This window comes from Phyllobacterium sp. T2-21 (assembly GCF_055378485.1).
This window is the reverse complement of sequence record NZ_AP027912.1, coordinates 502,408-558,828: the sequence shown is the minus strand read 5'-3', so window position 1 is coordinate 558,828 and position 56,421 is coordinate 502,408. Positions and strand designations below refer to the sequence as shown.

The window sequence follows — 56,421 nt, the reverse complement described above, 5'->3', positions numbered from 1 at the left end:
ACTGTCCGATCATATCAACACAACGGCGATCTCACAAACATGATCATCAAAGATGAAAATGTTCTTGATGGGAGAATGACCCTAGCCGGTTTGATCGATATTGCAATGCAACAAACGGATTAGTGAAAAGAAAGATGTTCACAATTTCCTGTGCAGGCGCAACATGAATTGCGCACTGCACAGGTAAAGATCAGGCGCCTTCGACAATGACCATTTCGCCATCGGCATATTGCTGCCGGATGAGCTTGGCCGCCTGGTATTCCGCAGAGTTGTAGCAATCGAGGGCATGCTGCACCGATGGAAACTCGATCACCACATTGCGGCCGCGCGCCGTGCCTTCCAGTTCATGAAACGTGCCGCCACGCGCCAAGAAATGTGCGCCGAACCGTTCGAAGGCCGGCTTTGCCGTCGTTATGTAACCCTTGTAGCCCTCCGCATCGCGAACATCGATGCGCGCTATCCAATATCCCTTGGCCATACATCCTCCACATCATGCATTGTCCGGTATTGCATCCGGACCGCGGCGGATTTGATCAGACGCCCGCCATTTCGGCAAGGATCGCTTCTGCCGCAGCCCTGGGATCGCCGGCGGCAACGATGGGCCGGGCAACCACGAGATGGCTCGCGCCGGCGCGCAGCGCATCGGCAGGCGTCATCACCCGCTTCTGGTCACCCACCTCGGCCCCCTTCGGCCGGATACCCGGCGTGACGACGGCAAGGTCCGGCCCGACAATCTTGCGCACGGCGGAGGCTTCGGCCGCCGAACAGACGATGCCGCCCATTCCCGCATGCAGGGCCTGTTCGGCACGGATCAGCACCAGCGTGTGCGGATCGTGCTCGTAACCGGCATCAATCATGTCCTGCTGGTCCATGGAGGTGAGGACCGTGACGCCGAGCAGGCACAGGTCCGAACCGCGCGCAGCTTCCACGGCCGCCTGCATGGCCTTGGGGTAGGCATGCAGCGTCAGCATGGAAACGCCCATCTTGACGATATTCTCGACGCCCTTGGCGACGGTATTGTCGATATCGAGGAGCTTCATGTCCAGGAAGACTTTTTTGCCGGACTGGACGAGTTCCGAGGCAAATCCAAGGCCACCGGCAAACGCCAGCTGATAGCCGATTTTGTAGAAGGATACCGTATCCCCGAGCGTACCGACGATATCGCCCGCCGCCTTCAGGTCAGGCACATCAAGGCCTACGATGAGGCGATCGCGCAAAGCCGCTTCCATCATGACAAACCACCTTTTCCGTTGATCGCCATCCCATGGCACACCAGCGCCCGATAGGAAAGATCACAACGGCAAAAGGACGGGTAAAAACCGCCTGTCAGCGCGATTTTGCCAGCCGTGCATGGTCGATCAGCGATTGGCAGACCCGTTCCATGGACCGTGCGGTCCGTTCATCGTGAAACGAGCCATCGCTGGCGAAGGCCTCATGGGCATGGGCCACGGAACATTGTTCGCTGATGATCAGCGTTCCGACATTCATCAGCACGGAGCGCAGGTGGTAGAGCCCGCGGACACCGGCAAAATTGCCGTCGGAGGATGAACAAAGCGCGACGATCTTGCCGGCATAGGGCCGCAAAGGCTTTTCGCCATCGCGCGAAATCCGGCTGACCCAGTCGATGGTGTTCTTCAAGAGCGGCGGGATCGACGAATTGTATTCGGGCGATGCGATGAGAATGCCGTCATGGGCGGCAAACAGCCGCCCGAGCTTCATGGCATTCTCCGGTATGCCTTTTTCCTTCTCTAGATCCTGATCCATGATCGGCAGCGGGTAGTCGATGAGGGCTATGCGTGTCACCTCGGCGCCCAGTGCTGCCAATGTCCGGGTGGCGACATCGGCGACCTGGCCGCTGAAAGCACCGGTACGGTTCGAACCTGCGAAAACGAGGATCTTCGGCAGCATGGGGTTCCCTCTGTGGGTCAGACAATGAAAGGCAAATCAGGCGCGGCGGTAAATCCACAGGCGGGCGGGCGGGACATTGCGGATGATGAAATCGAGGTGTTCGATCTTGTAATTGCCGCGGCCGGCGGGAACCGGCGACATCGGACCGTAGGTGATCTGGACGATCGGGCGGCCATGCGGCACGCGGCGCAGCAGGTCCTCGATGATCTTCACCCGGTCGCCGACCGGAAAATTCAGCAGCGGCACCGCCGAAACGACCGAATCAAACATCCGGTCCTTGTGACCGCCGAGCGTCTTGTCGAGGTTGAACGCGTCGCCCTCGATAATGTTTACGCCGGGGAAATCCGCGCGCAGATGCGCGGCGAAATCCGAGGAATATTCGACGCAGAACAGATTGTCAGGCGTAACGCCGCGATTGAGAATCGCCCGCGTGATCACGCCGGTGCCGGGTCCAAGTTCGAGTACCGGCAATCCGGAATGCGGATTGACGACGCTGGCCATCCGGCGCGCGGTGATGGAACTGGTCGGCAGAATCGAGCCCACGGCCTTCGGTCCATGCATCCAGCCTTTGAAAAACCGGATCTCCTCGCCGAATTTTTCAGCGAGTTTTTTTCCCAGTGGTCGTGTCATTCCCATCCTCCCGTCGCAGGTAGACAAATTTATGACGCAACTCGTGGCGGAAGCAAGGCCAGTTGTCTTAAATCCGTAACAAATTTACTCGCTGAGTCCCTCGAAGAATTCCTTCATGCGGGCAAAAAAGCCTGACGATTGCGGGCTGTTGTCCTGGGACGACACGCGCTCGAACTCTTCCAGCAACTCGCGCTGGCGCTTGTTGAGATTCTGCGGCGTCTCGATGGCAATCTGGATATAGAGATCGCCCATGGCGGGCTGGCGCAAAACCGGCATGCCCTTGCCCTTGAGGCGGAATTGCTTGGCGTTCTGCGTGCCTTCGGGGATCTTGACCCGTGTCTGCGTACCGTCAAGCGTGGCCACCTCGAACTGGCCGCCCAGCGCCGCTGTGGTCATGGAAATCGGTACCTTGCAGTAAAGGTCCGATCCGTCGCGCTGGAAGAATTCATGCGGTTTCAGCGACAGGAAAATATAGAGATCGCCGGATGGCCCGCCGCGCACGCCTGCTTCGCCTTCCCCGGTCAGCCGGATGCGGGTGCCGTCTTCGATACCAGCGGGAATGTTGACCGAGAGCGAACGCTCCTCGGTGATTCGGCCCTGGCCGGAGCACTTCGTGCAGGGATCCTTGATGGTCTGGCCGCGGCCATGACACGTCGGGCAGGTCCGCTCGATGGAAAAGAACCCTTGCGCCGCCCGGACACGGCCGGAACCGCCGCAGGTGTTGCAGGTGACGGGGGATGTGCCCGGCTTGGCGCCGCTGCCGGAACATTCATCGCAGGTGATGGATGTCGGCACGCGAATCTGCGCCGTCTTGCCCGCATAGGCCTCTTCCAGCGTGATTTCCATGTTGTAGCGAAGATCGGCACCGCGCTCGCGTCCGCCGGAGCGGCGCTGGCGCCCGCCACCCATCATCTCGCCAAAAATATCCTCGAAAATATCGGCAAAGCCACCGGCGCCGCCAAAACCTCCGCCGCCTCCGCCCATGCCGCCATTTTCAAACGCCGCGTGACCGAACCGGTCATAGGCCGCGCGCTTGTTGGGGTCTTTCAAGGTTTCATAGGCTTCGCCGATTTCCTTGAATTTGTGCTCGGCGTTCTCATCGCCCGGATTCTTGTCGGGGTGATATTGCATCGCCAGTTTACGGAAAGCGCTTTTCAGCTCTTTCTCATCAGCGCCTCTCGCTACGCCGAGGGTTTCGTAATAGTCAGCCTTCATCCAAACACTCGTTCCATGAAATCAGAGAGCCTCACGCAGAGGCTCGTTTTAGACCGGTATTTAGGTGTTCAGCGCCCCGAATGCCATAGTCTACTTGGATTGATTCGTTCCACTTGGCGCATATTTGCGCATTATTGCGTTTGTGTGGCAATCCTTCCACGGTTTTATACACCTGTGAAAACCAAAATGCTTTAATCCGCCGCCTGCTGAAGGGCTGGCGCACCGCGATTATCCGCCTGTGTTGATCTGTGGCATTGCTCATAACCGGCCTTTCCCGTTGCCACGCCCGCAATTGCGTCTGGCTGTTGAAAGAGGGAAAGACGGGCGGTCCCTGGAACGCGGGTCTTGGGGTATGCGGTATGCTATGCTTGCGATCCAAGGACCACCCGCTCCGGCGATTTTTGAGGATTTTGCCTTGTTCTGCCCGTTCCCTCGCGAGGAATGGAGGCAGAGAGGCGAAACCTCCCCGGCCGCACAGGTTTTCCTCCCCGCGAGGCCGAAGCGCCGATCCTTTCCCGACTTTCGAAAGTTTCCGGAAGCATTCCCGCCGGAAAGGACACATTGAGAATAACTTGGGTTGGGATCTGTTGGATAAGTCGGCATGATTTTTCTGATGACGCGTTGCAGAGTTGTGGTGCGTGGTTCGACAGGCTCACCATGAGGGAGGTTGAGGAATTGCAGCGAGTCAAGTTCTGCACCTATCAGATTAACTTTGCAGCCCACCCAGTCCTCTCATGGTGAGCCTGTCGAACCACGCACAACATGCAACTTTGCCTTGCAGGCAAGACATTGCGCGCTAGCACAAACAAAAAGCCCGGCATTTCTGCCGGGCTTTTCATCATAGTGTGTGCTGCAGATTATGCAGACTTCTTCTTGCCGTTTTCGTCGATTTCTTCGAAATCGGCGTCAACCACATCCTCGTGGCCCTTGGCCGCGGCTTCGGTCTTTTCACCTTCGCCTTCGGCAGCCTGGGCTGCTTCATACATGGCCTGACCGAGCTTCATCGAGACTTCGGCGAGGGTCTGCGTCTTGGCCTTGATGGCTTCGGCGTCATCGCCTTCGGCCGCAGTCTTCAATTCGGCCAGAGCCGTTTCGATTGCCTGCTTGTCCTCGGCCGAAACCTTGTCGCCGTAATCCTTCAGCGACTTTTCCGTCGAATGGATCAGGGCTTCCGCCTGGTTCTTCGACTCGACCGCCTCGCGGCGCTTCTTGTCGGCCTCGGCATTGGCTTCGGCGTCCTTGACCATCTTTTCGATATCGGCATCGGAAAGACCACCGGATGCCTGGATGCGGATCTGGTGTTCCTTGCCCGTGCCCTTGTCCTTGGCCGACACGTTGACGATACCGTTGGCATCGATGTCGAAACCGACTTCGATCTGCGGAACGCCGCGCGGTGCCGGCGGAATGCCCACGAGGTCGAACTGGCCAAGCGCCTTGTTGTCGGCAGCCATTTCACGCTCGCCCTGGAAGACGCGGATCGTCACGGCGGACTGGTTGTCCTCGGCCGTGGAGAAGGTCTGCGACTTCTTCGTCGGGATCGTCGTGTTGCGGTCGATCAGACGGGTGAACACGCCGCCGAGCGTTTCGATGCCGAGAGACAACGGCGTCACGTCGAGCAGCAGGACGTCCTTGACGTCGCCCTGCAGAACGCCAGCCTGAATGGCTGCGCCCATGGCGACAACTTCATCAGGGTTCACGCCCTTGTGGGGTTCCTTGCCGAAGAAGGCCTTTACCACTTCCTGGATCTTCGGCATGCGTGTCATGCCGCCGACCAGAACCACTTCGTCGATTTCACCGGCCTTGAGGCCTGCATCCTTGAGCGCTGCCTTGCAGGGCTCGACGGTGCGCTGGACCAGATCGTCAACCAGGCTCTCGAACTTGGCGCGCGACAGCTTCATGGTCAGGTGCTTCGGGCCGGAGGCATCGGCCGTGATGAACGGCAGGTTGATTTCGGTCTGCTGAGCCGACGACAGTTCGATCTTGGCCTTTTCCGCAGCTTCCTTGAGGCGCTGCAGGGCAAGCTTGTCGTTCTTCAGGTCGATGCCCTGTTCCTTCTTGAACTCGGCCGCAAAATATTCGACCAGGCGCATGTCAAAGTCTTCACCACCAAGGAACGTATCGCCATTGGTCGACTTCACTTCGAAAACGCCGTCGCCGATTTCCAGAACGGAAACGTCGAACGTGCCGCCGCCCAGATCGTAGACGGCAATGGTCTTGCCTTCCTTCTTGTCGAGGCCATAGGCCAGGGCAGCTGCGGTCGGCTCGTTGATGATGCGCAGGACTTCCAGACCGGCGATCTTGCCGGCATCCTTGGTGGCCTGACGCTGGGCATCGTTGAAGTAGGCAGGAACGGTAATGACGGCCTTCTCGACCTTTTCACCGAGATAGGCTTCCGCCGTTTCCTTCATCTTCTGCAGAATCATCGCGGAAATCTGCGAGGGCGAATATTTCTGGTTGTGAACTTCCACCCATGCGTCGCCATTGTCGCCTTTGACAATGTGGTAGGGCACAAGCTTCTTGTCCTTTTCAACGGTCGGATCGTCAAAACGGCGTCCGATCAGACGCTTGACCGCAAAGACAGTTCCTTCAGGATTGGTGACAGCCTGGCGCTTGGCCGGCTGGCCGGCAAGGCGCTCATCGCTATCCGTGAAAGCGATGATCGATGGCGTCGTGCGCGCACCTTCCGCATTTTCAATGACCTTCGCGTTCTTTCCGTCCATGACGGAGACGCAGGAATTGGTCGTACCCAAATCGATACCGATAACTTTAGCCATTATACTTCTCTCCATTCAGCAGGCTGCCGGGACCTCTGCCGAGCATTCCATTCAGCAGCCCCTAGGGGGGTTAAACAATACAAGACGACCACAGCGAGCCGAACTTGCGTGTTGTGGGCTATATAAGAAGGCTGAAATTACCATGCAAGTCAGAAGCTGCGGCATTTACACGCCTAATTGCCTTAAAAGACTCGGCAAACCGGCTTTTTAGCGCCATATATCGCCTATGACCGATGATGCACTCCACTTCAACCTTCCCGAACACCGGCGCAGCCAGCTGATCAATACGCTGCATACATGGCTGCTTCTTGCCGGAAGCCTGGCATTGCTCATTGTCTGCGCTTTTACGCTGGCGGGGCCCGTCGGCATTATCTACGCCTTTGTTTTCGGCGCAATAAGCCTTGTCGCCATACGGCGCATCAGTCCTCAGATGGTACTCAAAATGTATAAAGCAAGGGCTGTAACACGCGCAGAGTTCCCACAAGGGCTTGCCATCGTCGAGGAATTATCCCGCAGGGCCGGCCTGCCGCGCCCGCCCGAACTCCACGTCATCCCCTCCCGCATGATGAATGCCTTTGCGGTCGGCCGGAAAGACAATTCCGTGGTCGCGGTGACGGACCAGCTGATTCGGGTGCTGACGGCGCGCGAACTCACCGGCGTGCTGGCGCATGAAATCAGCCATATCCGCAATGAGGACCTGAAGGTCATGGCACTGGCCGACACGGTGTCGCGCTTCACCTCGCTGATGTCGACCATCGGCATGGTATCGCTGCTCTTCAACATCACATTCCTGGCCAGCGGCGCGCATGCGCAGGTGCCGTGGCTGGGTGTCCTCGTGCTTTTGGTTGCACCGACCATCGGCGGCCTGCTGCAGATGGCGTTGTCGCGCACCCGGGAGTTCGATGCCGATCTCGGTGCATCCCTGCTGACGGGCGACCCGGACGGGTTGGCCCAGGCCCTGACGAAACTGGAAAAGGCCCAGGGCAGGCTGTGGGAAAATCTCATTCTGCCGGGCGGTCGCATTCCCGATCCGTCGATCCTGCGCACGCATCCGTTGACGGAGACCCGCGTGGCGCGACTGAAGGCGCTGAAGGATGCATCGGGTGTGGTTGCCCGCGGCGAAGCACTGCCGGATGACATCCTCGCGACGCTCATGGTCAAGCCGCAGGACCGGATCCGCACCCGTCCTTCACCGGTTCCGCAGATCGGCCGCCAGCACGGGCGCTGGAATTCCAGCAATCTGGAAATCCTGTCACTGCTCAACACCCAGTCCGGCAGGCCGGTGGTATCCGGCCCGGAAGCCGAGTGCGAAGCATGCCCGAGAAGCCTCAACACCCCGGATGGCGACCCGCACGTGCATGTGGCACGCGGCGGCGTGTATTGGTGAACTAGGAAACTGCTTCCCAATTACCGGTTTCCCCGGCGCGATAGATCGCATCGATGAGCTTCTGGTTGAGCACCGAGCTTTCCAACGAAAACACGGCCGCGTCTTCACCCTTCGCCGCCCGGGCAAAGGCCTCGATCTGCAGGCGATAATGGTTCACGTCACCGAAACTCCATTCGGTGGCACCCGTGTGGGTCTTGTCATGCAGCGTGACCCGGGCATGGTCATACTTGCCGGTGTTGAACGGCCCGTGCACCTCGATAAACCCTTCATCGCCATGGAAGGCCATGGACTGGCGCGCGGCCAGCTGGGTGGCAACGTAGAAGGACAGCTCGAAGCCATCGAAATCGGCGCGCACGCTGGCATAGCAGTCCGTGCCGAAATCCGCATCGCGCTCGACATTGGCCGAAACCCTGACCGGCTCCTTGCCGGTGACGAAACGGGTGACCACCGTTGGATAGACACCGATATCCGGCAGCGCGCCACCGCCGAGCGACAGCTGGTTGCGCATGTTGCCCGCATCCCTGTTGAAATAGCTGAAAGCCCCCTGCACGTGACGTAGGCGTCCAATGGCGCCTTCAGCGATCAGTTCACGCACTTTCAGCCATTGCGGATGATAGGTCACCATGAACGCCTCGGCGATGAGAACGCCATGGGTGTCGCGGGCACGCTGTAAGGCTGCGATTTCGCTGGCATGCAGCGAAATCGGCTTTTCGCACAGCACGTGCTTGCCCGCTTCGGCGGCTTTCAACGACCACTCCACATGCTGCGAGGTGGGAAGCGGTATGTAGACGCCGTCAATATCGGCTGATGCCAGCATGGCCTCATAGGAGCCGAAAGCATGCGGCGCGCCGAATCGCCCGGCGACGGCCCGCGCTTTCAAGAGGTCGCGGCTGGCGATACCCGACAGGACGGAGTTCTCCGCGTCGCATATGGCGGGGATGACCGCCGTGACCCCGATTTTCGCTGTCGACAGAACACCCCAACGGAACATGATGACTTCTCCTTTTTGTCGGCGGCAACCTAGACAAGACGGCGCTGAATGGAAAGCAGCGCCAGGCTCAGACTTTGAAAAAATCGATGAAGGCACGCAGGGCCGGGCGCATCTGGCGGCGGCTGGGATAATAAAGATAGACCCCGGGGAACGGGGCACACCAGTCATCGAGCACACGGAGCAAACGCCCATCGGCAATGGCTTCCGGCGCCATGTGTTCCAGCAGGAAGGCCACGCCGGCGCCGTCCAGCGCGGCCTGGATGACCAACCGGTCGTCGCCGAGAATCAGCGGGCCGTTCACGTCGATGACGATTTCCTCGCCGTCCTTCTCGAACTCCCAGCGATAGACCTGCCCGCTGGCAAAACGGCGGCGGATACAGAGATGACCGGCAAGATCATGCGGGTGCAGCGGTATCGGGTGCCTGTCAAAATAGCCCGGCGCCGCAACGATGTTCGCCCTAATCGGATCGCTCATGCGCACTGCAATCATGTCCGGTTCCAGACTCTCACCCAGCCGCATGCCCGCATCAACGCCAGCCGCAACAATGTCATTGAACGGCTCTTCGACGCGCAGCTCCAGCGTGACGCCGGGATAGGCCGCGGCGAATGCAGCAATGCGCGGGGCCAGCAGCCTGTGGGCGGCAAAGGGCGGAACACTCAGCCGCAGGGTTCCCGCGATGCGGTTGTTGGCTTCCTTGGCCGCATCGAGCGCCAGGTCGATTTCCGCCAGGGCCGGACGCAGCCGCTTGAGCAGCAGCGCACCTTCTTCCGTCACCGCGACGCTGCGCGTGGTGCGGGCGAGAAGGCGGACGCCAAGGTTCTGTTCCAGGGCTGAAATGGCGTGGCTGACAGCCGACGGCGCAATGCCCAGTTCCCTGGCGGCATCCCGGAAGCCGCCACAGGCTGCAACAGTGGCAAATACGGACAGTTGAGGCAGGTATGATCGATCCATTGATCTATTATATAGAACAACCTGTGAAAAAATATGAGAATTATCGAACACTGATCGGCACTCTACTTTTCCGCCATCACAGCAAAAGGAGATCGGTGATGGAAAAGCGCAAACTCGGTGAACTCGATGTATCGGCCGTGGGTCTCGGCTGCATGGGCATGACCTTTGCCTATGGCGGACAGGACGAGGCCGACGCGATCCGCACGCTGCATCGCGCGGTGGATATCGGCGTGACCTTTTTCGACACGGCAGAAATCTATGGCCCGTTCGACAATGAAATTCTTGTCGGCAAGGCCCTGAAGGACCGCCGCGACAAGGTGGTGATCGCCACGAAGTTCGGCTTCAAGATTTCCGACGAGGGCGTAGGCCCCTCGCGCATGGTCGGCGTCAACAGCCACCCGGAACATGTGAAAGCCGTTGCGGAAGCGTCTCTCGGGCGGCTCGGCATCGAGCAGATCGACCTGTTCTACCAGCACCGGGTTGACCCGACTGTTCCCATCGAGGACACGGTTGGCGCCATGGCGGAGCTGGTCCAGCAGGGCAAGGTAAAGGCGCTCGGCCTGTCCGAGGCCAGTGCCGCCACGATCCGCCGCGCCCACAAGGTGCATCCGATTGCCGCCGTGCAGAGCGAATATTCGCTGTGGAGCCGCGAGCCGGAAGACGAGGTCTTTGCCGTCTGCCGCGAGCTTGGCATCGGCTTTGTCCCCTACAGCCCGCTTGGCCGCGGTCTCCTGACCGGCACGATCAGCAAGCCGGATGAATTGGGTGCCGATGACTGGCGCAAGACCCTGCCACGGTTCCAGGCTGACAATATGGACGCCAATGCAGCCCTGATCGCCACCTTGAAGGGCCTGGCTGCGGACAAAGGCATCACGCCGGCACAGCTGGCGCTCGCCTGGGTGCTGCACCAGGGTGATTTCATCGTGCCGATTCCCGGTGCCCGCAAGATCAGGCATCTGGAGGAAAATGCGGCGGCGGCCGACGTCTCTCTCTCGCCGGCGGACCTGAAAAAGATCGGCGATGCGCTCTCACCCACGCGGGTCGCGGGCAACCGCTATTCGGATGCAGCGCTGGCTCTCGTCAACGGCTGATACCGGCTACGGGGCGCTGCGCAATCAGCGCCCCGCACTTTCCGCAATGGCCCGCGTTGCGTCATCCGCCGGAAAATACTGCTCGATGAATATGCCCTCGGTCAGCACCTCCTGCGCCGAGCCGAATGCCGTCAGCGTGGTGATCCAGCTGGTAACGGCATCGCCAAGTTGCAGCTGCACGGTTATAACCGGCGGCGGGTTGCGTTCGCTCTGATCATTGCGTAACAGCGCTGATATTTCCGGATCGGTTTCATATTGTGCGATGCGCCGCGCCAGCGCGCTGCGTGGACCGTAAAGCCTGGCTTCGTTGCGGGCACGCTTCAGGAACAGCAGGGCGACATCCGGCCAGTTGGCGATGGACCGGCGCACGGGGCCCGGCTCAAGCACCAGCGCCAGAATATTGACACCCGGCGCAATCGGAATGCCCAGCGCTTCGGCCAAGCCCATGAAGCCAACATTGGCAACGAGAATGTCGTGATCCGCATTGAAGGCCACCGCCGGCCACGGCGCATGCCGCTCGAGGATCATGTGGAGCGTGTCGCGGATCAGTGGCGGCAGGCCGGCCATGCCTTCGCGTTCCGCCGAGAGGTAGCGCGGCGCAAAACCGGCCGCACCGAACAGCTCATTCTGAATCTTGAACGGCAGCTCCAGCGCTTCGCAGATGCGGATGATCATGCCCTCCGACGGCCTTGCCCGTCCGGTTTCGAGAAACGACAGATGTCGCGACGAGATACCGGCTTCCAGCGCCAGATCCATCTGGCTCATGTGCCGGTGCGAACGCCATTGTTTCAGATGATCGCCGAATTCCATCACCGCTCCTGATTCCCGCCAGACTGGCGCGAATGCTTCGCAATATCCATTACTCCAGAGGTAATTGTTTCGATTACCTTATGCCGACACTCTCCGGTCATCAACACAACGAAGGAGAATGACATGACCAAAATCACCTTGAAAGACGGATTGACGATCAACGCAGTCCTCACCGGCATCACCGGGCTCGGCCTTGCACTGTTTGCCGAACTGGCGGCAGAATATCTCATCCCCGGCGCGCCGGTCTGGCTGATCGCGGCACTGGGTATCGCGCTCGTGCTGTTTGCTGCCGATGTCGCCCTGATCGCCCGATGGAAAGCCCAATCGAAACCATTGGTCGGTTTCGTTTTCATCGCCGACCTCGCATGGGTCATCGGCGTTCCGGCGATTCTTGTGGGGATGCCGTCCGCCTTTACCGCCCTCGGCATCGCCGCCAGTCTGGCCGTCACGGCCGTGGTTGCCTGCTTTGCCCTGATCGAATGGCGGGGGCTCAAAACGATGGGAGCGGCAAAAGCGATCTAGCGCCCGGCTTTTGTTGACACCAGAATTCAGATTATAGAGCCTCGCGCTTGACAGACGGTACGGTGTGAGGCCTATTTCACGCCGTTGCCGGGGCCGAACACCGCCGGGGCAACGCTGCAATGTGCAGGCAATTTATTTGTTCTAACACGCCAAACCACCCCTGTTCGCTCATCGATGGTCAGGCCTTCTGAAGCTGGAATACAATGGAAAAAGCAACAAAAAAGTCGATCAGACGCTGGGCTGTCGGTTTGGTTCTCCTGGCAATTCTTGCCTATTTCGTTCCCTATCTCGTGATCTTCTACCTGATCTGCGGCATCTATGACCTGTCGCGCAACAAGAATATCGACCTGCAGATGGTCGAACAGTATTTCTGGGGCAACGGCCTGTTCACCTGGATCCTGTCACCATTGAACATCGTTCTCGACATCCTGTCGCTGCCCTATATCAACAAGGGCGTCTACAAGCTGGAAGACCTGCCATCCGACTATCAGGCGGAGGTCAGGCGCCTGATCACCGCGACGCAGAAGGAAGACCTGGTCGGCAAATTGCAGTCCCGCGCGGAACAGCAGGCCCGCAGCATGTTCTTCTTCAAATGGTATGGCAAAGACCAGCCCAGCTTCGTCAACGTGCCGTCCTTCTACGAGAAATATAATTTCGTGAAGACCATCGGCGTGTCGGTGTTCAACAAGAAGAACTCGACGTCAAAACATTTTGGCCCGATCCGCGCCACCATCCGCGTCCTCTACAACATCAACGACATGAATGACCGCACGGCCTATATCTGGTGCGGCGACACGACGAGCTACTGGAAGGACGACAAGCTGTTCATTTTCGACGACACGCTGATGCACCAGTCCGTCAACCAGACCGACCAGACGCGTTATTGCCTGTTCGTCGACATTCTCCGCCCGTCCCATCTTCCCGGCCTCTATGCCGCCATCGTCTCGTTCATGGGCCTGATCCTCAAGGGCAGCAATTCGATCTTCTACAAGAACTGGAAAGTCATCCAGAAATAGGTTCCGGTTTCAGACCGAATGAAAAGGGGCGCCGTGCGCCCCTTTTTTGTATCCGGATTTTTGCCGGCAAAGCCATGCCGCTTGGTTCGGTCTTTACCCCCGCAGCACGGCGCCCGTCTGTTTGCCCACGCTTTCAACAATCCGTCTGGTCAGCGCATCGAGATCCTCGTCATTGAGCGTGCGCTCCTGCGGCTGAATCGCAACTTCGATGGCAACGGATTTCTTGTCGGCGCCCAGCGAAGGGCCTTCGAACAGATCGAACACCTGAACGCCCGTGATCAGCTTCTTGTCGCCGGCCAGCGCCGCACGAACGATCGAAGCCGCATCCACCGCCTTGTCGACGACGAATGCAAAATCACGCCGTACGGTCTGGAAATCCGACAGTGTCAGCGGCGGCTTGGTGCGTGTCGCCTTCTGCTTCGGCTCGGGGATCGCATCGATGTAGATTTCGAACCCGCACAGCGCCCCCGATACATCGAGCGTTTCCAGCGTCTTCGGGTGGAACTCGCCGAATGTGCCCAGAATGACCTTCGGGCCGAGCTTGATCGTGCCGGAACGGCCGGGATGATACCAGGCCGGACCGCCGGTCTCGATCTGCAGCTTGTCGACGGGCGCACCGCAGGCTTCAAGCGCGGCAAGGGCATCAGCCTTGGCATCGAACACGCCGACCGGCGCGGCATTTCCGGCCCAGTGGCGGCCGGAACCGTCCAGCTTGGCCGTACCGCGGCGCACGCCCGCAGCAACGCGGCGCTGGGTTTCCGGCGTATTGCCTTCATAGGTGCCCGACACCTCGAACAGGGCAAGATCATTGAAGCCACGATCCGCATTGCGCTGCGCCGCAGCCAGCAGGCTTGGCAACAGCGAAGGGCGCATATCCGACATATCGGCGGCAATCGGATTGGCGAGCTTCAGCGACGGCTGGCCGCCGCCGAACAGTTTTGCCTGTTCTTCCGAAATGAACGACCAGGTGACGGCTTCCATCATCCCGCGCGAGGCCAGCGCCCGCTTGGCGTTGCGGGTGCGGATCTGCAGGGTGGTCAGAATCTTGCCGTTGACCGCCGCATGGCTTTGCAGCGGCTGCGGGTCGATACGGTTGACGCCGTGGATACGCATGACTTCTTCCACCAGATCGGCCTTGCCGTCGACATCCGGGCGCCAGGACGGAACCAGCACATCCACCACCTCGCCCGTGCCTTGCGGCTGGAAGCCGAGACGGCTGAGAATGTCGAGGCTTGTCTCGACCGGCACATCGATACCGGTGAGGCGCCTGACCTCCGCTGCCGGGAATGTCACCGACTTCGGCGTGTGGCCCTTATAGCCGACAACTTGGGTTTCGGAAGGCGTGCCGCCGCACAGATCGAGGATCATATGGGTGGCAAGCTCGAGGCCCGGCACCATGAATTCCGGATCGACACCGCGCTCGAACCGGTAGCGCGCATCGGTGATGATACCAAGATTGCGGCCGGTGCGCGCAATGGTCATGGCATCCCAGAGGGCGGACTCAACCACGACATTCGTCGTGTTCTCATCGCAGCCGGAATGTTCACCACCAAGGACACCGGCAAGCGACTCGACGCCTTCCGCATCGGCAATCACACCGATTTCCGGGTTCAGCGTGTATTCCTTGCCATTGAGACCAAGGATCGTCTCGCCTTCCCGTGCCCAGCGCACGGTGAGGTTGCCCTTGACCTTGTCGGCGTCGAACACATGCAGCGGACGGCCGCGATCAAACGTCATGTAGTTAGTGATATCGACCAGCGCATTGATCGGACGCAGGCCGATGGCCATCAGGCGCTGCTGCAGCCATTTCGGGCTCGGTCCGTTCTTCACGCCCTTGACCGTGCGCAGGGCGAAACCTTCACACATCGGCGCGCGGTCGCCGAAATCCAGCGACACGCTGACGGACGGGCTGCCCGTGCCTTTCACCGGCTCGACGGCATTGCTTTTCAACGTGCCGAGCCCGGCAGCGGCCAGATCCCGGGCAACGCCGTAAATGCTGGTGCAGTCGGGACGGTTCGGTGTCAGGTTGATCTCGATGACCGGGTCATCCAGCCCGGCATAGGCCGCAAAACTGGTACCGACAGGGGCGTCAGCCGGCAGATCGATAATGCCGTTGTGCTCGTCCGACATCTGCAGCTCGCGCTCCGAGCACATCATGCCGTGGCTTTCGACGCCGCGAATCTTGCCGACCGAAAGGGTAACATCAATACCGGGGACGTAGGCACCCGGCGCTGCAAACGCGCCGATCAGACCGGCACGGGCATTGGGGGCGCCGCAGACGACCTGCAACGGCTTGCCGTCGCCAGTATCGACGGTGAGCACCTGCAGCTTGTCCGCATCCGGATGGCGTGATGCGGTGAGCACCCTGGCGATGACAAAGGGCTTCAGTGCCGCCTTGTCATCCAGCGATTCCACTTCAAGACCGATCATGGTCAAGGCATCGACGATCTCGCCGAGCGAAGCCTCGGTCTCGAGATGATCTTTGAGCCAGGAGAGGGTGAATTTCATGATTTCACTCGTTTCTCGATTTCAGCGTTTGAGGGTTTCGACAAGGCGAAACCGCTCGCATAAAAGTTCCATGTCAGGCGAAAAGCCGTACCCGATCACGCGCTCAGGCCGCCGAACAGGGTCGGCATGTCGAGCGGGCGGAAGCCGTAATGCTGCAACCAGCGCACATCGGCATCGAAGAAGTCGCGCAGGTCCGGCATGCCGTATTTGAGCATGGCGATGCGATCGATGCCCATGCCCCAGGCAAAGCCCTGATACTCGTCCGGATCAAGCCCGCCATGGCGCAGGACATTCGGATGAACCATGCCGCAACCGAGGATTTCCATCCAGTCCGTGCCCTGGCCGAATTTGACCTCATTGCCCGACCGGTCGCACTGGATATCGACTTCCAGCGACGGCTCGGTGAACGGGAAGAAGGACGGACGGAAGCGCATCTGCAGGGATGGTACCTCGAAGAAAGCCTTGCAGAATTCTTCCAGCACCCACTTCATGTTGGCGACATTCGCCGTCTTGTCGATGACCAGCCCCTCGACCTGATGGAACATCGGCGAGTGGGTGGCATCGGAATCCATGCGGTAGGTCTTGCCGGGAATGACGATGCGGATCGGCGGCTTCTGCTTTTCCATCGTGCGGATCTGCACCGGGCTCGTATGGGTGCGCAGGAGCTTGCGCTCGCCATTCTCATCCGGGTTGAAGAAAAACGTGTCGTGCATCTCCCGCGCGGGATGGCCTTCGGGAAAATTCAGCGCCGTGAAATTGTAATAGTCGGTCTCGACATCCGGGCCTTCGGCAATTGAAAAACCCATATCGGCAAAAATCGCCGTGATTTCATCTACTACCTGGCTGATCGGATGGATGCGCCCGCGCTCGGCCGGTGCGGTGCGCACGGGCAAAGTGACATCCAGCTTTTCCTTTTCGAGGCGCTCGGCAATCGCCGCATCCTTGAGCGTGCTCTTGCGGCTGGCCAGCGCATCGGTGACGCGGTTCTTCAAACCGTTGATGGCCGGTCCCTGCATCTGGCGCTCTTCCGGCGACATCGAGCCCAGCGATTTCAGCTTTTCCGAAATCGAGCCCTTTTTGCCAAGCGCAGCAACACGGACAGCCTCGATGGCCGCTTCGTCATTCGCTGCCTCAATCTGCGCGACCAGCGCGCTTTCCAGTTGTACCAGATCGTCCATGCTTCTCACCTGTTTCGCGTCTTGAGCGATTATGCGATCAATTCAATGCAGAAAATTGAAAAACCCGCGCCAGCCGAGCCAGCGCGGGTTTCCCAAGTCTATAATTCCGAATGTGCTTTGGGAGCGGCGGCTGGCTTAGTGGACAGCGCCTTCAAAAGCATTCGGTGTGGTGTTCTTCAGGTATTCCAGTGCCTTCTTGGCGGAAGCCACGAGTGCACCGAATGCTGCTGGCTCGTGGATCGCGAGATCCGACAGAACCTTGCGGTCAACCTCGATACCGGACTTGCTCAGACCGTCGATGAAACGGCTGTATGTCAGGCCATGCTCACGCACGGCAGCATTGATACGCTGGGTCCAGAGCGCGCGGAACGTGCGCTTCTTGTTCTTGCGATCGCGGTAGGCGTACTGCTTCGAACGATCGACGGCAGCCTTTGCAGTCTTGATGGTATTCTTGCGGCGGCCGCGGAAACCCTCAGCCTGCTTCAGAACTTTTTTATGCTTGGCGTGGGACGTAACGCCCCGTTTGACACGTGCCATGATATGATCTCCTTAAAACGTCGCTGTCGGCTTAAAGGCCGTTGGGCAAGAACTTCTTCACGATTTTCGCATCGGCATCGGCGAGAACCATTGTGCCACGTGCGTCACGAATGAATTTGTTCGAACGTTTGATCATGCCATGGCGTTTGCCAGCGGCGGCGGCTTTAATCTTGCCAGTCCCAGTGATTTTGAACCGTTTCTTGGCGGCCGATTTGGTCTTCATTTTGGGCATTTTGCTACTCCTATTTCTAGGGTTCCCGTCACTCCGATGGAGCCTGAACCCTTCTGATTTCACTTCAGACCGACCAAAGTCTGAAAGCATGCAAAACCGCCACGGCATGCCCTGCCGGGCGGTTTGAACGCGGCCTTATACCCAGAAGCCGGAAAAAGCGCAACTGCTGAATCGTCTTCGATTCCGCAAAAAATCAGTAAAACCGAAAGAAGACGGGCAGAATATTGACCGATTGCAGATATTCGGCGAACTCAAGTAGGGGGTAGGAAATGAAAAAGACCAGTCCGTCTGCCAGCGTCTTGTACAGCATCGAAGACTTGACGCTCAGAACATCCGATTCCCGGTACAGCCTGAGATTGGGGAAGAACCGCGGTACTTCGCGTTTATAGGCAAGGTATGTCTCGCCGAAAACGGTCTCCAGATAACCTTCCTCGGCGATGATGACAAAATGGAAGGCGATATAGCACAGCACCGCCAGGATCAGGGCGACGGTCAGGCTGCCTGTCATCATGCCAATGCCGAAAGCCCCCACGGTACTGAACACGTAAAGCGGGTTGCGGCTCATCGAATAAGGCCCCAGGCGGACGATTTCGGAACTCTTGCGCCCGCCGATGTAGAGCGTGCACCACATGCGGCCAAGGATTGCCAGAACAATCACACCGATGCCGAAATCCTCGATATATTCGTGGGTCCAGTTATCGGCCCAGGCGGATCGAACAGTCAACAAAGCGCCGAGAATCAGAAAAATGACGACTGCCAGCACAATTCGGCGGCGCCGCTGAAACCGGGCCATGTCCTTTGGAGATGTGAGCGCCATGTCAGCCCTTAAATCCGGATCGTTCAAGACAAAAGCCGCCCGAAGGCGGCCTTGGTCTCAAACTGTCGTTCAGCTTCAGCGTGGCGCCAGCACCATCATCATCTGGCGGCCTTCCAATCTTGGCTCGGCCTCAACTTTGGAAATATCGACCGTATCTTCCTTGACCCGGTCGAGCAGCCGCATTCCGAGTTCCTGGTGCGCCATTTCGCGACCACGGAAACGCAATGTCACCTTGACCTTGTCACCTTCGTCGAAGAATCGCTTGATAGCCTTCATCTTCACATCATAATCATGCGTGTCAATGTTCGGTCGCATCTTGATTTCTTTGATTTCGACTGTTTTCTGCTTCTTGCGCGCCTCGGCAGCCTTCTTCTGTCCCTGGTACTTCAGTTTCCCGAGGTCAACAATCTTGCACACCGGCGGCTCGGCATTCGGCACGATCTCGACGAGATCGAGTCCGGCCTCATCGGCCATGGCCAGCGCGGCCTGAATCGTGACGATACCGTGGTTTTCACCTTCGGCATCGATAAGCTGTACCTGGGGTACCCGGATATCGCGGTTGGAACGCGGTCCATCTTTCTGGACCACCTGTGCTCTAAAGGGTCGGCGAATGGCAGTAGTCTCCTTGAATTATTTCGGTCCCGCAAATAGCACCGTCGGGGCCAGCCTGCAATGCTTTGTCTGCAGCGGTTAGCTCAATAACATCTTTTCACGGATAAATCATCTGGTTCAGATATAGGAATATTCGCATTCTATACAATGTGGTTTTCAGTTGAATGGGTTTCATCATCAAATTTTGCATGGCAAAAGCAAGCGGCACATCCTGGAGACTGACACATGACGGCCCACCCGCCGGTATTCCTCACCCTCAACGACATCGAGATCGCCGTGCGCCACCGCGAGGGCGCTGAGCCCGGCATCGTCTGGCTCGGCGGTTACCGTTCGGACATGCTCGGCAGCAAGGCCGAGTGGCTGGATCAATGGGCTGAAGCCAACGGCCACGCATTCCTGCGTCACGATTACTCCGCCCATGGCGAGTCGGGTGGTGCGTTTCGCGACGGCACGATATCCCTCTGGCTCGAACAGAGCCTTGCGGTCTTCAAAAAGTTTTCGTCGGGGCCGCAAATCCTCGTCGGTTCATCCATGGGCGGCTGGATCGCCCTGCGCATGATCGAAGAACTGCAAAAGGCCGGTGAACACAGTCGCGTTGCCGGGCTGGTCCTGATTGCGCCCGCACCCGACTTCACGTCCGAGCTGGTCGAACCCGAATTGACGCCGGACCAGCACCGCCAGCTTGCCGAACGGGGTTATATGGAAGAACCATCCGAATATGCCCCCGAGCCCTATATCTACACCAAGGCGCTCCTGGACGATGGCAGAGCCAATCAGGTGCTCAAGGGTGTGATCCGGACCGGCTGCCCCGTGCACATCCTGCAGGGGATGGAGGACAGGGATGTTCCCTACACCCATGCCCTGCGGCTGGTTGATCACTTGCCGGTTGACGACGTGACGATTACGCTGGTGCGCGATGGCGATCATCGTCTGTCACGCCCGCAGGATCTGGAGCTTCTCACCCGCACCGTGGCTTCGATGGTTGACCGCTCGAAAACCCGCCTGCCCATTCTGTAAATCCTCCCAACAGGTTTCATCCCATGCGCTCCTCCGTGATTGCTTCTGCCGTCGTCGCCGCCATTGTCGGGTTTGGCGGCACGCTCGCACTGATCATCGCGGCGGCACAGGCGCTTGGCGCGACACAGGCGCAGACGGCAAGCTGGGTGACGGCGCTTTGCCTTGCCATGTTTATCTCCACGGGTTTTCTCAGCTGGCGTTACAAGATGCCGATCATCACGGCATGGTCGACGCCGGGACTGGCCCTGATCGGGGCCAGCACGGGCTTTACCATGCAGCAGGGTGTCGGCGCCTTCATCGTCACAGCCATCGCCATCATCATCACGGGACTGGTCAAGCCGGTTTCCGGCCTTGTTTCCAAAATTCCGGCATCAATTGCCTCCGGCATGCTGGCTGGCGTCCTGTTCGCCTTCCTCATCGGCGCTGCGCGAACAATCCCCGTCGATCCGATCTTCGTCCTGCCTTTGGTGCTTCTTTTCTTCGTTATCCGCCTGTTCAATCCGGCCATGGCAGTCCTCGCCGTGCTGTTCGGCGGCATTCTCTTCGCCTTCCTCAGCGGCCGTGTTGCCAGTGTACCGGATATCAGCCTCTCGACACTCACCCTCATCATGCCGGTCTTCGACACACGGGCGATCATCGGCATTGCCCTGCCGCTTTACCTCGTCACCATGGCGTCGCAGAATCTGCCCGGTTTTGCCGTGCTTCGTGCCGCCGGTTACGAGCCGCCGACGGCGGCGGCATTGCAGGTAACAGGGCTCCTTTCATTGCTGACGGCCCCCTTCGGCGCACATACGAGCAACATGGCCGCCATCTCGGCGGCGATCTGCACCGGGCCGGATGCCCATCCGGATCCGGCGCAGCGCTGGCTGACCGGCCCGTTCTACGCGCTGTCCTATCTGATACTGGCCATCTTCGGGGCTTCGCTGGTGGCGCTGTTTGCCGTCCTGCCGGCACCCCTGATCGCTCTGGTCGCCGGTCTCGCCCTGATCGGCGCCTTTGCCAATGCGCTGACGATCGCACTGAAAAACGAGACCGAGCGGCTCGCCGCCGTCGTCACCTTTGCCGTGACCGCATCGGGCATTTCCATTGCCGGAATCGGCGCTGCCTTCTGGGCGCTGGTGGCGGGCCTGCTTGTGGTTGCCTTCGATCACGCAAAGAAACATATCTGATTCCAAGCCCTTACGGCATTCGAGCCCGGCATTTCTTGAAAAGCCGCAATCCGTCTCCCATGTCGTAAACAATCGACCAATTGGGGTCGGGCTTTCGTGAGAAGGAAGGGCTTTTATGAACAATGCTGCTTTGATCCGGCCGGGCTGGACCCCAGCAACCATCGCCCTGATGGTTATTGGTTTCATGCTGTTCTGGCCGCTTGGTTTCGCCATGCTCGCTTACATCCTTTGGGGTAACCGGCTGGATGGTTTTAAGCGCGACGTCAGCCGCGCTACCGATGGCTTCTGCGGCGCATTCCGTCGCGGCAAGGGTCCGTCCTTTGGACGCGGTTCGTTCGGCACAGGCAATGTCGCCTTCGACGAATGGCGCGAAAAGGAACTGGAGCGCCTGGCCGAGGAACGCCGCAAGCTCGAAGAGATGCGCGCCGCGTTCGAGGACTACGCGCATGAACTGCGCCGTGCCAAGGACCGGGAAGAGTTTGACCGCTTCATGGCTGAACGCAATGCCGCGGCAAAGAAGCCGTCTTCGGGCGCCAACGACGCCGAAGAGGAATAACACCATCCTGCGGACGGTTCCCTCCAGTCCTGTCCGCATTTCCCCAGCGAAGCGGCGCCGGAGCGATCCGGCGCCGCCTCTGTTTTGTCTCACGGCTTTCACCCGAATCAATTAAAGTCCCGCCCATGATCCTTTCGCTGTTCCGAAGCCCGCCGAAAAAATCCGCGACGCTGAAAGCCGAGCGGAGCTACGAGGTTGCGGGCCGTGTCCTGCCGTTGCGCGTGATGGAAAACCCGCGCGCGACGCGTCTCACCCTGCGCATCGATGCGGGCGGCAAGGGCTTGCGGATCACCGTGCCGCCGGGGATGCCGGCGCGCGAAGTCGACAAATTCCTGGCGCGTCACGAGGGCTGGATCGAGACCCGCATTGCCAAGATGCCGGACCAGCCCAAAGTGCGGCCGGGGGTCAAGATTCCGATCCGCGGCGTCCCGCATCTCATCGTGCATGAACCGGACAAGCGCGGAACTGTAAGACAGAAGAACGGCGCGGAGGGCCCGCGATTGATCGTCCATGGCGACCGGCCGCATCTGGCGCGCCGGGTCGGTGACTTCCTCAAACGGGAAGCACGGCACGATCTGGACATGCTGGTGGCGCGGCATACCGCAACGGTCGGACGACGGGCCAAGATTATCCGCCTCAAGGATACCAAAAGCCGCTGGGGCTCCTGCACCTCGGACGGCACCCTCTCCTTTTCCTGGCGCATCATGATGGCGCCGCCGCCGATCATCGACTATCTCGTGGCGCATGAAGTTGCCCATCTGAAAGAGATGAACCACGGACCAAAATTCTGGAAGCTTTGCGGCGAGCTCTGCCCGGATACGGAACGCTGCAAGGCCTGGTTGAAACGCAACGGCAGCGCCCTTCAGGCGATTGATTTCAGCTGATGCCGGAACCAGTCACGCCTGCCATAGAAGCGGCCGCCCGAGTCCTCTGGAATTTCCATCTCGTCTATGACCCGCTGGGCCCGGCCGACCTGATCATCGGCCTCGGCAGCTACGACCTGCGCGTGGCCGACCGCTGTGCCGATCTGTGGCATCAGGGGCTGGCCGCCAAAATCCTGTTTACCGGCAAGGCCGGCAACTGGACCAACCATCTCTACACAACGAGCGAGGCGGAAGCATTTGCCGCGCGCGCCATTGGCGCTGGCGTCCCGGCCGACGCGATTCTGATTGAACCGAACGCGACCAATATCGGCGAGAATATCCGGTTTGCGCGGGAAATGGCTGGTGATACGGTCAAGCGCGTGATCATCGTCACCAAACCGCAGACGCAGCGCCGGGCCTTCGCGACGGTGCGTGCGCAATGGCCGGAGATAAACGCCGCGGTGACGGCACCGTTGCACGGCTTTCAGGATCAACCGCTCACGACCTATCCGCTCGACCGGCTGATCCATGAGATGGTTGGCGACGTCAAGCGCATCGTCGACTATCCGGTCAAAGGCTTTCAGATTGCGCAATCGGTCCCTCCGGCTGTCGCAGATGCGTTCGATTTCCTTGTCAAAGCGGGCTATGACCACCACCTTTAGTATCGAAGGATAAACCGCGCAAAATCCTCGACTCTTGCGCGTTTTCGTGGCACTGGCACCGGTTATGAGCCTTGATATCAAAATATGCGGATTAAAGACCGACGAAGCCGTTGCGGCAGCGCTGGATGAAGGCGCGTCGCATATCGGTTTTATCTTTTTCCCCAAAAGCCCGCGCAATGTCGATGCGCAGACCGCCGGCCGCCTGCGCCGCGCCGCAGTCGGTCGGGCGAAGGCCGTTGCCGTCACCGTAAATGCAGACGACGCAACGCTTGATGCGATTGTTGCCGAGATGCAGCCCGACATGCTGCAGTTGCATGGCGACGAAAGTCCGGCCCGTGTCAGCGCCGTGAAGCAGCGCTACGGATTGCCTGTCATCAAGGCTCTGGCGCTGCGCGAACGCCGCGATCTTGACGCGATTAGCCCCTATATCGGTATTGCCGATGGCTTTCTCTTCGATGCCAAACCACCCAAGGGATCGGACCTTCCGGGAGGAAATGGCGTGTCTTTCGACTGGCAAATCCTCGGCGGCCTTGACGCCCCGGTCAATTACATGCTTTCCGGGGGCCTCAACGCCGGTAATATTGCCGGGGCGCTGGAAGCGACGAATGCGCGCGGTATCGATATTTCGTCCGGCGTCGAGTCCGCGCCGGGTGTAAAAGATGTTAGCCTGATCAGAGAATTTTTCCGGGTTGCGCGCGCCGCCAAAAGCGCCGATGTGGCCTGAACAAACGGAGCGGAACGGTGGACAAGGCGGTTGAACCCAATTCATTCAAGACAGGTCCTGACGAAGAGGGCATGTTCGGTATTTTCGGCGGGCGTTTCGTTGCTGAAACGCTGATGCCGCTGATCCTTGAATTGCAGCAGGCCTATGACGACGCCAAGAATGATCCGGCCTTCAAGGCCGAGCTGCGTGAATTGTCCACCAACTACGCCGGGCGCCCGTCAAAACTCTATTATGCCGAAGGTTTGACCAGGCATGTCCGCCAGCTGGCCAAGGACAAGGGTCTTGATGGCGGCGCGAAAATCTACTTCAAGCGCGAAGACCTCAACCATACCGGCAGCCACAAGATCAACAATTGCCTTGGCCAGATCCTGCTGGCCAAGCGCATGGGCAAGACCCGCATCATCGCGGAAACCGGTGCCGGCCAGCACGGCGTTGCCTCAGCGACGGTTTCGGCACGGTTCGGCCTCCCCTGCGTCGTCTATATGGGCGCAACCGACGTCGAACGGCAGGCACCCAATGTTTTCCGCATGAAGCTGCTGGGCGCTGAAGTGAAGCCCGTCGCCTCCGGCCACGGCACGTTGAAGGATGCGATGAACGAGGCTGCGCGACTGGGTCTCGAATGTCGATGACACCTACTACCTCATCGGCACCGCTGCAGGCCCGCATCCCTATCCGGAACTGGTGCGCGATTTCCAGTCGGTGATCGGCGAGGAAGCACGCGCGCAGATTCTCGAGCGTGAAGGCCGCCTGCCCGATACGATCATTGCGGCCGTCGGCGGCGGTTCCAACGCCATCGGCCTGTTCCATCCCTTCCTTGACGACAAGAGTGTCGAAATCATCGGCGTTGAAGCCGGCGGCCGCGGCCTCGACGGCGAAGAGCATTGCGCCTCCATGAGTGCCGGCAGCCCGGGCGTGCTGCACGGCAACCGCACTTATCTCTTGCAGAACAAGGACGGCCAGATTCTCGATGGCCATTCGGTTTCCGCCGGCCTCGATTATCCGGGCGTCGGACCGGAGCATTCCTGGCTGCGCGATACCGGCCGGGTTTCCTATGTACCGATCCTCGATGACGAGGCTCTCGATGCGTTCCAGCTGACGACACGCGTCGAAGGCATCATTCCCGCGCTTGAATCGGCCCACGCCATTGCCCAGGCGGTGAAAATCGCGCCTGAAATGGCGCAGGACAAGATCATGATCGTCAACCTGTCGGGCCGCGGCGACAAGGATGTGCATACGGTCGGCAAACTCATGGGTATGGAGATTTAAGCATGGCGACCCGTATCGACAGAAAATTTGCCGCGTTGAAGGCGGAGGGGCGTCCGGCACTCGTAACCTATTTCATGGGCGGCGATCCGGATTATGAGACCTCGCTGAAGATCATGAAGGCACTGCCCGGTTCCGGTTCGGATATCATCGAGCTCGGCGTTCCCTTTTCCGACCCGATGGCCGACGGCCCGGCAATTCAGGCAGCTGGCCTGCGTGCCCTGAAAAAGGGCATGTCGCTGACAAAGACGCTCGCACTTGCCGCGAGCTTCCGCGAGAGCGACAACACCACACCGATCGTTCTGATGGGGTATTACAATCCGATTTATATCTATGGTGTCGACCGCTTCCTCAGGGATGCGGTGGCCTCCGGTATCGACGGCTTGATCATCGTCGACCTGCCGCCGGAAATGGATGCGGAACTGTGCATTCCCGCCATCAAGGCCGGCATCAACTTCATCCGGCTGGCCACACCGACGACGGATGAGAAGCGTCTTCCCAAGGTGCTGCAGAACACATCCGGCTTTGTGTACTACGTCTCGATGAACGGCATCACCGGTTCTGCCCTGCCCGATACGAGCAGGGTGGCGGATGCGGTCAAGCGCATCAAGCAGCATACGGACCTGCCGGTTGTGGTCGGGTTCGGCGTCAAGACCGCCGAGCAGGCCAAGGTGATCGGCACCGCAGCGGATGGCGTTGTCGTCGGCACCGCAATCGTCAATGCCGTTGCCAATACAATCCGTCCGGATGGCTCGCTTGTGGCCGATCCGGCCGAAGCCGTCGCCACGATGGTGCAGGGACTTTCCAGCGGCGTGCGCGCCGTGCGCCTTGCAGCGGCGGAATAGAAGCCCTAAATCAAAATACCGACGAGAGAACAGGACCGATCATGAACTGGATCACAAATTACGTCCGGCCGAAGATCAATTCGATGCTTGGTCGCCGCGAAATGCCCGAAAACCTCTGGATCAAGGATCCGGTTTCGGGCGAGATGGTCTTCCATACGGATCTGGAAAAGAACCAGTGGGTCGTGCCGTCGTCCGGCCACCACATGCGCATTCGTGCCAAGGACCGCCTGCGCTACTTTTTCGATGATGGCGCCTACGAATTGCTGGAACAGCCGAAAGTGGTCACCGATCCGCTGAAGTTCCGTGACGAAAAGCGCTATATCGACCGCCTGAAGGAACATCGCGCCAAGTCCGGCGTCGAAGATACGATCATCAACGCGCTGGGTACCATCGAAGGCCTGCCAATTGTGGCAACGGTTCAGGATTTCAGCTTCATCGGCGGATCGCTGGGCATGGCGGCAGGCGAAGCCATCATCAAGGCGTTTGAAACGGCAATCGCCCAGAAGCGGCCGCTCGTTCTTTTCGCTGCCTCCGGCGGCGCCCGCATGCAGGAAGGCATTCTTTCGCTGATGCAGCTGCCGCGCACCACCGTTGCGGTGGAAATGCTGAAGGAAGCGGGCCTGCCCTATATCGTGGTCCTCACCAACCCGACCACGGGCGGCGTCACCGCCTCCTACGCCATGCTGGGCGACATCCATATTGCCGAGCCGGGCGCGCTGATCGGCTTTGCCGGACAACGCGTCATCGAGCAGACCATTCGGGAAAAGCTGCCGGAAGGCTTCCAGACCGCCGAATACCTGAAAGCCCATGGCATGGTCGACATGGTCGTGCCGCGCACCGAACTCAAAGCCACCATTGCGCGTCTGTTGAAGATGCTCATGGGCGAAAAGGCCACCGAGGTTCCCGTTGCCAAACCGAATGGCGCGGCGCTGCCGGCAACGATTGAAGCCGAAGCTTGATTCAATTGATGGTTCTGGAGGCCTTTGCCGTTGGCTTTGTCTGTGTCGTCGAAGGCTGAGGCGATTATCGAGCGTTTGCTCGGGCTTCACCCGAAGGGTTTTGACCTGTCGCTGGGGCGCGTCACGCGTCTTCTCCATGCCTTGGGCAATCCGCACCTGAAAATGCCTCCCGTCATCCACGTGGCGGGCACCAACGGCAAGGGGTCATGCGTTGCTTTCTCCAGGGCGCTTTTGGAAGCTGCCGGTTATACGGTGCACGTGCACACCTCGCCGCATCTCGTTCACTGGTATGAACGCTACAGACTGGGTGCACCGGGCGGCGGCAAGCTGGTCGACGATGAAACCTTTGCCGACGCCCTCACCCGGGTTGAGGAAGCCAATGCCGGTCAGGCCATCACCGTTTTCGAGATACTGACCGCCGTCACCTTCGTCCTGTTTTCCGAACATCCGGCCGATGCCGTGATCCTCGAGGTCGGGCTTGGCGGCCGTTTCGACGCCACGAACGTCATTCCGGAGCCTGCGGTCAGCGTCATCATGCCGATCTCGCTCGATCACCAGCCCTATCTCGGCGACAGGGTGGAGCTGATCGCAGCGGAGAAAGCCGGTATCATCAAGCCGGGCTGCCCGGTTGTCATCGGTGCGCAGGAAGAAGAAGCGGCACGCATGGTGCTGATCGAAACGGCCGAGCGGCGGGATTGCCCCTTTGCCGTCTACGGCCAGGATTTTCTTGCCTTCGAAGAACGCGGCCGGATGATCTATCAGGACAATACGGGCCTCCTCGACCTGCCCTTGCCGGCCTTGCTCGGGCGGCATCAGTTGTCCAATGCCGCAGCCGCCATCCAGGCGGTGAAGACGGCGGGTTTCACGCTGCCGGATTATGCCATCGAAACGGCCATGACAACCGTCGAATGGCCCGCCCGCATGCAGCGCCTGATCAAGGGCAAGCTGGTCGAGCTGGCAGTACCCGGTTCGGAAATATGGCTCGATGGCGGCCACAACCCCGGTGCAGGCCTGGTGGTTGCCGAGGCGATCGCCTCGCTGGAAGACCGCAGCCCGCGGCCGCTTTTCCTGATCACCGGAATGATCAACACGAAAGACCCCATCGGCTATTTCGAAGCCTTCACCGGCATGGCGCGGCATGTCTATACGGTGCCGATCCGCTCCAGCGATTCCGGTATTCCGCATGAACAGCTGGCGATTGCCGCCGGCGATGCCGGCCTTTCCGCCGAGCCGGTGCATTCCGTCGAGAATGCGCTGAAAATATTGCGGGACAGCTGGGACAAGTCCGAGCCCGCACCCCGCATTCTCATCGGCGGCTCGCTGTATCTCGCCGGCGACGTTCTGGCCGAAAACGGCACCCCGCCGCAATAAAAAACCCGGCACGAATACCGGGTTTGATGAATGTCTATGACTTCGGCTTATGCGGCTGAATTACGGATCCAGTCGCTGAGCTTGCTCTTGGGAGCAGCGCCAACCAGATTGGCAGCCAGTTCGCCATCCTTGAACATCAGCAATGTCGGAATGGAACGCACGCCGAACTGGGCTGCAAGTTCCGGATTCTCGTCGATGTTGACTTTGGCAATCGTGACCTTGCCAGCCATTTCCGAAGCGATTTCTTCAAGGGCAGGGGCGATCATCTTGCAGGGGCCGCACCACTCGGCCCAGAAATCAACAACAACAGGCTGACCTGCCTGAAGTACATCGGACTGGAAATTGCTGGTGTCGATCTTGACGGTAGCCATCGGCTTTTCCTTATCGGTTATTGAATGTTGCCCATCATGTGGTGAGTCTACCCACCCGCGTCAAGCTCGGTCATCTCACGATGCGGTGAGACGGGCAAGGGCGGCCTGCATCTCATTCACCGGAATATCGATGAGATGGGGGCCTTCGGTGAACAGCAGAGCAGCCTCCACGCTCTTTCCAGGATAAAGCGGCTCCAGCAATTGCCGGTAGAGTGCCAGCTGCGCCACATAGGCGTCGGGCACCTCTTTCAGGCTGCGCGGCGCCGGGCGGTTGGTCTTGTAATCGACGATCAGCACGCGGCTTTCGCTCACTGCAAGCCGGTCAATGACGCCGGATACGGCATGATCCTTGCCGCGCAGATGCAACGTGCCCATGACTGCGATTTCGGCGAGGGAACCGGGCGCGAAGACCGGCGCGAAACGCTGATCGTCCATGACGGCGAATGCCGATTGCAGGGCGCTTTCGATTTCTTCAGGCTTCCAGTCAAAGGCAGCGCGGGAGAGATACCGCTCGGCGGCAGCGCGGCGCTGGGCGGCAGGCAGATTGGGCAATGTCTGTAGTAGCGCATGGATGACCGTACCGCGCCGGATCGCAAAAGCGGGATCGGTGCCCTCCGCGCCGAGAACCGGCGAGCCGGTGACCAGCGGCTCTTCCTTTTCGGGCTCGATCAGAAGAGACACGCCGGACGGCGCCAGCGGGCGCGGCAGCCCGGCCTCCCTTGCCATCGGCGCACGATACCGGGACGGGAAAGGCATAACCGATGCCGCCGGCACCAATTCCGGCTCCTGCACCGGACCACCGGTCCGCGGAGTCTCGCGGTAACGTTTCGCTACGATGCCCTCAAACGGATGATCGAACGGTTCGCTCACATCCGTCAGCGCCGCATCGACAAGACCGTGCCATGTATCCGGAGACTGGCGGGCACCACGATAGCCGCAAACGATCAGACGATCTTCGGCGCGGGTCATTCCGACATAAAGAAGACGGCGATATTCCTCTTCTGACCGTACTTTCAGGTTTTCGACAATCGACCCCGTAAAGGCCGTCGCATAGGATTTCGACGGCACGAAAAGGAAGCCCTTGCCCTGCCATCCCTCTTCTTCCCTCATTGGAAACGACAGAAGATTGGGCGTGCGCCCGCCCGATGAAGCGGAACTGCCGGAATCAACCAGGAATACCACCGCAGCTTCCAGTCCCTTGGCTGCATGGACTGTCATGATGCGCACTTCATCCCGGCTCTGGTCGAGTTCGCGCTTGATCTCGGGCGTGGCGGCCTCGAGCGTTTCCAGAAAGGCCTGCAGCCCGGGAAGACCGGTCTTCTCCGTGGCGATGGCATAGTTCTGGAATTCGTCGATCACGTCGCCAGCCTCGTGCCCAAGCCGCGCCAGAAGCTCGCGCCGCGCACCGCCGCTGCCAAGAATATCCGCGTAGAATTCGAACACCGGCACCGTATCGGCACGGTTGCGCCACTCCTGCAGGCGCTTGGCGACGGCCGCCAGCGCAGGATCGCTCTTGGCCCGGATCGTCAGGCGCTGATGCAGGGTTTCGTTTTCCGCCCGCCCATGCGCCAGATGGAAAAGCTGGTCATCGTCCCATTTGAAGATCGGGCTCTTGAGCAGTGCCGCCAGCGACAGATCATCGGAGGACAAGAGCATGAAACGGCCAAGCGCCATCAAATCCTTGACGGCGATATGGTCCGTCAGTTTGAGCCGGTCGGCACCTGCCACTGGTACATGACGCTTCTTCAACTCGCGCGACAGGGCAGGCATGAACTGATCGCGCTTGCGCACCAGAACCATGATATCGCGCGCCTGCAGACGCCGGTTCTTGCCTTCGATGACCTCGCCGTTTTTCAACCAGAGATCGATGGTCCGGGCGATCTGTTCGGCAAGGCGAACCGGCGGCGCGGGAAGGCTGTCGACCGGTGTGCGCCAATCCTCCTCCTGTTCCGTGGTTTCGGGCGTGAGCATATCCCAGATCTGCACTTCACCTGGATCGCCGGACCGGATCGCCGTGTGGACAGTCGCCCCGTGATCGGCACCAAAGCCGCGATTGGCTTCAGGCCGCTTGAACACGGCATCCACTGCGGACAGCACGTCGGGCACGGAGCGGAAGGAGAAGTTCAGATTGACCCTGGAGAAACTCAGTTCGGCATTTTCGGCGTTCTTCTCGGTTGCCTTGCCATGGCGAGCGAAATCTTCCGGGATGGCGCCCTGAAACGAATAGATGGACTGCTTTTCGTCACCCACGGCGAACAGGGTACGCCGGACGGTGCGTGCGGTACTGCCGGAAAAAAACTCCTCGCTGAGCAGGCGGATGACCCGCCACTGGTTGGGGCTGGTATCCTGCGCCTCATCGACCAGAATGTGATCAATGCCCTTGTCGAGTTTGTACTGCACCCACGGCCCGGCATCCTGCCGCGCCAGCAGCGCCACCGTGCGCACGATCAGATCATCGAAGTCGAGAAGGCCGCGCGCCCTTTTCATCTGCTGGTAACGGCCGATCAGATCGTCGATCAGCACCAGTGCCGACAGGGTCAGCCGGATCTGCCGCAGCTGCTTCAGGCGATCCAGGCCGCTGAAAACCCTGTCCGCTGCCTGGTCATAGCGTTCGATGAAATCGGGAATGCGGTCGGTCACGCCCTTCGACGCGACATAGCTGCCGGTCTTGGGATCACCTGTTGCTTTCAGAAAGGCGGCGCGCAGCACCTCTTCACGCTGATCGATTTGATCATTCACCTTGGCAAACCGCAGCAAGAGCGCAAACTCCTGGGCCCGCGAAGCGCCCTTCGGCACCGCCATGATATCGTCCAGCACGCCCTGCGGGAATTCCGGAACCGGCCAGAGGGTGGACAGGATATCGTCTTCCGTCTCCGCGCCGGTGAAACCAAACTGGGCAAAGAAGAGGGGACGCCGCAGCGCATCATGACCCACGTCGCGAATGAACTGCGTCAGGTCATGGCGCTTGTTGACGGCTTCATCGAGTAGTTCCTGCAACCCGAATTCGCCGGCCGCGTCCAGGACATCGTTGAAGGCGGCCGCAAGCTCGACATTGCCGTCAAGCCGCGCCGTCTGCAGCAGTTGGCGGCGTGCTTCCCCCACCAGAGCCACCTGCATCATGTCATCCATCAGCTCGAAATGACCGGCGATGTTCGCTTCCAATGGAAACTGATGCAGAATGGCCTCGCAGAAGGCGTGGATCGTCTGGATCTTCAGCCCCCCAGGCGTTTCCAATGCCCGGGCAAACAGGCGGCGCGCCTGCGCCAGCCGCGCGGGTCCGGGACGCTTGCCATCGATTTTCTCGATCGTTTGCGCCAGTGCCTCCTCATCCATGGTTGCCCAATCGGAAAGCCGGGCAAAGACACGGTTCTGCATGACGGCTGCTGCGGCCTTGGTATAGGTCAGACATAGTATTTTCGACGGATCGGTGCCGTCGAGCAGAAGGCGGATGACGCGCTCAGTCAGAACGTGTGTCTTGCCTGACCCGGCATTGGCGGACACCCAGACGGAATCCACCGGATTGGCGGCACTGTTCTGGTCGGCAATGGTTTCCCTGGGGATGTTGAGCGGCTTTTTCACTCCCCGCCCTCCCCGCCATCGTCAGCGCCGCCCGCCGACCATTCCAGCACCCGCGCGAGGTGATCGTAGTCCCCCGTCAGATCGCTTTCCTTGAACGGCAGGGCGCGCGACAGATAACCCTTTTGCGGGTCATGATAGGCAACAAGCAGTTCATTCAAGCGGAGCCACGCAAGCACACCGAGCTCAGGCGCAGTCTTTTCGCTCTTGCTGGCCGCTGTTCCCACCTTGAGAATCGATTCCGGATCAACCCTGCCGTTTGGCCGCAAGCGCACATAGAGCAGATCCGAGGCCTGACGTGCACCAACTTCGTGAAAGGCCCCGCGGGCGAGAAGCGCCGCTTCCAGTGCCAGCTGCGGCGAGAGCAGCACATGGGCCTGCTTGCGCGAGGGGGTGGAGCCGGTCTTGTAATCGATGATTTCAACCGTGCCGTCCCGCATCAGATCGACACGGTCGGCACGGCCGGAAAGCGTGACACCTGACGCTTCGACCGGGATTTTCTTCGAGGCGATTTCCGGATGGCGCTCGGCCAGCAGCGGCGCCCGTTCGCGCTCCCATTGCAGGAACTCGGGCACAAGGTTCAGGAAACGCGGCCACCACACCGCATCGATTTCCTCCGGCAAGGCGATGTCATCGAAATAGCGCCGGCCAATCTCCGAAAGCCGGGCAGCCGCATCGGCACGAACCGGATCGATACCCTGTTCGGTGAAATGCGCCAGAATGTTGTGAAACAGCGAGCCGCGCTCCGCCGCATCGGGATCGCGGATCAGCGGCTCGATGGGACGCAGGCGCAGGATGCGACGGGCGAAGATCGCGTAGGGATCGCGCCGCAGGGTTTCGATTTCCGTGACGGAAAAATGCTTTGGCCGCGCCTCGAGCGGCGGCTTTGGCTCCGGCCGTTTGACAAAATCCTCATCCGGCGCATCGTCGATATCCCGGGCCCAATGCAGATATTGCGCACCGCGTGCGCGCAATTCATCACCGGCCTTCTTGCCAAGCACCGTTTCCAGCCGCTGCAACCAGCGCGATGCAACGGTTGGCGCATTGGCCGAGCGCTGCGCCCGGCTGAGAATGACCCGCTCCATGCCGAGCGCCATCTGGAAATCATGCGCCGCAAGGCCGGTGCGCCGTTCCGGCGGTTCCAGGTTGATGACAGCTTTCATCGGCCGGGACATGAAGGGGTCGTTGCGGGTCTTGCCCGGCCAGGACCCCTCATTCAGCCCGCCGATGATGACGGTATCGACGGTCTGCAGGCGCGCTTCCAGCGCACCCCAGATGAACAGGCGCGGATGGGCACCGGCCTTGGGTTTCACCACCTCACCCGCCATCAGGGCTTCGATCATTGCCGGCCATTCAACCGGCATGAAATCGAGACCGGAATCAGCGGAGACGAGATTGCGCAGAAAGGCGGCGAACTGTTCTCCGGCAGCGCCGGTATAAAGCCCCGATATATCACCCCTGTCATCGCGGACCAGATTTTCGAGGCTGGCAATTGTCGCCCGGACGATATCCGATATTTCCACGGATTCGCCGACCTGCGTGAAGGCACTGAGCTCAAGCATGCATTGCCCGAGCGCCGCGCAGACGATCCGTGCGGCCTCAATGCGCTGCGCGGAGATCTGGCGCAGCCAGGCAGGCTCGAAGGGTGACGCACTGCCTTCGGCAAGACGCCGCTCGAAGAATTCAGCCAGTCCTGCCAGGGTCGCGCGTCCGGTGCCGCCGCGCAGGGCAATGAGTTCAATGGTTTCCGCCGCCTGCCGGACGGCGTTGCGGTCCATGCCGAGCCGCGTCAGCGGATGCTTGAGCAGAGCCAGCAGCACGACAGGGTCACCCGGATTGAACACCGTTTCCAGGGTGAGGCGCAAGAGCGTTGCCGGCTGGGTTTCGCGCAGGGCATGACCGCCGGAATCATCGGCGGCAATGTTGAAACGCGCGAGTTCACTGGCCACACGCCGGGCGAGATCCCGATCCGCCGTAATGAGCGCCGCCGTCTTATCGGGTGTCTCAATGGCATCGCGCAGGGCGATCGCCACTGCCAGTGCTTCCTCGCGTTCGTTGGCCGCCTCGATCAGGGCGACGGGCGCGACCGCCGCGGAAAACGCGTTGCTTTCCCGGTTGATAGCACTCCACGCCTCGCTTGTTTCGGCAGGGCGCATGGCTTCCGCCAGCAAGTGCTCGCGTGCCCGCTTCTGCGGGCTGACCGTGCCGAGACGGACAACGTCCTGGCGCAGGACGCCAAGCTCGGCCAGAAGCTTCCTCAGGCCGAATTGCGGATGACCAAAGATGGACGGATTGTCCTGCGTGTTGGCCAGCACCTGCCAGCTGGTCTCATCCATATCGCGATCAAGCCCCGGCAGGACCACCGCACCTTGCGGCAGGGCGGCGATTGCGCTGAGAAGATGTGCCGTGGCTGGGATCGAGCCGGTGGAACCCGCAGCGATGACCGGGCCATCGGGCGGGCTGCGCAGAAGCCGTTCCGCTTCCAGTTCAATCAGCTGATTGCGGTGGGCGGCGGGATTGGAGCGGTGCCGCTCATTGAGAATATCCGGCCAGAGACTGGTGACGATGTTGAGGAAATCCAATGTTACCTGCCACCACTCCGGCAGTTCCTCCGAAACGATGTTCGACAGCGTGCTCCAGCCGCTTGCCTCTGTCTCCACCTGATCCATGAGCCCGGCCAGATCACGCGCCAGCCAGATGGCATCCGCCGTGGTCGCCGGAATGGCAATGTCCTCATTGCCGAACAGGGCACGGACATGCTGCGGCAGGCGCTCCCGCCACGGCCGCACCAGCCGTGCAAGCAGAAGCAGCCGCTCCGTCGAACTGACCGGCGGCAGCAGATCAAAAAACGCGTCCGACCCCATATCGAACATCGCCGCATCCTCGTCTACGTCACCGAGCGGCCGGATGACGGGAAGGATCGCGGATTTCACCGGACTCTTTTCAACAAGCAGCGAGCGCAGGGTCCGCGCCGCGCGGCGGGTCGGCACATAAATCGTCGCCCCGGCAAGCGCCAGCGGATCGGCGGGATTGGCCGGAAAACCGGGAATGAGATTGCCGGACAGAATCGCGTCGACCAGAGCGGGAAGAAAGGGGTCGCCGGGCGCTATCGAGAAAATGCGTGGACTGTGGCGCTCAACCATGGGTCTCCTGCCCGAGGCCTGCAATCACGGCTTCCGCCTCTCCGATCGCCTCGGGCGTGCCGACGGTTAGCCAATGGCCCTGCATCGGCATCCCGAAGAGACGCCCGGCACTGATGGCTTCATCGAAATAGCGATTGAGCGACGCGCGCTCCACCGGCTTTCCTTCAAAGAGACGCGGATGCGTGATCGCAGCCCCGGCATAAATATAGGGCGATACGTCACCTTCGCGGAAGCGCTGCAGCCTTCCCTCGGCATCCACGGTAAAGTCGCCGCGGCCTTCATACCCGGTCGCCTGATCCATGCGCGCCACCATCACAAGAATGTCCATTTTCGAAGCATCCCATGCTTCGGCGAGACGGACAAGATTGGGACGGGGCCCGTCGATCCAGAATGTATCGGCGTTGAGAATGTAAAAGGCGCCCTGACCGATCAGGGGCAGGGCTTTGACGATGCCGCCAGCCGAATCGAGCAGTTCAGCCCGCTCGTCCGATATGGCGATTGCCGGCGAGCGCCGCGATCCGAGATGCTGTTCCATCTGGTCGGCGAGATAGTGAACATTGACCACCGCGCGCGCAACACCTGCCGCGTTGAGAGCATCAAGCCCCCAATCGATCAATGATTTGCCGGCTACCTTTACCAATGGTTTTGGCATCGTATCGGTAATCGGACGCAAGCGTTTTCCGAGGCCCGCAGCCAGAAGCATCGCCGTATCGGGTATCGTCATTCACTGCAACTCCAGGGAAAGAAGGTCCATCTTTTCGCACCATTCACGGACAGGTGCCAATGATGGATGGTCGAGAGCGCCGGCCAGATAAGCCTGGATGCGCGGAAGATGCTTGAGATAATAGGGTTTGCCGTCCCGTTCATCGAGCCGCACAAAAATTCCCAGAATCTTGGCATTGCGCTGCGCCGCCATGATGGAAAAGGCCTCCAGGAAGGCACTGTCATTGAAAGAGCTGTCGCGGGACTGCCGTTCCTCGATATAAGCGGCCAGCAGGTGTTGCTGAAGTTCAGGCTCGACCGTTACGCGCGCATCGAGCACCAGAGACGCCACGTCATAGGCGGATGGACCAATCATCGCATCCTGAAAATCGAGAAGTCCGACGCGGTCGATGCCGCTGGCCTCGCTGCGCCAGAGGATGTTGGGGGAATGGAAATCCCGCTGAACGAGACTTTTCTCCGAAGAACGAAGCCGACTAAATACAGCATCCCAAGCGGCAACGTAGGCCGCCTTCTGTTCCGGCGCCAGCCGGAAGCCCGCCATCCGCGGAACATACCAATCCGACAGAAGCTCCACTTCGATCATCATGGCGTCGCGGTCGAAATCATGGATATGATGGGTATAGCCTTTGGCAATCTCGATGTCGCGCGCCCAGGAGCGCTCATGCATGCGCGCCAGCAACCGCACAGACGCCTCATACCGTTCGACGATGGGGGCGCCATCCGCATCGAGTATGCCTTCATTTCCAAGATTCTCGAGCAACAGGAAGCCGTTGTCGAGATCGTCGGACATGATCTGCGGAACATAGAAGCCATTGGACCGCAGGAGATGGTTGACCGCAACGAACGCCGTCACCGACTGGGAAAGATGGGCGATCTGCATATAGGTCTTGCCGTCGCGCAGGATCGGTCCGCCGGGATTATAGGGCGAGTTCATGAGGATCAGCGGACGTTCACAGCCTGTATCGATCGTCTCGTAGCCGCGTGCGGAGGCATCGCCAAGCAGATAGCGGCGGTTTGCGTCGGCATATCCCGCGCGGCCAAGGAATGTGCGTATGGCGAGCGAGCGCTGCAGCCTTGCAAGGGCGGCGTCTTCCCCCTCAATCTCGACCGTGCGGCCATTGCCATCATGGAGCAGATTGATGTGGATCGCCGGCTTGGCCAGCACCTCATCGGCCCGCTCCGGCCATTCCACCAGAACTGCGCCGTCCTCCAGTGCTTCGTCCAGCCCAAGCTCGTCGATTTCTTCGCTGGAAGACAGCCGGTACAAATCCACGTGACTGATCGGCAAACGCAGTTCCGGATAGGATTGCACGATCGTGAAGGTGGGGCTTGGAACCTCATAGGCACTGTCATTGGCAATGGTGCGGATCAGCCCGCGGGCCAGCGTCGATTTGCCGGCCCCCAGATCGCCGGACAGCGTGACAAGATCGCCCTTGACCAGCGCCAGCCCGATGTCCTGACCAAGCCGTTCCGTGTCTTCTGCCGTTGCAAGCTGGAGTGTCAGGGACGTCATGGGCGCCTTATTCAGCAGCGATGCTGAAGGTGCGTGCTTCCAGCGGGAACCGGCAGGTCACCAGCGTGCCCCTGCCCGCGGCACTGCTGATATCGACCTTGCCGCCATGCAGCTCCACAAAGCCTTTGACGATGGAAAGGCCAAGACCGGCACCGCGCTTGCGGCCACCGTTCGGATAGGGCTGGAACCGCTTGAAAATACTGTCCAGCACATAGTCCGGCATGCCGGGTCCGTTGTCCTGAACGCTGAAAACCATCTCATTCTGTTCCCGCCCGCAGGTCAGTGTGATCGTGCTGCCTTCGGGAGCGTAATTGGCGGCATTGCTGAGCAGATTGGCAAGCACCTGCTTGACGCGGCTGGCATCGGCACGGAAAGAACCCGCGCCGGATGCAATGCGGGTGTCGAGCAGGATGTTATGCTCCTTGAGGCGTTCGGCTACTTTTTCAGAGGCAGTGGCGACGGCATCGGCGACGGAGACGTCACTGATATCCAGCTCCATGATACCGGCATCAACCGTGGCGAGATCGAGAATATCGTTGACGATGGTCAGCAGAACCGAGGACGATGTGCCGATATGGTCGAGATAATCGCGCTGACGCTCGTTCAGCGGGCCGGTCATCGGCGTCTGCAAAAGCTCGGTAAAGCCCATGATGTTGGTCAGCGGCGAACGCAGCTCATAGGAGACATGCTGGACGAAATCGTTCTTCAGTTCATCCGTGCGCTCCAGCGCTTCGTTCTTTTCCTTCAGCGCCCGTTCGACCCGCACGGAATCCGTCACGTCGACGAAGGTCAGCATGGTCTGGCCGCTCGGCAGCGGTGCTGAGGCAAAATAGAGGATTTTTCCGGTCGTCAGCTCGACATGACCTGACAGGGACTCGCGTTTGTCGTCAAAGCCTGTGACGGTCGTCACAAAGCTTTCCCATTGGGTTGCATCGGAAACCGGCTCGCACAGGCGGCGGATCGCCGAGATATGCATGCCTTCGGCGACCTGTTCGGCTTTCAGTGACCAGAGCGATGCAAAGGCGGGATTCGACAGGCGAATCTTGCCATCGGAACCGAACACCGCCACACCTTCGGCCAGATGGTCCAGCGTCTGTCCCTGTACCTTGATCAGCGTGTTGTAGCGGCTTTCCAGCTGCAGCTTTTCCGTCAGGTTCTCGAAAACCCAGGTGACGCCGCCCTTGGGCTGCGGATTGACGATGACGCGCAGGGTGCGGCCATCGGTCAGATGCCACAAATGCTCCTGCGATTCGACCGAATGATAGGCCGAAAGCATGGAATCCTTCCAGCGGCGCCAATCCGGCTGTTCCGGCAATGTGCCGTCGCTGCGGAAGCGGTCGAGCAGCATGGCATTGTCGGGCCGGCTTTCCAGCAGCGAGGTTTCCAGCCCCCACAGCTTGGCAAATGCCTGATTGAAGAATTGCAGCTTCCTGTTCGCATCGAACATGGCGACTGCCGAATTCAACTGGTCCAGCGTGTCCGAGTGATTGAGGACGGTGCGCTTGAATTCCTCGCGCACCAGTTCTATGTCGCTGACATCATTGGCCAGACCGGCGGAACCGGCGCTGCTTGCGACATCGGTGACCCGGAACACGTGACGATCGCCGCCGACCACCGTCGACAGTTCATCATGGAAAGGCCGGCTTGCCGCTTTCTCGCGCTCGATACGCTCGCGTGCCTGTACCCCGAACAATTCGCGTGTCTCCGCCACGGCAACATGCACGTCACTGACATCAACCGCCTTGGCATAGGCCATGTTGACCCAATTGAGCTTGCCGCTCCTGTCGCGGCTCCAGGCCGGCATTTCCAGTTGCTCCAGCAGTCCCCGCAATGTGGTCAGGGCTTCGTTGAGCTGATAGTTTTCCGTCTTGAGCAGCGCCTGGGTGGCGCGCGCCTCGCCGAGGCTGATGAAACGAACAATGGCATAGCCGCCGGACGTGCGGCCCTGGACCTCCAGTGGCGTTCCCTTCGACGTCTCGACGACGATATCGAAGGCGCGCGCCTTGCCGCGCAGGGCCTCGACAGAGCGATCAAGCAACGTTGCGGAATCAATGCGCAACCAGCGGCCAAAAGCCAGAAACAGCGAGCGGTCTTCGGGAACCCCGATTTCCTGCGGCAGGCTGCCGACGAGATTGGGCGCCGTGGAGCTGCCTTCCCACACAACCACCCGTTGATCCTTCAGATTGAGCAGCGCTTCGCCGCGCTGAACCGCGACATTGAGATCGGCAACCTTGTCGCGCAACTGCCGATTCTCGCTGGCAATGCGACTGCGCTCGCGGATCAGCCAGCCCGCCGACAACAGGGCCGCGCCCATCGCCCCGAGGAACATGGCAAACTGGATGACTTCGAACGTGCCGAATGCGACCCCGAATGGGGTGTTGATCTTGCCAAGCGGATCATCGGCATGGGCGGCGGAAGACATGGCGCCAAGGATAGAAACAGTCGAGCCAGCTCCCGCCAGCACAGTCCGCAGTTTCTTCAGCACCCGCTTTCCGCGTGTTGCCTCTTTCCCGCGAACATCCCCATCACCAATCTTCATATCAACCGTCGTCGCCCCATCCTGACAGATATCTCATGTTCCAACCCATCTGATTGATCCAACCATTTGGCCCATCTGGAAGAAAGCTATCCCGAATCACTACAATAAACCCTTGACGAATCGACGGGAAGAACTCCGCGCAAAAAAGAAAGCCGAAGAATTTGTCAATCCTTCGGCTTCCATATATTGTGTGTACTGGTTAACAGATTAATATCTGTAGTGGTCCGACTTGAAAGGACCATTCGGTGTGACACCGATATAGGCAGCCTGTTCGTCCGAAAGGGTCGTCAATTTCGCACCAAGCTTATCGAGATGCAGGCGCGCGACCTTTTCATCGAGATGCTTCGGCAGGACGTAGACCTCATTCTTGTACTGCTCACCGCGGCTGTAGAGCTCGATCTGAGCCAGAACCTGGTTGGTGAACGATGCGGACATGACGAAGCTCGGATGTCCCGTTGCGTTGCCCAGATTGAGCAGACGGCCTTCGGAGAGAAGCAGCATGCGCTTGCCGTCCGGGAACGAGATCATGTCGACCTGCGGCTTGATGTTGTTCCACTTGAGGTTGCGCAGTGCCGAGACCTGGATCTCGTTGTCGAAGTGACCGATGTTACCGACGATCACCATGTCCTTCATCTTGCGCATGTCATCGAGCTTGATGACATCCTTGTTGCCGGTCGTGGTGATGATGATGTCGGCGGTCGGTGCGGCATCTTCAAGCGTGACCACTTCGAAACCGTCCATCGCAGCCTGCAGCGCGCAGATCGGATCAACTTCCGTGACCTTGACGCGTGCACCGGCACCGAGGAGCGACTGGGCCGAACCCTTGCCCACGTCGCCGTAGCCGCAAACCACGGCAACCTTGCCGGCCATCATGACGTCGGTGGCGCGGCGGATGCCGTCCACCAGCGATTCCTTGCAGCCATACTTGTTGTCGAACTTCGACTTGGTGACGCTGTCGTTGACGTTGATTGCCGGGAAAGGCAGGAGGCCCTTCTTCTGCAACTGGTACAGACGGTTCACACCGGTTGTCGTTTCTTCCGTGACACCCTTGATCGCATCGCGCTGCTTGGTGAAGAAGCCCGGCGTTTCCTTCATGCGCTTCTTAATCTGCGCAAAGAGGATCTCTTCTTCTTCGCTGCCCGGATTGGACAGAACGTCTTCACCGGCTTCGGCGCGCGCGCCGATCAGGATGTACATGGTGGCATCGCCGCCATCATCGAGGATCATGTTGGAAGGCTGGCCATCCGGCCACTGGAAAATCTTGTCGGTATAGGTCCAGTATTCTTCCAGCGTTTCGCCCTTGACGGCGAAAACCGGGGTTCCGGTGGCTGCGATTGCCGCTGCCGCATGATCCTGGGTCGAGAAGATATTGCACGATGCCCAGCGCACGGTTGCGCCCAGGGCCTGCAGCGTTTCGATCAGGACCGCAGTCTGGATCGTCATATGAAGCGAACCGGTGATGCGCGCGCCCTTGAGCGGCTTGGACGTGCCAAACTCTTCGCGGCTGGCCATCAGGCCCGGCATTTCGGTTTCGGCGATTTCAATTTCCTTGCGGCCCCATGCGGCCAGCTCAAGGTCCTTGACTATAAAATCCTGTTTATCGGCCATCTGTTGTCAGCTCCGTCTTTGTTTTTCGGTCCAGCCGCCATTCCGAGGCGACCGGAGGTTGCTGTTGACTATCAGATTAGGGCGGAGCGCACAATGGGATATAAAGAAATCCTTATGCGTGCATATCCGAAGGGCGGTTGTTTTATTGCAATGGCAGCGAAACAGGACTGACAGGCAGGGCGATCGCCAGTTTTGCCAGCATCGCCCGGAATGCATCCAGCGTATATTCGGCGCTTTCGGTGGCAATGGCGATGGTGGTGCCGCTGCCCTGCGTCCCCGCGCCGATGGTCTGCACGATCGCCTCGGCCGGATCCAGGAACCGGCAGGACGGACGGCTCGCCTCAAAATAGGAACGGAGCCACGGCAGGTGCGTGCTCGACAGGGTAAGCACGTCGATATCCGGATGGCTGCGAAAAACCGTGCCGAGGAAATCATCGACCTTTTGCCGGGTCGCGGCGACATTGAACAGAAAGTCGCCATTCTCGACAAGGTCGACCATGGCCGAGGCATCGATCAGGGCGACGGCATCGGGATCACCGGTATGCCTGCCGACGAACTGCCGCAACTGCGGGCTTCCCGTCATCGACTGCACGCCCATGATGCCGACCTTGCCGGTTTGCGTCATCGCCAGGGCTTCCGCCAGCGGCGGCACAACCCCAAAGAGCGGCACGTTCACCATGGATTTCAGGTCATCCATCACGGTTATCGACGGCACGTTCGAAGCGACGATGATGGCCGATGGGTCATGCGCCATCAAGAACCGCATCGTCCGGTCCATGACGGACAGCAACTCGCTGCGCGGTTTTCTCCCATAGGGAAAGCTGGCGCGATCGGCGAAATAGAGGATATCCTGCCTGGGAAGCCGCCGCCGGAACAGATCGACAATGGCATAGCTGCCGATCCCCGCATCAAAGACAGCAATCGGGCTGACGAGCGTCACATCAGGCTTCTTCGCCGAACTTATCGGCGATGAGTGCCCCGAGGGCCATCATCACATCGCTGGCCTGCCGGCCTGAAGCGCTGACCTTGATGCAGCAGCCCGGCGAGGCTGCAAGCATCATCAACCCCATGATGGAGGTTCCACCCACGGTCATGCCGTCTTTCTCGACGCGCACATGGGCGTCGTAACCATCGACGAGCTGGACGAATTTGGCGGAAGCGCGCGCATGCAGCCCGCGCCGGTTGATGATCTCGAAAGATGCAACCAGCGCATTGTCCGGATCAAACGTGCCGGTCGTTTCTCCTGTCAGGCGCATGCGTGTTCAACCTCTATTTGGCTGTCAGCACCTGACTGGCCACATTGATGTATTTGCGTCCGGCATCCTGCCCCTCGCGCAGCGACGCCGCCATATCATTGGTGACGCGTACACTCGACAGCTTGATCAGCATGGGCAGATTGACGCCGGCGATAACCTCGATCCGTCCCGATTCCATCACTGAAATGGCCAGATTAGAAGGAGTACCGCCAAACATATCTGTCAAAATGATGACGCCATTGCCGCTATCGGCACGCGCCACCGCATCGACAATGTCGCGCCTGCGTTGCTCCATATCATCATCGGCACCGATTGAGACGGTTTCCAAATATTCCTGCTGACCGACCACATGCTCAACAGCATGATGAAATTCCTCGGCCAGTCTTCCGTGCGTCACAAGCACGAGTCCGATCATTCTGAAACTGCTCCTGTTGCGCCAGCCCATTGGGTTTAGGCTTTTTTCTGCGCATTGAATGCCCCACTTGGCAGGTGTCGCATTTTGGCAGGACGAATCGCGAAGGCAAGCGGAAAAATGACTTGTGCGTGACTGTCAGTCATTTTATCGCAGGTCGTCTGTGCAACTTATTGAATTACAACAATTATTTTTTCCATACCTGCTGAAACAGCCTGGCTTCGATGGCCCGGCAGGCGGCATCTATCTCCCATTTTGGCAGAATTAGATGCCCGATTGCGACGCCTTGCAGACGCGTTGCTGCATCTTCGCCAAACCGAACCGATTGGTTCGGTTCGACCAGATCAACTAGGAGATGGAGAATGGCACTTTCCTCGAAATCCGCCCGATGCAATCCGGAACCGCGCACTTCCAATCCACCCCGCAAAATGCCGGGAGCCGTGCAGAGCAGACGCCCCGACATCTCCCGCACGGCGCATTGATCATCGCTGATCAAGGCGGCAAACATACCTCGATAAGACGCACGGTCCATCAGCGCCCGCACGACGGCGGATTTTCCCGAACCGGAGGCGCCACGGATGAGGACGCCGTGCTCGCCCACGAGCACGGCACTGCCATGGATCAATTCACCTTCGTCGTCCCGCATCAGATCTCGGCCGGGAGAATCGCGGTGAAGCGGGCACCGAGATAGTTGTCGGGATCATTGGGATCGATAATGTTCTCCGCATTCAACGTGCCGCCATGCGCCTCGATGATCTGGCGGCTGATGGAGAGTCCAAGGCCTGAATTCTGACCGAAAGCTTCGCCTGACGGGCGATCCGTGTAGAAACGTTCGAAAATGCGGTCGATCTGTTCGACGCGAATGCCCGGACCGTTGTCTTCAACCAGAATACGCACCCGGTCGCCCATATGCTGCAGTGAGACGGTGATAATGCCATGCTCTTCCGGCACGAACGAACGCGCATTCTCGATCAGATTCGAAACGACCTGGCCGAGACGCAGATCATGGCCGACCACGAAGAAGCCCTTTTTGTTGGTCGGCAGCTTGCCGACGACAAATTCGATCTGCGTATCCTTCTTGTTGCGCCGCACTTCGCGCGCAGCGGTCACGAGATTGCCCAGCAGGAACTTGAGATCGACATGTTCGGAATCTTCGCGTGCCAGCTCCGCATCGAGACGTGACGCGTCGGAAATATCCGTGATCAAGCGATCCAGCCGGCGCACATCGTGCTGGATCACATCCATCAGGCGCTTGCGCGAATCATCATTCCTGGCCAGCGGCAGCGTCTCCACGGCGCTTCGCAGCGATGTCAGCGGGTTTTTCAATTCGTGGCTGACATCGGCGGCAAAGCTCTCGATCGATTCGATGCGGGCATAGAGCGCATTGGTCATGTCGCGGATGGAGGTGGAGAGATGGCCGATTTCGTCCTGACGTTCGGAAAAATCCGGAATTTCCTCACGGTTCTTCACGCCGTGACGCACCCGGTCCGCCGCTGCCGCAAGACGGCGCAGCGGATTGGCAATGGTCGATGCCAGAAACAATGAGAGAATGGCCATAACCAGCGCGGCAACGGTAAACACCCGGATAATGGCATAACGTTCGCCCTGCACGATCTTGTCGATATCGCCGCCTTCCGTGGAAAGCAGAAGCACCCCAAGAACAGCGCGAAAACGCTGGATCGGGACCGCAACCGAAACAATCTGCTCGCCCTTTTCCGTCATGCGCACGAAGGTGGCGGGCTGTCCCGTCAAGGCTTTCACAATTTCAGGAAAGGAAGCGCCATTGCCGCCGGGTTGTTCCTGATAGATCGGCAGATCACTCCGGCGCAGCAGCCGGGTCATCCGGTTGGTCAGCCGCTCGAGAAAACTGGGCTCATCGCCATCGATCGGCGGCAGTTCGTATCGCAACACCTGCCCGCGGGAGTAGAGATGGCGTGAATCCAGCAGAAGATTCGAATCGCGGTCATAAATGCGTGCACGGGTGCGGGTCGGCTGGATCAGCTGGCGCAGGACAGGCGCCACGCGCTCGGGATTGATGGGAAAATCGAGATTATCCAGCACATCGGGCGACGGCGTTATGCTCTGTCCAGCTTGCAATTCCAGCAATTTTTCAGGGTCGACGGTGATGGAATTCGTATCGACCGTCGCTTCCGACGCGATGGCGGCCGCGATGATCTCGCCCTGCGTCATCAGGCTTTCAACGCGGGCATCGATCAGCCCGTCACGGAACTGATTGAGATACATGATGCCGGACAAAAGCACGGCAAGACCGGCAAGGTTGAGAAAGAGAATGCGGCGGGTCAGGCTGGAAAACAGGTAATTGCCGAAGAGCCGATTGAGCGGCTGCAGCAACCGCCTCAAGGCGAGCGAACGCTTCCGGCGCATGACGGCGCTCTTGCGCGTAACATTGCTGCCATGGAGTCCGGCTACCATTTCTGCCTCAGAGTATCGCAAATTGGGCTGTCTCATCGCACTCAAAATGCGCTGAGACAATCTTATTGTACTGCGGATCACGCATGGTTGACATTCCTACGCGTGATCGCCCGCCCATTTACACGCAAACAACAGGAACAATCAGAATCAAGTTTCGCGGAAGCGATACCCGACACCATAGAGTGTTTCGATCATATCGAAGTCGTCGTCGACAACCTTGAACTTCTTGCGCAGGCGCTTGATGTGGCTGTCAATAGTCCGGTCATCCACATAGACCTGTTCGTCATAGGCTGCATCCATCAGCGCATCACGGCTTTTGACGACGCCCGGACGCTGCGCCAGGGAATGCAGGATAAGGAACTCGGTGACCGTCAGGGTCACCGGCTCACCCATCCAGGTGCAGGTATGCCGTTCCTGGTCCATGACAAGCTGACCGCGCTCCAGCGACTTGGCCTGAGGGCTGCCAGGCTTTGCCACACCTTCGCGCGCAGCGACCCGGCGCAGCACCGCCTTGACGCGCTCGACCAGAAGCCGCTGCGAGAACGGCTTTGTAATGAAGTCATCGGCGCCCATCTTGAGGCCGAAGAGCTCATCGATCTCGTCATCCTTGGACGTCAGGAAGATCACCGGCAAATCGGATTTCTGGCGCAGGCGACGCAGGAGTTCCATACCGTCCATCCGCGGCATCTTGATATCGAAAATGGCCAGATTGGGCGGACGTGCCATCAACCCATCGAGTGCAGACGCGCCATCGGTGTAGGTCTCGACGCGGTAACCTTCCGATTCAAGCGCAATCGATACGGACGTCAGAATGTTGCGATCGTCATCAACGAGCGCAATGGTCTGCATTGCGGGTACTTCCCTCATGCCCTGCTTTTCCTTGTTTAAAAGGTTAAATCCGACCGTGCTTGTGCCGGACAAATTGGGTACAAAATGTGGCACAGATCAAAACTCGTGTCACCCTTTGTGATTTCCGCATGACGGCCGCAGGCAATTGCCCGCGTCATCTGCAGTGATTTCTTCCCGGTGTATGACGACAAAAGTGCACGCCATTACCGGGTAACAAGCTGCTTGTATAAACCTATTCGGGGATACACGCCTTGGGTGTATTTGGTTTCTGACCCTTGGCGGTCAATTGCCATGACAACGCTGTTCGTCGTAAACATTCCACCCGCTCGACTTCAGAGGAGGCGCAGCATGGACCGATTCACCGGTGGTTGCCTGTGCGGCAACGTTCGGTTTGTAGCGTCAGGGCTCCCGTATCGGGTCGGCCTTTGTCACTGTCTCGACTGCCGCAAGCATCATGGAGCCCTTTTTCATGCGTCGGCGATATTCCCCCGGGATGCGGTGACGATCGACGGTGAAACGCGCGACTACGCCGGGCGGTTTTTCTGTCCCCGCTGCGGCTCGTCCATATTTGCATGCACCGCAGACGAAATCGAAGTGAACCTCGGCTCGCTGGATGCCCCCGACCAACTGAAGCCAACCTATGAACTCTGGACCGTCCGTCGCGAGTCCTGGTTGCCGCCATTTCCGCTCGCGAAACGATACGACCGTGATCGTGACACAGCGAGCCGTTTCGAGGAATAGGTCGCACGACCGGTGCGCGGACAAAACCAGTGGCAGCGCTGCCCTGTGGATTTTTGCCGGTTTAAAACGATTTAAAAGAAATTTAAATTCTTTAAATCGATTAAACATTTGATACTGCTCATTTTTTCTGCTTTTGACCAGATGTAACCGCATTCATGCTGGAAGATGCATGGGGCGGCACATCTGAATTCGACCCCTGAACCTTCTTAAACAACGGCGGACACATGACTAGAGAGACCGGTATCCATAACGCGGCGATCGCGCTCGGCACCTCAGGCTTGAAGGAGCTTTCGGCGGTCTATTATAATTTCGGGGCCGCTGAGCTCTATGAGGAGACATTGCGGCGCGACGAAGCGCAGCTGACAGCACAGGGAGCGCTGGTCGCAAGAACAGGCCAGCACACCGGCCGCTCGCCGAAGGACAAGTTTGTCGTGCGCGATGCATCGACGGAAAATCACGTCTGGTGGGACAACAATGCGCCGATGACGCCGGAAGCTTTCGCCCTGCTTTATGCGGATTTTGCCGAGCATGCCAAAGGCAAGGAAGTGTTCGTCCAGGACCTCATCGGTGGTGCGGACACTGATTACAGCCTGAACACCCGCGTTATCACCGAATTCGCCTGGCATTCGCTGTTCATCCGCAATCTTCTGATCCGGCCGGATCGCGATGCGCTGGCAAGCTTCGTGCCCAAGATGACGATTATCGACCTGCCGTCGTTCCGCGCCGACCCCAAGCGGCATGGAACACGCACGGAAACGGTCATTGCCGTCGACCTGACACGGATGATCGTTCTCATCGGCGGTTCGGCCTATGCCGGCGAAATGAAGAAATCGGTTTTCACCGCGCTGAACTATCTGCTGCCTGCAAAGGGCGTCATGCCCATGCACTGCTCGGCCAATGAAGGTCCGGCTGGCGATACAGCCGTCTTTTTCGGCCTTTCCGGCACCGGAAAAACAACACTTTCGGCTGATCCGTCGCGGACATTGATCGGCGACGACGAACACGGCTGGGGCGAGCACGGCGTTTTCAACTTCGAGGGCGGCTGCTACGCCAAGACAATCCGCCTTTCGGCCGAAGCAGAACCGGAAATCTACGCAACGACGCAGCGTTTCGGTACGGTGCTTGAAAATGTCGTGCTTGATGAAAACCGGGTTCCGGATTTCAACGATGGCTCCCTGACTGAAAACACCCGCTGCGCCTATCCCCTGGATTTCATTCCGAATGCATCCAAGACCGGCAAGGCAAGCCATCCGAAGAACATCATCATGCTGACGGCGGATGCTTTCGGCGTCATGCCGCCCATTGCCAAGCTGACCCCGGCACAGGCCATGTACCACTTCCTGTCCGGCTACACCGCAAAGGTCGCCGGTACGGAGCGCGGCGTGACGGAACCGGAAGCCACCTTCTCGACCTGCTTCGGCGCACCATTCATGCCGCGCCACCCCTCCGAATACGGCAATCTGCTGCGTCAGCTCATCGCCGAACACGGCGTTGACTGCTGGCTGGTGAACACCGGATGGACTGGCGGCGCCTATGGCACAGGCAAGCGCATGCCCATCAAGGCAACCCGCGCGCTTCTGACCGCAGCGCTCGACGGTTCGCTCAAAGGTGCCGAGTTCCGCACCGATCCGAACTTCGGTTTTGCCGTGCCGGTGGCTGTTCCCGGTGTGGACGAAGCCATCCTTGATCCGCGCTCGACCTGGGCTGACAAGCAGGCCTATGACATGCAGGCCAAGAAACTGGTTGACATGTTCGTCGTCAATTTCGGCAAATTTGAAAGCCACGTCGATAGCGATATCCGCGCTGCCGCACCGCACACGCCGGTTGCTGCCGAGTAATCCAACGCCCGTTGCGCGATCGAGGCCCCGCTGTTTACCAGCGGGGCCTTTTGCTTTTCCGTGCCTGGAAAGAACCTTTCCGCCCGGAAAAGATTAGGATACCAATCCCCTATGGACGAGAACCGCAACCAAATCAAAATCACCAACCGGATCTTCATTCATGAGGATGATCTGGAGGAGAGTTTTATTCGTTCGGCGGGTCCCGGCGGCCAGAACGTCAACAAGGTCTCAACCGCCGTGCAGCTGCGTTTTTTTGCGGCACGGGCTGGTTTGCCCGAGGATGTACTGGCGCGGCTCCTGAAACTGGCCGGGCAGAGAGGCACCAAGGACGGCGATGTGCTTATCGAGGCCAGCCGCTTTCGCACACAGGAGCGCAACCGGGAAGATGCGCGCGAGCGCATGGTCGCATTGATCGCCAAAGCGGCAGAACCGCCACCGCCGCCACGCAAGAAAACCAGGCCGACAAAAGGATCTGTCGAGCGCCGCCTCAAAGTAAAAGCAGGACGATCCGATGTGAAAAAGATGCGTGGACGGGTCAAAGGAGATTAGGGTCAGGAACAGAACGTGAGCGACTGTCGTTATTCTTTGCTTTTCAAGATCGATGGGGAATGTAACAACGCTATTCGTCGGTTTGAACAATCAACAAGGAGAGCCAGACATGGGACTATTCGATTTTGTTAAATCAGTCGGCAAGAAAGTCGGCATCGGCAATGACGAGCCCCAGGCGGGCGATTTGAAGAAAGAGCTCGATTCGCACAATCTCGGAACGGACAAAGTTGACGTCGTCATCGAAGGTGACAAGGCTATCCTCAAGGGCAGCGTTACCAACCAGGAAATTCTGGAGAAGGCCATCATTGCCGTTGGCAATTCGCTGGGAGTTTCCAAAGTCGACACGGGTGCGTTGACGATCGACAACACAACCACCGGTTCTGTGGCCAAGGATCCCGTCTTCTACACGGTCAAGAGCGGCGACAATTTGTGGAAGATCGCGGAAGCGGTCTATGGCAAGGGCAAGGGCGTGAAGAACACCGCAATCTTCGAAGCCAACAAACCCATGCTGACCAGCCCGGACAAGATTTATCCCGGCCAGGTTCTGCGTATTCCGTCCATCGACTGATAGCGCCGATTTCATGCAAAGACCCGGCTTGTCCATAAGTCCGGGTCTTTGCCTCCCTCCCGTCAGGTTATGTCATGCTCCAGCTTGCGCCCGGCATTCGCTACTTCCCGGATTATCTCGACCTGACCGAACAGGCGGCCCTTGTGGACGAAATAAGGTCCATCGTTGCCGAGGCCCCGCTTTATATTCCCGCCATGCCGAAAACCGGCAAGGAAATGAGCGTTCGGATGACCAATTGCGGCACGCTCGGCTGGGTAACAGACAAGGAACGGGGTTACCGCTATCAGGCCGTTCACCCTGTTACGCAAAGGCCCTGGCCCGCCATTCCGTCGCGCCTGCTGACCCTTTGGGGAAACGTTGGAAACTATCCGCTGGCCCCGGAAGCCTGCCTCGTGAATTTTTACACCGAAACGGCGAAGATGGGATTGCATCAGGACCGCGATGAGCAGAATTTCTCCGCCCCCGTTGTCTCCATATCCCTCGGGGACAGCTGCCTCTTCCGCTTCGGCGGCGTGCAACGCAGCGAGAAGACCCAATCCATCCGCTTGAAAAGCGGCGATGTCATCGTGCTGGGAGACGAAGGCCGGCTGGCCTTCCACGGTGTTGACCGGATCTATCCCGGCACGTCGACGCTGCTGAAAGCCCCGGGCCGGATCAACCTGACATTAAGGCGGGTCACAGCTTCCTGAGCGCCACTTCCTCGATGAGGTGATTGCCGCCCTTGCGCAAGATCAGGTCAGCGCGCGGCCGGGTCGGCAGGATGTTTTCCTTCAGGTTCTTCAGATTGATGCTGGTCCAAAGGTTTTCGGCAATGGCGAGAGCCGAATCATCCGAAATCGTGGAATAGCGATGGAAGAAGGAGCTGGGATCCTTGAACGCGGTTTCGCGCAACCGCATGAAACGGTTGATGTACCATTTGTGGATTTGATTTTCGTCCGCATCGATATAGATCGAGAAGTCGAAGAAATCCGAAACGAACGGCACCATCTTGCCGTCTTCCGGCAGGTCGCGGACCTGCAGCACATTGATACCTTCGAAAATCAGGATGTCGGGAGCATCAACGGTTTGGTATTTGCCCTGCAGCACATCATAGGTCAGATGCGAGTAGAGCGGCGCATTGACATTGCGCTGACCGGCCTTGATCTGCGACAGAAAGCGCAAAAGCATGCCGACATCGTAGCTCTCTGGAAAACCCTTGCGCTCCATCAGGCCCTTTGAGCGCAAAACCTCGTTCGGGTAGAGAAACCCGTCCGTTGTCACCAGATCGACCTTGGGGCTCGACGGCCAGCGGGCAAGCAGTTCCTTCAGAATACGGGCCGTCGTCGATTTTCCCACAGCCACGGAGCCGGCAATGCCGATGATGAACGGTGTCTTGAAAGCGTCGCCGGTGTTAAGGAACTGCCGCCGCTGATAAAACAGTAGCTGGCTTGCCTCCACATGGGCCGACAAAAGCCGCGACAGCGAGAGGTAAATCCGGTTCACCTCATCAAGATCGATAGGGTCGCCGAGCGACCGCAGGCGCTTGACCTCGTCATAGGTCAGCGTCATCGGCGTGTCGGCACGAAACTCCGCCCAGCGCTCCGCGCTGAAAAACCGGTAGGGTGAAAATTCGCTGGGTGCCAACTGATCCATGACGTCCCCATCCCTTTGCCGTTCAATCGCCTGTGATTTAAACATGGATGCGCTCAACCATGTCCACGGGCGGCTTTTTCTTCAAGTCCGGTCTGTGCCGTGCGCCGTTCGAGCTCCGCCAGGACGTCATCAAGCGTGACGCCGGAAAGTCCAAGAACAACAAGAAGATGATAGAGCAAATCGGCGCTTTCCGAAACAACACCTTGCGTGTCGCCGGATACGGCGGCGATAACGGTTTCAACCGCCTCTTCGCCCAGCTTCTGGCTCGCCTTCCCGATGCCCTTGGCATAGAGGCTGGCGGTATAGGATTTGGTATCCGATGACGCCGCGCGTTGTGCGACGATCCGTTCCAGATCCGCAAGAGTGAAGCTTGTCATCACGCAACTCCGGTGAATGGGCGAATGGGGTCGAGCCGCATCGGGATGCCGGCCGCGGCCATATGGGCTTTCGCCTCGCCAATCGTGTAGGTGCCAAAATGGAAGATGGATGCGGCGAGCACGGCGGTGGCATGACCTTCGAGAATGCCTTCGACCATGTGGTCGAGATTGCCGACACCACCTGACGCGATCACGGGCACGCGCACCGCATCGGCGACAGCCCGGGTCACCGGAATGTCATAGCCGATCTTGGAACCATCGCGATCCATCGATGTCAGAAGGATTTCGCCGGCACCGAGATCGACCACCTTGCGGGCAAACTCAATCGCGTCGATGCCGGTTGCCTGCCGGCCGCCATGGGTGAAAATCTCCCAGCGGTCGGTCTCACCCGGCTTTGATACTTTCTTGGCATCAATTGCCACGACAATGCACTGGTTGCCGAACTTGTCCGCAGCCTCGGCGATGAATTCAGGGTTCTTCACCGCTGCGGTATTGATCGAGACCTTGTCAGCACCGGCAAGCAGCAGCTTGCGGATATCGGCAACCGTGCGCACACCGCCGCCGACGGTCAGCGGCATGAAGCACTGTTCGGCCGTGCGCGCGACAACGTCAAAAATGGTTTCGCGGTTGTCGGACGAGGCCGTGATGTCGAGAAAGCAAAGCTCATCGGCACCGGCGGCGTCATAGGCCCTGGCCGCTTCGACGGGATCGCCGGCATCGATGAGATCGACAAAGTTCACGCCTTTGACGACACGTCCGTCCTTGACGTCGAGACAGGGAATAACACGGGCTTTGAGGGTCATACAGCGCGCTCCCTGGCTTCCCGCAACACCGCCAGGGCCTCGTGCGGATCAATGCGCCCATCATAAAGCGCCCGGCCGGAAATGGCCCCCTCCAGCTTGCGGGCATCCGGCATGGTCATCCGGACGATATCGGCAATGGAAGCAAGACCGCCTGACGCAATCACCGGTATCGACACCGCCTCCGCCAGTTGCAGCGTTGATTCCCAGTTTATTCCAGCCAGGACACCATCGCGGTCAATATCGGTGTAGATGATTGCCGCGACCCCTGCCCCTTCGAATTTTTGGGCAAGTTCAACAACACCCAGGGTGGAGGCTTCAGCCCAGCCCTCAACTGCCACCTTGCCGCCCTTGGCATCGATACCAACGGCCACCTTTCCGGGGAACCTCTTGCACGCTTCGATCACGAGCGTCGGGTCGCGCACCGCGACCGTCCCGAGAATGACGCGGGAAAGCCCCTTGGCCAGCCAGTTTTCGATGTGGTCCAAGGTGCGGATGCCGCCGCCAAGCTGAACGGGATTTTTCGTTGCCTTGAGAATGGATTCAACGGCCGCACCATTGACGGACTGGCCGGCGAAAGCGCCATTCAGATCGACCACGTGCAGCCATTCAAATCCTTGATCTTCAAAGGATTTTGCCTGCGCAGACGGATCTTCGTTGTAAACGGTCGCCTGCTCCATATCACCGAGCTTCAGCCGCACGCACTGGCCATCTTTCAGATCAATCGCGGGAAACAAAATCATGGCTGCCACCTCAGAAAATTGGCGATGAGAGCAAGCCCCAGAGCCTGGCTCTTTTCCGGATGAAACTGCGTGCCAGCCATATTGTCATTCGCAACGGCGGCCGTTACCGGCCCGCCGTAATCGGTCACTGCCAGTACATCATTCTCGATTTCAGCGTCGAGAAAATAGGAATGCACGAAATAGGCATGCAGCCCATCCGGGCCGGTCCTGATTCCGTCAAACAGCGGGTGCGGCCTGGTGAGCCGAAGGGTGTTCCAGCCGATCTGCGGAATTTTCAGCGTGGGATCGGACGGCACCATTTCGCGGACATCGCCCTTGATCCAGTCGAAACCGGCAGAGACGGTCTTTTCCAGCCCGCGCGATGACATGAGCTGCATGCCGACGCAAATGCCGAGAAACGGTCGTGCCTTCTCCACCGCAACCTCGTGGATCGCTTCAGGCATGCCCGGCACCGCATGCAGCCCGCGGCGGCAATCCGCATAGGCGCCAACCCCCGGCAAAACAATGCGATCGGCGGTACGGACCCGTTCAGCGTCGGCGGTCAAATCGATGGTGGCGGCGATGCCGCTTTCCCGAGCCGCCCGTTCAAACGCTTTCGTGGCAGAGCGGAGATTGCCCGACCCGTAATCTATGATGGCAACACGCATGGTCAACGCTCTCCCCGGTAGCCGACAAGCCCCAGCATGCCACCGGCAACCGGCTTTCCCGGCGCGGGGGCGGGTGAAGGCACAGCCAGATCGATTGCCGGCAGAACCGGCTCAGGGTCTGCCACGAACGCCTCACCATGGAAATAGGCCGTCTCGGCATCAGCAGCAGAGCGCGCATCGATGATCGCAGCCTGATCAAAACCGCGCCGTTCAAGGGCCCTTATCCGCCAATTATTGGCTTCGAATGCCACCAGCAGGGCAAGCAGCGCTGCGACGATTTCCGCCAGGCTGCCGTGCCCCGTATAGGAACCGACAATGGAGATGGCTGCAACAGCCGCAAACACCAGCGCTGCTTCGAACCACAGACGATTGAACAACAGCCAGGGAACCGGCAGGAAAAACGCGATGAGTGCAAAACCATCCCGGATGAAGACGGTCTTGTCATCTTGCCGCTGGTTGTCCTGCAACGGCGGTACCAAAACAATGTAACTGGTCATATCCCAGCCCTTCTTCTCAGCCGTTCAACGAACCCTTGGTTGAAGGGATGACGCCCTTCTGGCGCGGGTCCGCCTCGATAGCCGTGCGCAGGGTGCGCGCGACCGCCTTGAAACAGGTTTCGGCGATATGGTGGTTGTTGGCACCATAGAGATTGGACACGTGCAAGGTGATGCCCGCATTCTGCGCCAGCGCCTGGAAAAATTCGCGCACCAGCTCCGTATCGAATGTGCCGATCTTCGGGGCGGAAAACTGCACCTGCCAGACCAGGAAAGGACGGCCGGAGACGTCCAATGCTGCGCGCGTCAGTGTTTCGTCCATGGCAAGGTCGAGGGAAGCATAGCGGTTGATACCACGCCGGTCGCCAAGCGCCCTGGCAATCGCCTGGCCGATGGCAATGCCGGTATCTTCGACCGTGTGGTGATCATCGATATGCAGATCGCCCTTGGCCTTGATGTCCATATCGATCAGCGAATGGCGGGACAGCTGTTCCAGCATATGGTCGAAAAAACCCACTCCGGTGGAAATGTCAAACGAGCCCGTTCCATCCAGATCGACCGAAACGGCAATGCTGGTTTCCTTGGTGGTCCGCTCTACTTTCGCAGTCCGCATGCTGGCACTGGTCATCCCTGTTTCCCGTCGTCTGGGTTTCGCAAAAACGGCATTAATGCTGGCCTTCTAGATCAGGATTGACGAATCTCCAAATGCTTTGATGGCGCAGGTTCAACTCCAGATTTGCAATTCCAGAGCGGCATCATACATAAGTTGCACAGAAGGGGTTCGATCTGCTGCCATTTGGGGCATAGTCGGACCTGCTTGAAGGAGAATCGAATGCAAGAACACAACCCCTCCACCATGTATGGCACCACGATCGTCACGGTCCGCAAGGGCGGCAAAGTGGTCATCGCAGGCGACGGCCAGGTCAGCCTTGGCAACACGGTCATGAAAGGCAATGCGCGCAAAGTGCGCCGTATCGGCAAAGGCAATGTCATTGCCGGA

The 56,421-nt window shown here is 59.4% G+C and carries 55 protein-coding genes and 1 pseudogene (1 of these 56 only partly in view); 20 read left to right on the top strand and 36 right to left on the bottom strand.

What is annotated here, in order from left to right; all coding sequences use genetic code 11:
* Positions 1 to 190: 190 nt before the first annotated feature.
* The 7 genes from ACZ5FP_RS02835 to dnaK form a co-directional block, all read right to left on the bottom strand.
* A complete protein-coding gene (locus ACZ5FP_RS02835) occupies positions 191 to 478 on the bottom strand; it encodes a DUF1330 domain-containing protein (protein WP_223614001.1) in 288 nt (95 codons plus the stop codon).
* A gap of 55 nt (positions 479 to 533) precedes the next feature.
* Entirely contained in the window at positions 534 to 1,229 is a 696-nt protein-coding gene (gene pyrF / locus ACZ5FP_RS02830; RefSeq protein WP_464663148.1) for an orotidine-5'-phosphate decarboxylase, read from the bottom strand.
* Positions 1,230 to 1,326: 97 nt separating this feature from the next.
* Positions 1,327 to 1,908, bottom strand: a complete 582-nt coding sequence (locus ACZ5FP_RS02825; RefSeq protein ID WP_464662013.1) for an NADPH-dependent FMN reductase — start codon at positions 1,906 to 1,908, stop codon at positions 1,327 to 1,329.
* 36 nt (positions 1,909 to 1,944) lie between these two features.
* A complete protein-coding gene (pmtA, locus tag ACZ5FP_RS02820; protein WP_464662011.1) occupies positions 1,945 to 2,538 on the bottom strand; it encodes a phospholipid N-methyltransferase PmtA in 594 nt (197 codons plus the stop codon).
* A gap of 84 nt (positions 2,539 to 2,622) precedes the next feature.
* Positions 2,623 to 3,753, bottom strand: coding sequence for a molecular chaperone DnaJ (dnaJ, locus tag ACZ5FP_RS02815; RefSeq protein WP_223613999.1), 1,131 nt, complete (start codon positions 3,751 to 3,753; stop codon positions 2,623 to 2,625).
* Between the two features lie 31 nt (positions 3,754 to 3,784).
* A complete protein-coding gene (locus ACZ5FP_RS02810) occupies positions 3,785 to 4,015 on the bottom strand; it encodes a hypothetical protein (RefSeq protein ID WP_464662009.1) in 231 nt (76 codons plus the stop codon).
* A gap of 595 nt (positions 4,016 to 4,610) precedes the next feature.
* A complete protein-coding gene (gene dnaK, locus ACZ5FP_RS02805) occupies positions 4,611 to 6,527 on the bottom strand; it encodes a molecular chaperone DnaK (RefSeq protein ID WP_223613998.1) in 1,917 nt (638 codons plus the stop codon).
* Between the two features lie 226 nt (positions 6,528 to 6,753).
* Between dnaK and ACZ5FP_RS02800 the strand changes: the two genes are divergently transcribed.
* Positions 6,754 to 7,914, top strand: coding sequence for a zinc metalloprotease HtpX (locus ACZ5FP_RS02800; protein ID WP_464662007.1), 1,161 nt, complete (start codon positions 6,754 to 6,756; stop codon positions 7,912 to 7,914).
* A gap of 1 nt (position 7,915) precedes the next feature.
* Here the strand turns inward: ACZ5FP_RS02800 and ACZ5FP_RS02795 are convergent, their stop codons facing one another.
* Positions 7,916 to 8,905, bottom strand: coding sequence for a Gfo/Idh/MocA family protein (locus tag ACZ5FP_RS02795; RefSeq protein WP_464662005.1), 990 nt, complete (start codon positions 8,903 to 8,905; stop codon positions 7,916 to 7,918).
* Between the two features lie 67 nt (positions 8,906 to 8,972).
* Positions 8,973 to 9,857, bottom strand: coding sequence for a LysR family transcriptional regulator (locus tag ACZ5FP_RS02790; protein WP_464662003.1), 885 nt, complete (start codon positions 9,855 to 9,857; stop codon positions 8,973 to 8,975).
* Positions 9,858 to 9,955: 98 nt separating this feature from the next.
* On the opposite strand from ACZ5FP_RS02790, the gene ACZ5FP_RS02785 reads away from it, so the two are divergent.
* Entirely contained in the window at positions 9,956 to 10,948 is a 993-nt protein-coding gene (locus ACZ5FP_RS02785) for an aldo/keto reductase (RefSeq protein WP_464662001.1), read from the top strand.
* A 24-nt stretch (positions 10,949 to 10,972) separates the two neighbouring features.
* Here ACZ5FP_RS02785 and ACZ5FP_RS02780 read toward each other — a convergent pair whose 3' ends face one another.
* Complete coding sequence (locus tag ACZ5FP_RS02780) at positions 10,973 to 11,758, bottom strand: helix-turn-helix domain-containing protein (RefSeq protein ID WP_464661999.1); 786 nt, start codon at positions 11,756 to 11,758, stop codon at positions 10,973 to 10,975.
* Positions 11,759 to 11,881: 123 nt separating this feature from the next.
* Here ACZ5FP_RS02780 and ACZ5FP_RS02775 point away from each other — a divergent pair, with 123 nt between their 5' ends.
* Positions 11,882 to 12,280 carry a hypothetical protein gene (locus ACZ5FP_RS02775; RefSeq protein ID WP_464661998.1) on the top strand — a complete coding sequence of 133 codons (399 nt, stop codon included), beginning with the start codon at positions 11,882 to 11,884 and terminating at the stop codon, positions 12,278 to 12,280.
* Positions 12,281 to 12,483: 203 nt separating this feature from the next.
* The gene (locus ACZ5FP_RS02770) at positions 12,484 to 13,296 is read left to right on the top strand and encodes an aspartyl/asparaginyl beta-hydroxylase domain-containing protein (RefSeq protein ID WP_464661996.1); all 813 of its coding nucleotides are present in this window, start codon (positions 12,484 to 12,486) and stop codon (positions 13,294 to 13,296) included.
* A 93-nt stretch (positions 13,297 to 13,389) separates the two neighbouring features.
* On the opposite strand, the gene pheT is transcribed toward ACZ5FP_RS02770, so the two are convergent.
* The 6 genes from pheT to infC all read right to left on the bottom strand — a co-directional run bounded on the left by pheT (position 13,390) and on the right by infC (position 19,180).
* Positions 13,390 to 15,804: a phenylalanine--tRNA ligase subunit beta gene (gene pheT, locus ACZ5FP_RS02765; RefSeq protein WP_464661994.1), complete on the bottom strand. Its 2,415-nt coding sequence runs from the start codon at positions 15,802 to 15,804 to the stop codon at positions 13,390 to 13,392.
* A 95-nt stretch (positions 15,805 to 15,899) separates the two neighbouring features.
* Entirely contained in the window at positions 15,900 to 16,982 is a 1,083-nt protein-coding gene (gene pheS / locus ACZ5FP_RS02760) for a phenylalanine--tRNA ligase subunit alpha (protein ID WP_464661993.1), read from the bottom strand.
* Between the two features lie 135 nt (positions 16,983 to 17,117).
* The gene (gene rplT, locus ACZ5FP_RS02755) at positions 17,118 to 17,519 is read right to left on the bottom strand and encodes a 50S ribosomal protein L20 (protein WP_091879294.1); all 402 of its coding nucleotides are present in this window, start codon (positions 17,517 to 17,519) and stop codon (positions 17,118 to 17,120) included.
* Between the two features lie 31 nt (positions 17,520 to 17,550).
* Positions 17,551 to 17,751, bottom strand: a complete 201-nt coding sequence (gene rpmI / locus ACZ5FP_RS02750) for a 50S ribosomal protein L35 (protein WP_008127399.1) — start codon at positions 17,749 to 17,751, stop codon at positions 17,551 to 17,553.
* Between the two features lie 193 nt (positions 17,752 to 17,944).
* Positions 17,945 to 18,568: a methyltransferase family protein gene (locus ACZ5FP_RS02745; protein ID WP_464661991.1), complete on the bottom strand. Its 624-nt coding sequence runs from the start codon at positions 18,566 to 18,568 to the stop codon at positions 17,945 to 17,947.
* Between the two features lie 75 nt (positions 18,569 to 18,643).
* Entirely contained in the window at positions 18,644 to 19,180 is a 537-nt protein-coding gene (gene infC / locus ACZ5FP_RS02740; protein ID WP_105734100.1) for a translation initiation factor IF-3, read from the bottom strand.
* A gap of 225 nt (positions 19,181 to 19,405) precedes the next feature.
* On the opposite strand from infC, the gene ACZ5FP_RS02735 reads away from it, so the two are divergent.
* From ACZ5FP_RS02735 to ACZ5FP_RS02690, 10 genes and pseudogenes are all read left to right on the top strand, one after another.
* Complete coding sequence (locus tag ACZ5FP_RS02735; RefSeq protein WP_464661990.1) at positions 19,406 to 20,197, top strand: alpha/beta hydrolase; 792 nt, start codon at positions 19,406 to 19,408, stop codon at positions 20,195 to 20,197.
* A gap of 23 nt (positions 20,198 to 20,220) precedes the next feature.
* Positions 20,221 to 21,366, top strand: a complete 1,146-nt coding sequence (locus tag ACZ5FP_RS02730) for a benzoate/H(+) symporter BenE family transporter (protein ID WP_463013045.1) — start codon at positions 20,221 to 20,223, stop codon at positions 21,364 to 21,366.
* 115 nt (positions 21,367 to 21,481) lie between these two features.
* Positions 21,482 to 21,922 (top strand): DUF2852 domain-containing protein, encoded by a 441-nt coding sequence (locus ACZ5FP_RS02725; RefSeq protein ID WP_464661988.1) that lies wholly within the window; start codon positions 21,482 to 21,484, stop codon positions 21,920 to 21,922.
* A gap of 125 nt (positions 21,923 to 22,047) precedes the next feature.
* Entirely contained in the window at positions 22,048 to 22,806 is a 759-nt protein-coding gene (locus ACZ5FP_RS02720; RefSeq protein WP_464661986.1) for a M48 family metallopeptidase, read from the top strand.
* Positions 22,806 to 23,447, top strand: coding sequence for a YdcF family protein (locus ACZ5FP_RS02715; RefSeq protein ID WP_464661984.1), 642 nt, complete (start codon positions 22,806 to 22,808; stop codon positions 23,445 to 23,447). Before ACZ5FP_RS02720 ends, ACZ5FP_RS02715 begins: the two co-directional genes overlap by 1 nt.
* A gap of 64 nt (positions 23,448 to 23,511) precedes the next feature.
* Complete coding sequence (locus tag ACZ5FP_RS02710; RefSeq protein ID WP_464661983.1) at positions 23,512 to 24,171, top strand: phosphoribosylanthranilate isomerase; 660 nt, start codon at positions 23,512 to 23,514, stop codon at positions 24,169 to 24,171.
* 17 nt (positions 24,172 to 24,188) lie between these two features.
* Positions 24,189 to 25,437: pseudogene (gene trpB / locus ACZ5FP_RS02705) on the top strand (tryptophan synthase subunit beta).
* 2 nt (positions 25,438 to 25,439) lie between these two features.
* Positions 25,440 to 26,279 carry a tryptophan synthase subunit alpha gene (trpA, locus tag ACZ5FP_RS02700; RefSeq protein ID WP_223613980.1) on the top strand — a complete coding sequence of 280 codons (840 nt, stop codon included), beginning with the start codon at positions 25,440 to 25,442 and terminating at the stop codon, positions 26,277 to 26,279.
* A gap of 41 nt (positions 26,280 to 26,320) precedes the next feature.
* Positions 26,321 to 27,238, top strand: a complete 918-nt coding sequence (gene accD, locus ACZ5FP_RS02695; protein ID WP_223613979.1) for an acetyl-CoA carboxylase, carboxyltransferase subunit beta — start codon at positions 26,321 to 26,323, stop codon at positions 27,236 to 27,238.
* A 42-nt stretch (positions 27,239 to 27,280) separates the two neighbouring features.
* The gene (locus tag ACZ5FP_RS02690; protein ID WP_464663147.1) at positions 27,281 to 28,609 is read left to right on the top strand and encodes a bifunctional folylpolyglutamate synthase/dihydrofolate synthase; all 1,329 of its coding nucleotides are present in this window, start codon (positions 27,281 to 27,283) and stop codon (positions 28,607 to 28,609) included.
* Between the two features lie 47 nt (positions 28,610 to 28,656).
* Here the strand turns inward: ACZ5FP_RS02690 and trxA are convergent, their stop codons facing one another.
* The 13 genes from trxA to ACZ5FP_RS02625 all read right to left on the bottom strand — a co-directional run bounded on the left by trxA (position 28,657) and on the right by ACZ5FP_RS02625 (position 47,050).
* Positions 28,657 to 28,980, bottom strand: coding sequence for a thioredoxin (gene trxA, locus ACZ5FP_RS02685; protein ID WP_105734109.1), 324 nt, complete (start codon positions 28,978 to 28,980; stop codon positions 28,657 to 28,659).
* 75 nt (positions 28,981 to 29,055) lie between these two features.
* Entirely contained in the window at positions 29,056 to 32,559 is a 3,504-nt protein-coding gene (gene addA, locus ACZ5FP_RS02680) for a double-strand break repair helicase AddA (RefSeq protein ID WP_464661981.1), read from the bottom strand.
* A complete protein-coding gene (addB, locus tag ACZ5FP_RS02675; protein WP_464661979.1) occupies positions 32,556 to 35,699 on the bottom strand; it encodes a double-strand break repair protein AddB in 3,144 nt (1,047 codons plus the stop codon). The genes addA and addB overlap by 4 nt, the downstream gene beginning before the upstream one ends.
* A complete protein-coding gene (locus ACZ5FP_RS02670) occupies positions 35,692 to 36,423 on the bottom strand; it encodes a nucleotidyltransferase family protein (protein ID WP_464661977.1) in 732 nt (243 codons plus the stop codon). The genes addB and ACZ5FP_RS02670 overlap by 8 nt, the downstream gene beginning before the upstream one ends.
* Positions 36,424 to 37,935 carry a tRNA (adenosine(37)-N6)-threonylcarbamoyltransferase complex ATPase subunit type 1 TsaE gene (tsaE, locus tag ACZ5FP_RS02665; RefSeq protein ID WP_464661976.1) on the bottom strand — a complete coding sequence of 504 codons (1,512 nt, stop codon included), beginning with the start codon at positions 37,933 to 37,935 and terminating at the stop codon, positions 36,424 to 36,426.
* 7 nt (positions 37,936 to 37,942) lie between these two features.
* Positions 37,943 to 40,474, bottom strand: coding sequence for a sensor histidine kinase (locus ACZ5FP_RS02660; RefSeq protein ID WP_464661975.1), 2,532 nt, complete (start codon positions 40,472 to 40,474; stop codon positions 37,943 to 37,945).
* 207 nt (positions 40,475 to 40,681) lie between these two features.
* A complete protein-coding gene (gene ahcY, locus ACZ5FP_RS02655; RefSeq protein WP_223613974.1) occupies positions 40,682 to 42,082 on the bottom strand; it encodes an adenosylhomocysteinase in 1,401 nt (466 codons plus the stop codon).
* A 142-nt stretch (positions 42,083 to 42,224) separates the two neighbouring features.
* Positions 42,225 to 43,022 carry a glutamate racemase gene (locus ACZ5FP_RS02650; protein WP_464661973.1) on the bottom strand — a complete coding sequence of 266 codons (798 nt, stop codon included), beginning with the start codon at positions 43,020 to 43,022 and terminating at the stop codon, positions 42,225 to 42,227.
* Position 43,023: 1 nt separating this feature from the next.
* Positions 43,024 to 43,338 carry an HPr family phosphocarrier protein gene (locus ACZ5FP_RS02645; RefSeq protein WP_105734117.1) on the bottom strand — a complete coding sequence of 105 codons (315 nt, stop codon included), beginning with the start codon at positions 43,336 to 43,338 and terminating at the stop codon, positions 43,024 to 43,026.
* A gap of 13 nt (positions 43,339 to 43,351) precedes the next feature.
* Positions 43,352 to 43,753, bottom strand: coding sequence for a PTS sugar transporter subunit IIA (locus ACZ5FP_RS02640; protein ID WP_091879322.1), 402 nt, complete (start codon positions 43,751 to 43,753; stop codon positions 43,352 to 43,354).
* A 184-nt stretch (positions 43,754 to 43,937) separates the two neighbouring features.
* Positions 43,938 to 44,396 (bottom strand): HPr kinase/phosphorylase, encoded by a 459-nt coding sequence (locus tag ACZ5FP_RS02635; RefSeq protein ID WP_464661970.1) that lies wholly within the window; start codon positions 44,394 to 44,396, stop codon positions 43,938 to 43,940.
* The gene (locus ACZ5FP_RS02630; RefSeq protein WP_464661969.1) at positions 44,396 to 46,183 is read right to left on the bottom strand and encodes a stimulus-sensing domain-containing protein; all 1,788 of its coding nucleotides are present in this window, start codon (positions 46,181 to 46,183) and stop codon (positions 44,396 to 44,398) included. Before ACZ5FP_RS02630 ends, ACZ5FP_RS02635 begins: the two co-directional genes overlap by 1 nt.
* A 147-nt stretch (positions 46,184 to 46,330) precedes the next feature.
* Positions 46,331 to 47,050, bottom strand: coding sequence for a response regulator transcription factor (locus ACZ5FP_RS02625; protein WP_288191879.1), 720 nt, complete (start codon positions 47,048 to 47,050; stop codon positions 46,331 to 46,333).
* Positions 47,051 to 47,380: 330 nt separating this feature from the next.
* On the opposite strand from ACZ5FP_RS02625, the gene ACZ5FP_RS02620 reads away from it, so the two are divergent.
* From ACZ5FP_RS02620 to ACZ5FP_RS02600, 5 genes are all read left to right on the top strand, one after another.
* Positions 47,381 to 47,773, top strand: coding sequence for a GFA family protein (locus ACZ5FP_RS02620; protein WP_223613969.1), 393 nt, complete (start codon positions 47,381 to 47,383; stop codon positions 47,771 to 47,773).
* A gap of 224 nt (positions 47,774 to 47,997) precedes the next feature.
* On the top strand, positions 47,998 to 49,611 hold the full coding sequence (locus ACZ5FP_RS02615) for a phosphoenolpyruvate carboxykinase (RefSeq protein WP_464661967.1): 1,614 nt from the start codon (positions 47,998 to 48,000) through the stop codon (positions 49,609 to 49,611).
* 111 nt (positions 49,612 to 49,722) lie between these two features.
* Positions 49,723 to 50,160: an alternative ribosome rescue aminoacyl-tRNA hydrolase ArfB gene (arfB, locus tag ACZ5FP_RS02610; protein ID WP_392082891.1), complete on the top strand. Its 438-nt coding sequence runs from the start codon at positions 49,723 to 49,725 to the stop codon at positions 50,158 to 50,160.
* 109 nt (positions 50,161 to 50,269) lie between these two features.
* Positions 50,270 to 50,728 carry a peptidoglycan-binding protein LysM gene (lysM, locus tag ACZ5FP_RS02605; protein WP_464661964.1) on the top strand — a complete coding sequence of 153 codons (459 nt, stop codon included), beginning with the start codon at positions 50,270 to 50,272 and terminating at the stop codon, positions 50,726 to 50,728.
* A 74-nt stretch (positions 50,729 to 50,802) separates the two neighbouring features.
* Positions 50,803 to 51,417, top strand: coding sequence for an alpha-ketoglutarate-dependent dioxygenase AlkB family protein (locus ACZ5FP_RS02600; protein WP_464661962.1), 615 nt, complete (start codon positions 50,803 to 50,805; stop codon positions 51,415 to 51,417).
* Here ACZ5FP_RS02600 and coaA read toward each other — a convergent pair.
* From coaA to hisB, 7 genes are read right to left on the bottom strand one after another with little or no spacing between them, the layout of a single operon-like run.
* A complete protein-coding gene (coaA, locus tag ACZ5FP_RS02595; protein ID WP_105734125.1) occupies positions 51,404 to 52,360 on the bottom strand; it encodes a type I pantothenate kinase in 957 nt (318 codons plus the stop codon). The genes ACZ5FP_RS02600 and coaA overlap by 14 nt on opposite strands.
* Before the next feature lie 53 nt (positions 52,361 to 52,413).
* On the bottom strand, positions 52,414 to 52,737 hold the full coding sequence (locus ACZ5FP_RS02590) for a phosphoribosyl-ATP diphosphatase (RefSeq protein ID WP_464661960.1): 324 nt from the start codon (positions 52,735 to 52,737) through the stop codon (positions 52,414 to 52,416).
* Positions 52,737 to 53,540, bottom strand: a complete 804-nt coding sequence (hisF, locus tag ACZ5FP_RS02585) for an imidazole glycerol phosphate synthase subunit HisF (protein ID WP_346305555.1) — start codon at positions 53,538 to 53,540, stop codon at positions 52,737 to 52,739. The genes ACZ5FP_RS02590 and hisF overlap by 1 nt, the downstream gene beginning before the upstream one ends.
* Positions 53,537 to 54,280 carry a 1-(5-phosphoribosyl)-5-[(5-phosphoribosylamino)methylideneamino]imidazole-4-carboxamide isomerase gene (gene hisA / locus ACZ5FP_RS02580; RefSeq protein WP_464661958.1) on the bottom strand — a complete coding sequence of 248 codons (744 nt, stop codon included), beginning with the start codon at positions 54,278 to 54,280 and terminating at the stop codon, positions 53,537 to 53,539. The genes hisF and hisA overlap by 4 nt, the downstream gene beginning before the upstream one ends.
* Complete coding sequence (gene hisH / locus ACZ5FP_RS02575; protein WP_223613961.1) at positions 54,277 to 54,927, bottom strand: imidazole glycerol phosphate synthase subunit HisH; 651 nt, start codon at positions 54,925 to 54,927, stop codon at positions 54,277 to 54,279. Before hisH ends, hisA begins: the two co-directional genes overlap by 4 nt.
* 2 nt (positions 54,928 to 54,929) lie before the next feature.
* On the bottom strand, positions 54,930 to 55,424 hold the full coding sequence (locus tag ACZ5FP_RS02570; RefSeq protein ID WP_464661956.1) for a DUF2628 domain-containing protein: 495 nt from the start codon (positions 55,422 to 55,424) through the stop codon (positions 54,930 to 54,932).
* Positions 55,425 to 55,440: 16 nt separating this feature from the next.
* Positions 55,441 to 56,049, bottom strand: coding sequence for an imidazoleglycerol-phosphate dehydratase HisB (gene hisB, locus ACZ5FP_RS02565; protein WP_403179788.1), 609 nt, complete (start codon positions 56,047 to 56,049; stop codon positions 55,441 to 55,443).
* Between the two features lie 204 nt (positions 56,050 to 56,253).
* On the opposite strand from hisB, the gene hslV reads away from it, so the two are divergent.
* A protein-coding gene (gene hslV / locus ACZ5FP_RS02560) for an ATP-dependent protease subunit HslV (RefSeq protein WP_105734132.1) crosses the window boundary here: on the top strand, positions 56,254 to 56,421 show its beginning. It continues 387 nt past the right edge of the window; 168 of the gene's 555 nt are visible here — the first part of the coding sequence; it begins with the start codon at positions 56,254 to 56,256; the stop codon falls past the right edge of the window.

What these genes read in the sequence shown, in the direction of transcription:
- ACZ5FP_RS02775 (WP_464661998.1), top strand. Translation starts at nt 11,882, where the DNA reads ATGACCAAAATCACCTTGAAAGACGGATTGACGATCAACGCAGTCCTC.
- ACZ5FP_RS02810 (WP_464662009.1), bottom strand. Translation starts at nt 4,015, where the DNA reads ATGAGCAATGCCACAGATCAACACAGGCGGATAATCGCGGTGCGCCAG.
- ACZ5FP_RS02660 (WP_464661975.1), bottom strand. Translation starts at nt 40,474, where the DNA reads ATGAAGATTGGTGATGGGGATGTTCGCGGGAAAGAGGCAACACGCGGA.
- ACZ5FP_RS02745 (WP_464661991.1), bottom strand. Translation starts at nt 18,568, where the DNA reads ATGGCGCTCACATCTCCAAAGGACATGGCCCGGTTTCAGCGGCGCCGC.
- trpA (WP_223613980.1), top strand. Translation starts at nt 25,440, where the DNA reads ATGGCGACCCGTATCGACAGAAAATTTGCCGCGTTGAAGGCGGAGGGG.
- ACZ5FP_RS02590 (WP_464661960.1), bottom strand. Translation starts at nt 52,737, where the DNA reads ATGACAAGCTTCACTCTTGCGGATCTGGAACGGATCGTCGCACAACGC.
- ACZ5FP_RS02715 (WP_464661984.1), top strand. Translation starts at nt 22,806, where the DNA reads ATGCCGGAACCAGTCACGCCTGCCATAGAAGCGGCCGCCCGAGTCCTC.
- tsaE (WP_464661976.1), bottom strand. Translation starts at nt 37,935, where the DNA reads ATGACGTCCCTGACACTCCAGCTTGCAACGGCAGAAGACACGGAACGG.
- ACZ5FP_RS02625 (WP_288191879.1), bottom strand. Translation starts at nt 47,050, where the DNA reads ATGAGGGAAGTACCCGCAATGCAGACCATTGCGCTCGTTGATGACGAT.
- dnaJ (WP_223613999.1), bottom strand. Translation starts at nt 3,753, where the DNA reads ATGAAGGCTGACTATTACGAAACCCTCGGCGTAGCGAGAGGCGCTGAT.
- ACZ5FP_RS02600 (WP_464661962.1), top strand. Translation starts at nt 50,803, where the DNA reads ATGCTCCAGCTTGCGCCCGGCATTCGCTACTTCCCGGATTATCTCGAC.
- ACZ5FP_RS02800 (WP_464662007.1), top strand. Translation starts at nt 6,754, where the DNA reads ATGACCGATGATGCACTCCACTTCAACCTTCCCGAACACCGGCGCAGC.
- ACZ5FP_RS02720 (WP_464661986.1), top strand. Translation starts at nt 22,048, where the DNA reads ATGATCCTTTCGCTGTTCCGAAGCCCGCCGAAAAAATCCGCGACGCTG.
- ACZ5FP_RS02570 (WP_464661956.1), bottom strand. Translation starts at nt 55,424, where the DNA reads ATGACCAGTTACATTGTTTTGGTACCGCCGTTGCAGGACAACCAGCGG.
- pheT (WP_464661994.1), bottom strand. Translation starts at nt 15,804, where the DNA reads ATGAAATTCACCCTCTCCTGGCTCAAAGATCATCTCGAGACCGAGGCT.
- ACZ5FP_RS02635 (WP_464661970.1), bottom strand. Translation starts at nt 44,396, where the DNA reads ATGCGGGACGACGAAGGTGAATTGATCCATGGCAGTGCCGTGCTCGTG.
- ACZ5FP_RS02640 (WP_091879322.1), bottom strand. Translation starts at nt 43,753, where the DNA reads ATGATCGGACTCGTGCTTGTGACGCACGGAAGACTGGCCGAGGAATTT.
- ACZ5FP_RS02710 (WP_464661983.1), top strand. Translation starts at nt 23,512, where the DNA reads ATGAGCCTTGATATCAAAATATGCGGATTAAAGACCGACGAAGCCGTT.
- pheS (WP_464661993.1), bottom strand. Translation starts at nt 16,982, where the DNA reads ATGGACGATCTGGTACAACTGGAAAGCGCGCTGGTCGCGCAGATTGAG.
- ACZ5FP_RS02735 (WP_464661990.1), top strand. Translation starts at nt 19,406, where the DNA reads ATGACGGCCCACCCGCCGGTATTCCTCACCCTCAACGACATCGAGATC.
- ACZ5FP_RS02730 (WP_463013045.1), top strand. Translation starts at nt 20,221, where the DNA reads ATGCGCTCCTCCGTGATTGCTTCTGCCGTCGTCGCCGCCATTGTCGGG.
- ACZ5FP_RS02770 (WP_464661996.1), top strand. Translation starts at nt 12,484, where the DNA reads ATGGAAAAAGCAACAAAAAAGTCGATCAGACGCTGGGCTGTCGGTTTG.
- hisA (WP_464661958.1), bottom strand. Translation starts at nt 54,280, where the DNA reads ATGATTTTGTTTCCCGCGATTGATCTGAAAGATGGCCAGTGCGTGCGG.
- ACZ5FP_RS02630 (WP_464661969.1), bottom strand. Translation starts at nt 46,183, where the DNA reads ATGGTAGCCGGACTCCATGGCAGCAATGTTACGCGCAAGAGCGCCGTC.
- rplT (WP_091879294.1), bottom strand. Translation starts at nt 17,519, where the DNA reads ATGGCACGTGTCAAACGGGGCGTTACGTCCCACGCCAAGCATAAAAAA.
- ACZ5FP_RS02785 (WP_464662001.1), top strand. Translation starts at nt 9,956, where the DNA reads ATGGAAAAGCGCAAACTCGGTGAACTCGATGTATCGGCCGTGGGTCTC.
- arfB (WP_392082891.1), top strand. Translation starts at nt 49,723, where the DNA reads ATGGACGAGAACCGCAACCAAATCAAAATCACCAACCGGATCTTCATT.
- pmtA (WP_464662011.1), bottom strand. Translation starts at nt 2,538, where the DNA reads ATGACACGACCACTGGGAAAAAAACTCGCTGAAAAATTCGGCGAGGAG.
- ACZ5FP_RS02790 (WP_464662003.1), bottom strand. Translation starts at nt 9,857, where the DNA reads ATGGATCGATCATACCTGCCTCAACTGTCCGTATTTGCCACTGTTGCA.
- addB (WP_464661979.1), bottom strand. Translation starts at nt 35,699, where the DNA reads ATGGTTGAGCGCCACAGTCCACGCATTTTCTCGATAGCGCCCGGCGAC.
- ACZ5FP_RS02670 (WP_464661977.1), bottom strand. Translation starts at nt 36,423, where the DNA reads ATGACGATACCCGATACGGCGATGCTTCTGGCTGCGGGCCTCGGAAAA.
- ACZ5FP_RS02835 (WP_223614001.1), bottom strand. Translation starts at nt 478, where the DNA reads ATGGCCAAGGGATATTGGATAGCGCGCATCGATGTTCGCGATGCGGAG.
- ACZ5FP_RS02725 (WP_464661988.1), top strand. Translation starts at nt 21,482, where the DNA reads ATGAACAATGCTGCTTTGATCCGGCCGGGCTGGACCCCAGCAACCATC.
- ACZ5FP_RS02825 (WP_464662013.1), bottom strand. Translation starts at nt 1,908, where the DNA reads ATGCTGCCGAAGATCCTCGTTTTCGCAGGTTCGAACCGTACCGGTGCT.
- ahcY (WP_223613974.1), bottom strand. Translation starts at nt 42,082, where the DNA reads ATGGCCGATAAACAGGATTTTATAGTCAAGGACCTTGAGCTGGCCGCA.
- ACZ5FP_RS02645 (WP_105734117.1), bottom strand. Translation starts at nt 43,338, where the DNA reads ATGCGCCTGACAGGAGAAACGACCGGCACGTTTGATCCGGACAATGCG.
- ACZ5FP_RS02780 (WP_464661999.1), bottom strand. Translation starts at nt 11,758, where the DNA reads ATGGAATTCGGCGATCATCTGAAACAATGGCGTTCGCACCGGCACATG.
- ACZ5FP_RS02615 (WP_464661967.1), top strand. Translation starts at nt 47,998, where the DNA reads ATGACTAGAGAGACCGGTATCCATAACGCGGCGATCGCGCTCGGCACC.
- accD (WP_223613979.1), top strand. Translation starts at nt 26,321, where the DNA reads ATGAACTGGATCACAAATTACGTCCGGCCGAAGATCAATTCGATGCTT.
- lysM (WP_464661964.1), top strand. Translation starts at nt 50,270, where the DNA reads ATGGGACTATTCGATTTTGTTAAATCAGTCGGCAAGAAAGTCGGCATC.
- ACZ5FP_RS02795 (WP_464662005.1), bottom strand. Translation starts at nt 8,905, where the DNA reads ATGTTCCGTTGGGGTGTTCTGTCGACAGCGAAAATCGGGGTCACGGCG.
- ACZ5FP_RS02620 (WP_223613969.1), top strand. Translation starts at nt 47,381, where the DNA reads ATGGACCGATTCACCGGTGGTTGCCTGTGCGGCAACGTTCGGTTTGTA.
- hisF (WP_346305555.1), bottom strand. Translation starts at nt 53,540, where the DNA reads ATGACCCTCAAAGCCCGTGTTATTCCCTGTCTCGACGTCAAGGACGGA.
- coaA (WP_105734125.1), bottom strand. Translation starts at nt 52,360, where the DNA reads ATGGATCAGTTGGCACCCAGCGAATTTTCACCCTACCGGTTTTTCAGC.
- dnaK (WP_223613998.1), bottom strand. Translation starts at nt 6,527, where the DNA reads ATGGCTAAAGTTATCGGTATCGATTTGGGTACGACCAATTCCTGCGTC.
- rpmI (WP_008127399.1), bottom strand. Translation starts at nt 17,751, where the DNA reads ATGCCCAAAATGAAGACCAAATCGGCCGCCAAGAAACGGTTCAAAATC.
- pyrF (WP_464663148.1), bottom strand. Translation starts at nt 1,229, where the DNA reads ATGGAAGCGGCTTTGCGCGATCGCCTCATCGTAGGCCTTGATGTGCCT.
- trxA (WP_105734109.1), bottom strand. Translation starts at nt 28,980, where the DNA reads ATGGCTACCGTCAAGATCGACACCAGCAATTTCCAGTCCGATGTACTT.
- hisH (WP_223613961.1), bottom strand. Translation starts at nt 54,927, where the DNA reads ATGCGTGTTGCCATCATAGATTACGGGTCGGGCAATCTCCGCTCTGCC.
- hisB (WP_403179788.1), bottom strand. Translation starts at nt 56,049, where the DNA reads ATGACCAGTGCCAGCATGCGGACTGCGAAAGTAGAGCGGACCACCAAG.